This window comes from Agrobacterium tumefaciens (genome assembly GCF_009649785.1).
GTDB lineage: Bacteria > Pseudomonadota > Alphaproteobacteria > Rhizobiales > Rhizobiaceae > Agrobacterium > Agrobacterium tumefaciens.
Genome location: NZ_WJOK01000035.1, coordinates 1 through 43132, shown reverse-complemented (window position 1 = coordinate 43132; position 43132 = coordinate 1). Strand labels below are relative to the sequence as shown.

General features: G+C 58.6%; 39 protein-coding genes, 1 tRNA gene, 1 other RNA gene and 1 riboswitch. Of the genes, 21 read left to right on the top strand and 20 right to left on the bottom strand.

The window, feature by feature from the left end:
* Positions 1-50: 50 nt before the first annotated feature.
* A complete protein-coding gene (locus GH784_RS25190; RefSeq protein WP_003514330.1) occupies positions 51-779 on the top strand; it encodes a sugar transferase in 729 nt (242 codons plus the stop codon).
* A gap of 79 nt (positions 780-858) precedes the next feature.
* Here the strand turns inward: GH784_RS25190 and GH784_RS25185 are convergent, their stop codons facing one another.
* Entirely contained in the window at positions 859-1431 is a 573-nt protein-coding gene (locus GH784_RS25185; RefSeq protein WP_003514328.1) for a c-type cytochrome, read from the bottom strand.
* Positions 1432-1581: 150 nt separating this feature from the next.
* Between GH784_RS25185 and GH784_RS25180 the strand changes: the two genes are divergently transcribed.
* A complete protein-coding gene (locus tag GH784_RS25180) occupies positions 1582-2337 on the top strand; it encodes a 3-deoxy-manno-octulosonate cytidylyltransferase (protein WP_065703584.1) in 756 nt (251 codons plus the stop codon).
* An 11-nt stretch (positions 2338-2348) separates the two neighbouring features.
* Positions 2349-3224, top strand: a complete 876-nt coding sequence (locus GH784_RS25175) for a prephenate dehydratase (protein ID WP_025592029.1) — start codon at positions 2349-2351, stop codon at positions 3222-3224.
* Positions 3225-3239: 15 nt separating this feature from the next.
* On the opposite strand, the gene nudC is transcribed toward GH784_RS25175, so the two are convergent.
* Together nudC and GH784_RS25165 are read right to left on the bottom strand one after the other, a co-directional pair.
* Entirely contained in the window at positions 3240-4202 is a 963-nt protein-coding gene (gene nudC, locus GH784_RS25170; protein ID WP_003514323.1) for an NAD(+) diphosphatase, read from the bottom strand.
* A complete protein-coding gene (locus GH784_RS25165; protein ID WP_161986907.1) occupies positions 4202-4630 on the bottom strand; it encodes an HIT domain-containing protein in 429 nt (142 codons plus the stop codon). The genes nudC and GH784_RS25165 overlap by 1 nt, the downstream gene beginning before the upstream one ends.
* A gap of 65 nt (positions 4631-4695) precedes the next feature.
* Between GH784_RS25165 and ffs the strand changes: the two genes are divergently transcribed.
* From ffs to GH784_RS25150, 3 genes are all read left to right on the top strand, one after another.
* An RNA gene (gene ffs, locus GH784_RS25160) (signal recognition particle sRNA small type) lies at positions 4696-4792 on the top strand.
* A gap of 162 nt (positions 4793-4954) precedes the next feature.
* Positions 4955-6832 (top strand): DNA polymerase III subunit gamma/tau, encoded by a 1878-nt coding sequence (locus tag GH784_RS25155; RefSeq protein WP_065703582.1) that lies wholly within the window; start codon positions 4955-4957, stop codon positions 6830-6832.
* 27 nt (positions 6833-6859) lie between these two features.
* Positions 6860-7183: a YbaB/EbfC family nucleoid-associated protein gene (locus GH784_RS25150; protein WP_003514318.1), complete on the top strand. Its 324-nt coding sequence runs from the start codon at positions 6860-6862 to the stop codon at positions 7181-7183.
* Positions 7184-7196: 13 nt separating this feature from the next.
* On the opposite strand, the gene GH784_RS25145 is transcribed toward GH784_RS25150, so the two are convergent.
* The gene (locus tag GH784_RS25145) at positions 7197-7832 is read right to left on the bottom strand and encodes an MOSC domain-containing protein (RefSeq protein WP_065703580.1); all 636 of its coding nucleotides are present in this window, start codon (positions 7830-7832) and stop codon (positions 7197-7199) included.
* A 37-nt stretch (positions 7833-7869) separates the two neighbouring features.
* On the opposite strand from GH784_RS25145, the gene recR reads away from it, so the two are divergent.
* Together recR and GH784_RS25135 are read left to right on the top strand one after the other, a co-directional pair.
* Positions 7870-8475 carry a recombination mediator RecR gene (gene recR / locus GH784_RS25140; protein ID WP_003514308.1) on the top strand — a complete coding sequence of 202 codons (606 nt, stop codon included), beginning with the start codon at positions 7870-7872 and terminating at the stop codon, positions 8473-8475.
* 123 nt (positions 8476-8598) lie between these two features.
* Positions 8599-9837, top strand: coding sequence for a lytic murein transglycosylase (locus GH784_RS25135; protein ID WP_376908882.1), 1239 nt, complete (start codon positions 8599-8601; stop codon positions 9835-9837).
* Between the two features lie 90 nt (positions 9838-9927).
* Here the strand turns inward: GH784_RS25135 and GH784_RS25130 are convergent, their stop codons facing one another.
* Complete coding sequence (locus GH784_RS25130) at positions 9928-11556, bottom strand: MFS transporter (RefSeq protein WP_076843882.1); 1629 nt, start codon at positions 11554-11556, stop codon at positions 9928-9930.
* 287 nt (positions 11557-11843) lie between these two features.
* On the opposite strand from GH784_RS25130, the gene rimP reads away from it, so the two are divergent.
* The 9 genes from rimP (at position 11844) to GH784_RS25085 (ending at position 23055) form a co-directional block, all read left to right on the top strand.
* Positions 11844-12440, top strand: coding sequence for a ribosome maturation factor RimP (gene rimP, locus GH784_RS25125; protein ID WP_003514299.1), 597 nt, complete (start codon positions 11844-11846; stop codon positions 12438-12440).
* A 64-nt stretch (positions 12441-12504) separates the two neighbouring features.
* A complete protein-coding gene (nusA, locus tag GH784_RS25120; protein ID WP_003514298.1) occupies positions 12505-14121 on the top strand; it encodes a transcription termination factor NusA in 1617 nt (538 codons plus the stop codon).
* Positions 14118-14819 (top strand): RNA-binding protein, encoded by a 702-nt coding sequence (locus tag GH784_RS25115; RefSeq protein ID WP_003514297.1) that lies wholly within the window; start codon positions 14118-14120, stop codon positions 14817-14819. Before nusA ends, GH784_RS25115 begins: the two co-directional genes overlap by 4 nt.
* Before the next feature lie 102 nt (positions 14820-14921).
* Positions 14922-17669, top strand: a complete 2748-nt coding sequence (infB, locus tag GH784_RS25110; protein WP_003514296.1) for a translation initiation factor IF-2 — start codon at positions 14922-14924, stop codon at positions 17667-17669.
* Positions 17670-17744: 75 nt separating this feature from the next.
* Positions 17745-18161 carry a 30S ribosome-binding factor RbfA gene (gene rbfA / locus GH784_RS25105; protein ID WP_003507167.1) on the top strand — a complete coding sequence of 139 codons (417 nt, stop codon included), beginning with the start codon at positions 17745-17747 and terminating at the stop codon, positions 18159-18161.
* A 3-nt stretch (positions 18162-18164) separates the two neighbouring features.
* Positions 18165-19112 carry a tRNA pseudouridine(55) synthase TruB gene (truB, locus tag GH784_RS25100; RefSeq protein ID WP_065703578.1) on the top strand — a complete coding sequence of 316 codons (948 nt, stop codon included), beginning with the start codon at positions 18165-18167 and terminating at the stop codon, positions 19110-19112.
* A gap of 163 nt (positions 19113-19275) precedes the next feature.
* Positions 19276-19545, top strand: a complete 270-nt coding sequence (gene rpsO / locus GH784_RS25095) for a 30S ribosomal protein S15 (RefSeq protein WP_003514294.1) — start codon at positions 19276-19278, stop codon at positions 19543-19545.
* Between the two features lie 270 nt (positions 19546-19815).
* Positions 19816-21963, top strand: a complete 2148-nt coding sequence (gene pnp, locus GH784_RS25090) for a polyribonucleotide nucleotidyltransferase (protein ID WP_003514278.1) — start codon at positions 19816-19818, stop codon at positions 21961-21963.
* A gap of 75 nt (positions 21964-22038) precedes the next feature.
* A complete protein-coding gene (locus GH784_RS25085; protein WP_003514275.1) occupies positions 22039-23055 on the top strand; it encodes a class I SAM-dependent methyltransferase in 1017 nt (338 codons plus the stop codon).
* A 15-nt stretch (positions 23056-23070) separates the two neighbouring features.
* Here the strand turns inward: GH784_RS25085 and GH784_RS25080 are convergent, their stop codons facing one another.
* A complete protein-coding gene (locus GH784_RS25080; protein WP_013635221.1) occupies positions 23071-24015 on the bottom strand; it encodes an AEC family transporter in 945 nt (314 codons plus the stop codon).
* A gap of 535 nt (positions 24016-24550) precedes the next feature.
* Between GH784_RS25080 and GH784_RS25075 the strand changes: the two genes are divergently transcribed.
* Entirely contained in the window at positions 24551-25543 is a 993-nt protein-coding gene (locus tag GH784_RS25075; RefSeq protein WP_003514270.1) for an adenosine kinase, read from the top strand.
* On the opposite strand, the gene GH784_RS25070 is transcribed toward GH784_RS25075, so the two are convergent.
* Positions 25536-26069, bottom strand: a complete 534-nt coding sequence (locus tag GH784_RS25070) for an SH3 domain-containing protein (protein ID WP_003514268.1) — start codon at positions 26067-26069, stop codon at positions 25536-25538. The two genes, GH784_RS25075 and GH784_RS25070, sit on opposite strands and share 8 nt — an antisense overlap.
* Positions 26070-26249: 180 nt before the next feature.
* Here GH784_RS25070 and GH784_RS25065 point away from each other — a divergent pair, with 180 nt between their 5' ends.
* Positions 26250-27254, top strand: coding sequence for a 2-hydroxyacid dehydrogenase (locus GH784_RS25065; protein WP_003514267.1), 1005 nt, complete (start codon positions 26250-26252; stop codon positions 27252-27254).
* 79 nt (positions 27255-27333) lie between these two features.
* Here the strand turns inward: GH784_RS25065 and GH784_RS25060 are convergent, their stop codons facing one another.
* The 3 genes from GH784_RS25060 to recF are packed head-to-tail and all read right to left on the bottom strand — an operon-like array spanning position 27334 to position 29724.
* Positions 27334-27810: a GNAT family N-acetyltransferase gene (locus tag GH784_RS25060; RefSeq protein WP_025592009.1), complete on the bottom strand. Its 477-nt coding sequence runs from the start codon at positions 27808-27810 to the stop codon at positions 27334-27336.
* Positions 27807-28574: a molybdopterin-synthase adenylyltransferase MoeB gene (locus GH784_RS25055; RefSeq protein ID WP_019564570.1), complete on the bottom strand. Its 768-nt coding sequence runs from the start codon at positions 28572-28574 to the stop codon at positions 27807-27809. Before GH784_RS25055 ends, GH784_RS25060 begins: the two co-directional genes overlap by 4 nt.
* A gap of 22 nt (positions 28575-28596) precedes the next feature.
* The gene (gene recF, locus GH784_RS25050; RefSeq protein WP_013635217.1) at positions 28597-29724 is read right to left on the bottom strand and encodes a DNA replication/repair protein RecF; all 1128 of its coding nucleotides are present in this window, start codon (positions 29722-29724) and stop codon (positions 28597-28599) included.
* 156 nt (positions 29725-29880) lie between these two features.
* Here recF and GH784_RS25045 point away from each other — a divergent pair, with 156 nt between their 5' ends.
* Complete coding sequence (locus GH784_RS25045) at positions 29881-30993, top strand: alpha/beta hydrolase (protein WP_003514263.1); 1113 nt, start codon at positions 29881-29883, stop codon at positions 30991-30993.
* Between the two features lie 28 nt (positions 30994-31021).
* On the opposite strand, the gene nrdF is transcribed toward GH784_RS25045, so the two are convergent.
* The 8 genes from nrdF to GH784_RS25005 all read right to left on the bottom strand — a co-directional run bounded on the left by nrdF (position 31022) and on the right by GH784_RS25005 (position 39167).
* Complete coding sequence (nrdF, locus tag GH784_RS25040) at positions 31022-31996, bottom strand: class 1b ribonucleoside-diphosphate reductase subunit beta (RefSeq protein ID WP_003514262.1); 975 nt, start codon at positions 31994-31996, stop codon at positions 31022-31024.
* A 16-nt stretch (positions 31997-32012) separates the two neighbouring features.
* Positions 32013-34202: a class 1b ribonucleoside-diphosphate reductase subunit alpha gene (nrdE, locus tag GH784_RS25035; RefSeq protein ID WP_075807520.1), complete on the bottom strand. Its 2190-nt coding sequence runs from the start codon at positions 34200-34202 to the stop codon at positions 32013-32015.
* On the bottom strand, positions 34190-34588 hold the full coding sequence (gene nrdI, locus GH784_RS25030) for a class Ib ribonucleoside-diphosphate reductase assembly flavoprotein NrdI (protein WP_003514252.1): 399 nt from the start codon (positions 34586-34588) through the stop codon (positions 34190-34192). Before nrdI ends, nrdE begins: the two co-directional genes overlap by 13 nt.
* Positions 34589-34600: 12 nt before the next feature.
* Entirely contained in the window at positions 34601-34822 is a 222-nt protein-coding gene (gene nrdH / locus GH784_RS25025; RefSeq protein ID WP_013635213.1) for a glutaredoxin-like protein NrdH, read from the bottom strand.
* Between the two features lie 254 nt (positions 34823-35076).
* A riboswitch (cobalamin riboswitch) is annotated at positions 35077-35300 on the bottom strand.
* Positions 35301-35431: 131 nt separating this feature from the next.
* Positions 35432-36061: a nucleoside triphosphate hydrolase gene (locus GH784_RS25020; RefSeq protein WP_065659734.1), complete on the bottom strand. Its 630-nt coding sequence runs from the start codon at positions 36059-36061 to the stop codon at positions 35432-35434.
* Positions 36058-36840: an ATP-binding cassette domain-containing protein gene (locus GH784_RS25015; protein WP_013635211.1), complete on the bottom strand. Its 783-nt coding sequence runs from the start codon at positions 36838-36840 to the stop codon at positions 36058-36060. Before GH784_RS25015 ends, GH784_RS25020 begins: the two co-directional genes overlap by 4 nt.
* Positions 36840-37922, bottom strand: a complete 1083-nt coding sequence (locus tag GH784_RS25010) for an ABC transporter permease (protein ID WP_065703576.1) — start codon at positions 37920-37922, stop codon at positions 36840-36842. The genes GH784_RS25015 and GH784_RS25010 overlap by 1 nt, the downstream gene beginning before the upstream one ends.
* Before the next feature lie 222 nt (positions 37923-38144).
* On the bottom strand, positions 38145-39167 hold the full coding sequence (locus GH784_RS25005) for a sugar ABC transporter substrate-binding protein (RefSeq protein ID WP_003514241.1): 1023 nt from the start codon (positions 39165-39167) through the stop codon (positions 38145-38147).
* 266 nt (positions 39168-39433) lie between these two features.
* Here GH784_RS25005 and GH784_RS25000 point away from each other — a divergent pair, with 266 nt between their 5' ends.
* Positions 39434-40666, top strand: coding sequence for an ROK family transcriptional regulator (locus tag GH784_RS25000; RefSeq protein WP_013635209.1), 1233 nt, complete (start codon positions 39434-39436; stop codon positions 40664-40666).
* 54 nt (positions 40667-40720) lie between these two features.
* Here GH784_RS25000 and recQ read toward each other — a convergent pair whose 3' ends face one another.
* Complete coding sequence (recQ, locus tag GH784_RS24995) at positions 40721-42529, bottom strand: DNA helicase RecQ (RefSeq protein WP_323131495.1); 1809 nt, start codon at positions 42527-42529, stop codon at positions 40721-40723.
* A gap of 195 nt (positions 42530-42724) precedes the next feature.
* Positions 42725-42801 (bottom strand) — tRNA-Met (locus tag GH784_RS24990).
* Positions 42802-43132: the final 331 nt, after the last annotated feature.

The window sequence follows — 43132 nt, the reverse complement described above, 5'->3', positions numbered from 1 at the left end:
CATATAAATTAATTTCCTTGTTTCAAAATAACTTTTCAGGGCTTCATATTATGCTGGGTACTAAAAGCTCATCGCATGCCGTGTTTTACGGCGCCCCTTATCCTGCGGCTGTCACTTTCGACGCGGCGGAAACACAACCTTCCATTTCAGAAACCAACACGTCGGTGTTCCTGCGCAGCCAGTTTGTGCTTAAAAGAACGATCGACATTGCAGGGGCGTCCATCGCCCTTGTCGCACTCGCGCCCGTGTTGCTGACCGTCGCGGCGCTGGTCAAACTCGATAGCAAAGGGCCGGTCCTGTTCTCACAAGTCCGTTGGGGCATGAACGGGCGAAAGATAAGGGTCTATAAATTTCGCTCGATGCGGACCGAACTGGGCGATGCCACCGGCGTGGCGCAAACGGTAAAGAACGATCCGAGGATAACCCGGATCGGCGCCGTGCTTCGCCGCACAAATGTCGACGAGCTGCCACAGCTCATCAACGTCTTGAAAGGCGACATGTCGCTGGTGGGTCCGCGCTGCCATGCGATCGGCATGCTGGCCGCCGGCCGTCTTTATGAGGAACTTGTTCCCCACTACCACCTGCGGCACCGGATGCGGCCAGGCATTACCGGTCTTGCCCAGATGCGGGGTTTGCGCGGCCCGACGGATCGCAGTGACAAGGCGCGTGCCCGCATCGTGTCCGATCTTTATTACGTCGACAATTTTTCCGTCTGGCTGGATATCAAGATCATGATCGGAACGGTCATTTCCGAATTGCGCGGCGGCAAGGGTTTCTGATCTTTCAGAAATCAGACAGATAGAATCAAAAAAGCCCGGCAGCGATGCCGGGCTTTTCTTATGAAATCACCATATTCCGTCAGTTTATCGGCACGGGAGCCGCAGCCGGATCCGGCAGCGGCGCCGGGTTTGCCGACAGCGTGCGCAGATAAGCGATGAGATCGGCGCGTTCCGTCTCCTTCTTCACACCCGCAAAGCCCATGGCCGTGCCGGGAACGTGTTTCTTGGGAGCTTCGATGAAGTAGCTGAGATGATCGTAATCCCAGTGCACGGAACCGCCCTTGGAGAAATCCTTCATTGCTGCGGAGTAGCTGAAACCCGCATGGCTGGCGATCGGCCGGTTGACGATATCGAAGAGATTGGGGCCGACCTTGTTTGCACCACCACTCTCTCCGGTATGACAGCTCGTACACTTCTTGAAGACCGCCTCACCCTTGGCAGCATCCGCGCTGGCGAGCAATTTCGCGATCGGGGTTGCCGCTGCAGCGGGTTCGCCTGCAGCCTCACCGCCGCTCGCTTCCGCGACGATGGCGTAACCTTCCTTTTCCGGGGTGGGCGCATGAAAAATGCCCTCAGACGCAATTGACACCGACATCAGAACGAAAACCGTGCCCAGCAACGCCCCAACGCCCATATTTACATAAGAATTCATCTATATGCGCTCCCTCGCATCCGCTCCATATAACCGGGCATCTTGAAATTATTCAAAAGCTATGGCTTTTGCACAGCCTGCGCAACTTGAATAATATTCCCCACTCCGTGACGTTTTGACACTTTTCGGTTGGGATTTGAAGGGTGTCGGATGAAGAATCGGGAATTCGAGAAAGCTGTCGTCCTTATACCGGCGCGGATGGCATCGACACGGCTTCCGGGCAAGCCTCTCGCGGATATTGGCGGCAAACCGATGATTGTGCAGGTTGCACTCAGGGCGCGTGAAGCTGGCGCGACGCGCATCGTCGTTGCAGTCGATGACGAACAGGTATTTTCAGCCGTAAAAAATGCCGGTTTCGACGTAATGATGACGCGAGATGATCACCAATCCGGTTCGGACCGCATTTTCGAGGCGCTGCAGAAGGCCGACCCCTATGGCAACGCCGAATATGTCATCAATGTTCAGGGCGACCTTCCGACCATCGAAGCGGAAACGATCCGCGCCTCGTTGCGCCCGTTGGAAAATGCCGCCGTCGACATTGCCACGCTGACGGTTGAGATCACCGACGAGGAAGAAAAGACCAATCCGAACGTGGTGAAAGTGGTTGGCAGCCCGCTTTCCGAGACGCGATTGCGCGCGCTTTATTTTACCCGCGCGACTGCGCCCTATGGCGACGGACCGCTTTATCATCACATCGGCCTTTATACCTATCGCCGCGCCGCCCTTGAAACGTTCGTGAGGCTTCAGCCTTCGCCACTCGAGAAGCGCGAAAGGCTGGAACAATTGCGCGCGCTGGAAGCGGGCATGCGTATTGATGCCGAAATGGTTCACTCCGTGCCGCTTGGCGTTGATACGCCGCACGATCTCGAAAAAGCCCGCACTATTCTCGCAAACCGAACCCTCTGATGGATAATTCCATGACCTTGAGCACAAACCGCATTGCCTTTCAGGGCGAATTTGGCGCGAATTCCGACATGGCATGCCGCGACATGTTCCCGGATATGGAGCCTTTGCCGTGCCCGACATTCGAGGATGCTTTCAATGCCGTCGAAAACGGCGAAGCCGATCTCGGCATGATCCCGATCGAGAACACGCTGGCCGGTCGCGTTGCAGATATCCATCATCTGCTGCCGGAATCACGCCTTCACATCATCGGTGAATATTTCATGCCGATCCGCTTCCAGCTGATGGTTATACCGGGCGTGAAGAAAGACGAGATCCGCACCGTTCACAGCCACATCCACGCGCTTGGCCAGTGCCGCAAGATCATCCGTTCCAACGGCTGGAAGCCAGTCGTTGCCGGCGATACGGCCGGAGCGGCGAGACTGGTTTCTGAAAAGGGTGATCGCAGCATGGCAGCGCTTGCACCGCGTCTTGCCGCCGGTCTCTACGGCCTTGATATCATGGCTGAAAATGTCGAGGATTCAGAAAACAACATCACCCGTTTCGTAATTCTTTCGCGCGATGAGAACTGGGCCAAACGCCAGTCCCAAGGCGAAGCACCAGATGAAACCATCGTCACGACCTTCGTGTTCAATGTCCGCAACATTCCGGCGGCGCTTTATAAGGCAATGGGCGGTTTCGCGACGAATGGCATCAACATGACGAAGCTGGAAAGCTACCAGCTCGGCGGAAGGTTCGTGGCAACGCAGTTCTATGCCGATATCGAAGGCCATCCGGATGACGAGCCGGTGCGGCACGCGCTGGACGAGCTGCGCTTCTTTTCCGAGAAGGTCCGAATTCTCGGCGTCTACAAGGGCCATGCGATGCGCGGCAAGCTCAACCAGAGCTGAGCCTGCCGCAAATCTTCATTTCGTCCATTCCACCCAGTCGCGCATCAGCCGGTGCGCGATGGCACCGCCCGGAGGCGCGGAAAAGCCCTCGCCCGCAGCAGCCTCCAGCATCGTGGCAACCTCCGCCCGCGTGAACCAGCGGCAATCCTCCAGCTCGATCTCATCGCGGGAAATATCGAACGAGAGAGCCTCGGCATAACAGCCGATCATCAGCGTGTGCGGCATCGGCCAGGGCTGGGAAGCGTGATAGCGCACGCGGCCGATTTCGACGCCGGATTCTTCATGCGTCTCGCGGCGCACGGCCTGCTCGATCGTTTCGCCCGGCTCCACGAAACCGGCGAGGCAGGAATACATGCCCGGCGCAAAATGCGCGCCGCGTCCGAGCAGGCAAAGATCGCGCTCGATATCGATCGTCATCATGATGACAACGGGATCGGTTCGGGGAAAAATGGTGTGATTGCAGGCGGCGCAGATGCGCTTGTAGCCGCCGATACGCAATTCCATCGTGCCGCCGCACCGTCCGCAGAAGCGGTTATCCGCATTCCAGTGCGTAAGGCTGACGGCCTGGGCAACCTCGCTCAGCAATTCCTCATCGAGAAGATGGTCGCGATAAAGGGTGCGGGCATCGGCCAGCTTATAGTGGCTCGCTAGCGTGTCTTCCGTGACGGCCACCGGCACCGCAATTCTCGGTTCGCCGGTTTCGCGGTATCCAAGCAGAACGGCATTGTCGAAATCCGGCTGCAATTCCGCCAGCTCATAGGCGGAAAACAGGGGATCTATGACCTGTTCGTCATGTTTCAGGACAAGCCGGTTGCCGGAGAAGGCAAAAATATGGGTGCCATCGACTTTCAGCGCATCGGCAACGCAGTCTTCCGTCCGCTTCTCGGCGAATCGGTTGAGGGCGTTCTTGGAAAAGGCTGTCAGCAGGCTTGCTTCGGGATGGGGAGCAGTGGTTTCGAAAATAGTCATTGATATCATCAGAGCGCGCCGGATATTTTTTTCATCAAGGATTCCTTTTCGCCCGGGCCATAGGGCACTGGCGTCCCGTGACCCCAGATTGGGCCGGGCCAGCAGGTGTCGCCTTCGTTGCGGGCGATAATATGGACGTGAAGTTGCCGAACGATATTGCCCAGCGCGCCGACATTGATCTTGGTGGCCCCGGTAACGTCCTTCAGCGCGGAGGCGACGAGATTGGTCTCGAACGTCAGCACGGCCTGATCGAGCGGAGTAAGATCGAACAGCTCGCTGGCGCCGCCTCTCTGTGGCACCAGCACCAGCCAGGGCCAGCGGCTGTCGTTCTGCAAACGCAGCTCGCATAGTCCCAAACGCATTACAAGCGCACTGTCGCGCGCCAGCCTGTCGTCCAGCCGGAATGTCTCCAAGGCGTCCTCCATGTTTGTTTTCATTGTGATAGCAGTTTTTTGAAGGCTTGGCTTGCATTTGCTTTCGATATTGCCGATATGTGGCCCCGGGAGGTTGGTGGTGGACGAGCCACTCGCCAACCGGGTCAGGTCCGGAAGGAAGCAGCCCTAACGAGCCAGGCACGGGTCGCCGTGCCAGCCTCCCACCCTTTTTAAATTCCGCTCAGCTTTCGCCGGGCCGGTTCAGCCTGAAAGCGGCCCCTGCGTATCGGCATGATGTGCAGACTTTAGAGGAATAGAGCGTGCCTGATGCGTCCAATGGGACGCACGGCGCTCTAGGACAAACTGGCAAAATAAACTGGCGAGGCGATGAGCGACACCTTACCCACCACATCAAGCGAATCCCAGGGCGGGACCGGCTACCGGGTACTGGCACGCAAATATCGTCCGAAGGATTTTTCCGATCTGATGGTCGGCCAGGAGCCGATGGTCCGCACGCTGACGAATGCGTTCGAGACCGGCCGCATCGCGCAGGCCTATATGCTGACCGGCGTTCGCGGTGTGGGGAAGACGACCACCGCGCGTATTCTTGCCCGTGCGCTGAACTACAAGACCGACACCATCGACAAACCGACCATCGACCTGCGTATCCCCGGCGAACATTGTCAGGCGATCATGGAAGGCCGTCATGTCGACGTGATCGAGATGGACGCCGCCTCCCATACCGGTATTGACGACATTCGCGAGATCATCGAGCAGGTGCGTTACCGCCCGGTTTCGGCGCGCTATAAAGTCTATATCATCGACGAAGTGCACATGCTCTCGACGCAGGCCTTCAACGGTCTTCTGAAGACGTTGGAAGAGCCGCCGGAGCATGTGAAATTCATCTTCGCAACCACTGAAATCCGCAAGGTTCCGATCACCGTGCTGTCGCGGTGCCAGCGCTTCGACCTGCGCCGCATCAGCGCCGCCGATCTCGTCGGCCTGTTCACTGCCATTGCCGGCAAGGAAGGTTTCGAGGCCGAACCGCAGGCGCTCTCAATGATTGCCCGCGCGGCTGAGGGTTCCGCCCGTGACGGTCTTTCCCTGCTCGATCAGGCGATCGCCCATGGCGGCGGACGCGTGGAAGCCGAGGCGGTGCGCGGCATGCTGGGTCTTGCCGACCGGGCGCGCATCGTCGATCTTTTCCAGCACATCATCAAAGGCGATGTCGCGGCGGCACTTTCGGAATTCAACGGTCAATACGAGGCAGGCGCCAACCCCGTCGTCGTGCTGAACGACCTTGCCGATTTCACTCACCTCGTCACCCGCATGAAATATGTGCCGGATGCGGCGGAAGATCCCTCGCTGTCCGAGATCGAACGCGTGCGTGGCGCGGAATTTGCCGAGACAATCGCCGTGACTGCGCTGTCGCGTATCTGGCAGATGCTGCTCAAGGGTATTCCGGAAACTGAAAATGCCTCACGTCCTGCGGGTGCGGCCGAAATGGTGTTGATCCGCCTTTCGCACGCCGCCAATCTTCCGGCACCGGAAGACGCGGCGCGACGCCTGCTCGAACTTTCCAACAGCGATGGCGGCTATTCCAATGGCGCGCCTTCGGGTGGCGGCAATGGCGGAGGTGCGCGCGCCTATTCCTCAGGACAGACAGTGGCCGCAGGAAGACCTGTGGAGCTTTCCGCCCAGAGGCCGGCAAGCTCGCAGCCTTCGACCATGCTGCGCGCCGTGCCTGACAGCCGCCCGCAGGAAATGCAGGTCGCGGCACCGAAAACCGAAGAACGGCCGGAGCCGAAGGTTCCCGTCAACTCTCTTCAGGACATTGCCGACCTGTGCCAGAAAAATCGCGATCCCGTCATGCGGGCGAAGGTTCGCAACTTCGTGCGGCTGGTGCGGCTGGAGCCGGGCCGGCTCGACATGCGCCTCGGCGATGGCGCACCCGGATCGCTCCCCGGCGAGCTTGGTGTGAAGCTGAAAGAGTGGACCGGTATCCACTGGATCGTCAGCCTTAGCAAGGAACAGGGTCAGCCGACGCTGGTTGAAGCCGAGGGGAGTGCGCGCGACGCCCGCCTCGTGGATGCGAGGCAGGACCCTGACGTGGCAGCCATTCTTCAACAGTTTCCAGGTGCAAAAATCACCGACGTGCGCATTCGCATCACCCAGCAGGACGAGCCGGACGAGATCGCCCCGCCGCCTTCGGTTGCCGAATCGAGCGAGGGCGACATCCTTCCCGGCGACGATATCGAATTTTAATACATAACAAAAACAGGAGTTTGGCACATGCGCGACATCATGGGCATGATGGGCAAGGTCAAGGAAATGCAGGCCAAGATGGAAAAGATGCAGGCGGATATCGCCGCGCTTGAAGTCGAAGGCAAGTCCGGCGGCGGTCTCGTCACCGTGAAGCTGAATGGCAAGGGCAGCCTGCTGGGCCTGAAGATCGATCCGTCTCTCTTCAAGGAAGACGACGTCGAAATTCTCGAAGACCTGATCGTCGCCGCCCACAATGACGCCAAGGAGCGCGCCGAGGCCATCACCGCTGAAAAGACCAAGGAAATCACGGCTGGCCTGCCGATCCCGCCTGGCATGAAGCTGCCGTTCTGATATTCTTACGAATTCAGACTTCCAGCATGGCGCGGAACCGGCTCGCAAGCGGGGTGCCGAGATATGCGGCACGTTCGTCCCTGGTAAGCTGCATGGGGCGGAAGCGCTTGAGAATGACCGGTATGGGCAGCTTCGTTCCCTTATAGGGCTCGAAAGCAATGCCTTCACCGGCGCTGAGCATTCCACCTTTCAGAACCCGGCAATAAAAGCCCGGCTGACCCGCCTGCCGAAAACGCGGCGCGAAGCCGGGATCGCCGAGCCGGGTTGACAGGGTGGCGCAGGGAATGCGGGCGGCGGTCACTTCCAGCACCACTTCCTCGGCTGAAAACCTGTCGCCGACATGCAGTTTTGCGCTGTCGACACCTTCCAGAACCAGATTTTCGCCGAAAAATCCTGGCTCAACCGCAAAACCCAGCGTACGCGACCAGAAATCGAGATCGACGGAGCCCATGGCGTAGATCGCCTGATCCGGCCCGCCGTGATGTTTACGATTGCAGACAGCGTCGCTGACGATGCCTTGCGCATCCACCATCACCGCGCCCTGCACGGCATGTTTGAAAATACCCGTCTTCGCCGTCTTTCCCGGCAAGGCCTTCGCCTCGCCCCGGCACACTGCCCGTATTTTCATGGACTGCCCTTCGCGCTTCATGATTCCCGTTTCCCGATTTATGCAGTAGAAAGCGCTCATGGCAAAACGAGTCACCGGTCCCGAAATCGAAAAACTGATCCAGCTGCTTGCAAAAGTGCCGGGGCTTGGGCCTCGCTCGGCGCGGCGGGCGGCGCTGCATCTCATCAAGAAGAAGGAACAGCTTCTTGGACCGCTGGGCCACGCGATGGGTGAAGCCTATGACAAGGTGAAGATCTGCTCGTGCTGCGGCAATGTCGATACCATCGATCCCTGCACGGTCTGCGCCGATGATAGACGCGACCAGTCGGTCATCATCGTGGTGGAAGACGTGTCGGATCTGTGGGCGCTGGAGCGAGCAGGCGCCATGAATACCGCCTATCATGTGCTTGGAGGCACGCTGTCGCCGCTCGATGGCGTCGGGCCGGAAGATCTGAACATCAAGGGACTGATCGATCGCGTCAGCGCCGGCGGTATTCGCGAGCTCATCATCGCCGTCAATGCGACGGTGGAGGGACAGGCAACAGCCCATTACATCACCGACCGCCTGGCCGATCTCGGCATCAAGATCACCCGGCTTGCGCATGGCGTGCCTGTTGGCGGCGAGCTGGACTATCTCGACGAGGGCACATTGACGGCGGCGCTGCGCGCTCGCACAACGATCTGACGCCTTCTTTCCCTGTCCGTCACTCGAAGAGGAGACCGAATGCGAAACCGATTTGATTCTTTGTTTTGGCGCATTTCCAGACGGAAAACCGGCCTCCACTTTTCCTGGAAAAGCCTCAAGGCATTGGCCGCCATTCTTTCCGTTTTTTCAGCAACGGACGCTCTGGCGCAATCCACGCCGACAGGTGCCGCTGCTGCCCGGTACGATGCCGATTTCAATGCATGGCTGAAAAAGGAAATCTGGCCGGAAGCGCGCAAGGCGGGAATTTCGCAAAAGACGCTGGAGGCTGCGCTGAGCGGCCTTTCCATCAACTGGAGTCTGCCTGATCTCGTCATCCCCGGCCAGAAGCCGCCGAAGGAACAGAGCCAGAGCCAGGCCGAATTTTCATCGCCCGGCGCTTATTTCTCCGAAAAACGATTGCAGGGGCTTGCCGCCACCGGCCGCTCTCTGGCCGCGACGCATGCCGCCACCCTTCGCAGGATCGAAGCCAAATATGGCGTGCCCGGCGATGTCGTCGTGGCGATCTGGGGCCGCGAATCCGGTTTCGGCCGTGCGAAACTGCCGCATTCGGTTGTCGATGTGCTGGCGACGAAAGCCTATATGTCGACCCGCAAGGAGATGTTCCGCACTGAGCTGATCGATGCGCTGAAGATCGTCGAAAGCGGCGATATTGCGGCCTCGCGCATGATGGGGTCCTGGGCAGGCGCGCTCGGTCAGCCGCAATTCATGCCGTCGAGCTATCTCAAATATGCCGTTGATTTCGATGGCGACGGCCACCGCGATATCTGGAACTCCGTGCCGGACGCATTGGCATCCATAGCGAACTATCTTTCTCAGCGCGGCTGGCAGAGGGATCGCGACTGGGGCTTCGAAGTGTCTATACCCGGCAACGTCTCCTGCGCCCAAGAAGGCCCGGATCTTGCCCGGCCGATGAGTGCGTGGGCGAAGATGGGGATCACCCGCATTTCCGGAAAGGCCTTTCCATCCAATGACCTCTCCGCCGACGGCATGATGCTTGTGCCGGCCGGGCGGCACGGGCCGGAATTCGTGGTGACGCCGAATTTCTACGTCATCAAGGAATACAATAATTCCGATCTCTACGCGCTGTTCATCGGCAATCTCGCCGACCGCATCTCCCATGGGGCTGGGCCGTTCAAGGGCGAATGGGGCAATGTCGGATCGATGTTGCGCTCCGACGTTCTTGCCATGCAGAAGGCACTGGTCGCCAAGGGCTATGATGTCGGCAAGGCGGACGGGCTGGCCGGCTTCAAGACACGCCGGTCACTGGGCGACTGGCAGGCGAAAAACGGTCTGTCACCGACCTGCTTTCCCGATGCTACGCTGAAAGCGAAGCTGAAATAGCAGCTTACTGGCGACGTGTGAAAACCTCTCCTCCGTCATGCACGGGCTTGTCCCGAGCATGACATCGCCACTACTTAGCCTTATCGTCTCTCAATGCTGGTCCGTATGCGGCTTGTGGAAGATATCGTCGGTCGGCGGAATGGTCTGCCGCTCGATCATCCGGTGCACGCGGGGCCGTGTCTTGCCGCGATGAAGGGCCAGCAGCCGGTCCCAGGCTTCCGCATCCGCCTGGGTGCGGCGGTGGTTGTGGCGGACATATTCCACCCAGGTCAGTACATGGTAGCTTTCCGTCCAGATATCTGGATTTTCCAGATCACGCATCAGGTTCCAGTTGCGCGCGCCGTCGCGCAGACGGATGCGGCGACGCTCGGCCATCAACGGCAGGAATTCGCCGAGATCCTCGTCATGAATTTCATAGTCTATGAGAATGGCAATCGGCCCGCTGCGCGGCTTGATATCGAGCCTTAGCGGCGGCTCGACGAAACGGTTGAGCGGATCGAGATTGAGTGAAGCAAAAGCGGGCATGGCGAGTTTGAGGCCGACGACGACGCCCAGCAGCATCAGCACGCACGAACCGAGAAGCGAATAGGAAATACCGTAATCTTCCGCCAGCTCGCCCCACAGCCAACTGCCGACGGCAATGCCGCCGAAGGTCAGCGTCTGGTAAAGCGACAGCGCCCGGCCCACCACCCAGCGCGGGGCAGAAAGCTGGACGATGGTGTTGAACAGGGAAAGCGCCAGAACCCAGCAGGCACCGGCAATAGTCAAAACAAGCGAGGTTACGATCGCGTTCGTGCTGACCGCCGTCACGCCGGAACTGAAAGCGAAGCCCAAAAAGGCGACACGCACGATCCATTCGCTGGACAGAACCTCGCGAAGTCTGGCGCTGACGAGCGCGCCGCCGATAGCGCCGACACCGAACGCACCCAGCATGACGCCGTAGGTCAGCGGGCCACCCTCGACCAGATCGCGGGCAACGATCGGCATCAGCGCCAGGATGGCGCTGGCGGAAAGGCCGAAGAGAAAGCCACGCACCAGAACCTTGCCGATATTCGGCGACATCGCCACATAACGCATCCCGGCCGATATGGCGGCAAGAAGCTGCTCACGCGGCAAGGTCGAGGCATATTTGGGCGGCTGCCAGCGAACCAGCGCGTAGATGAGGGCAAAATAGCTGAGCGCGTTCACGAAAAACGCGGCCGCGGCGCCGGCGGCAGCGACGATGATGCCGCCGATGGCAGGACCGACGCTGCGGGTGATGTTGAAGCCCACGCTGTTCAGCGTCACGGCGGCGGGCAAATCCTCACGCGGCACCATTTCGCCGACGGACGCCTGCCAGGACGGATTGTTGAGCGCCGTGCCACAGCCGATCATGAAGGTGAAGAAGAGCAGCAACCACGGAGTGAGCCAGCCGGACCAGGCAAAAACCGTCAGCAGCACGGAAGCCGTCAGCATCAGGATCTGAGCGGAAATCATGATGCGGCGGCGGTCGAAACTATCGGCCAATGCGCCTGAAATCAGCGAAAACATCATGATCGGCAGCGAGGTGGAGGCCTGTACCAGCGCGATCATGTTTTCGGAACTCGACAGCGAGGTCATCATCCACGCGGCGCCAACCGCCTGGATCAGACCGCCGAAATTCGAGGCAAGGCTCGCGATCCAGATTCGTCTGTAAGTCAAATGCCTTAAAGGCGCGAGTGGCGATTTACGGTCAGGCACGATCAGTCCACTTGATGCAACTGCGATTTGTCAAACGGCAACTATAGACAGTGCCGGAAATCATGCCACCCTTTCCGACACGGTGAAGGTGAAAATGTGGCCGCAGCCGTGACTGAAGCGCCCTGCCCGCGAAAACCTTGCAATCCTGCCCTGATGGGTCTATATGACCTTTGAAATTCTTGATCGCTTGATGAAGAGTGGGGCCGCAAGGCTCCGCTCTTTTTCGTTAGGCGAACCGGAAACCACGGGCTGAGCGCCCGGTGAAAATCTAAAGACCGGAAGGCCAGATGGCAGACACCGTACATGAACCGCGACTGATAACCGAAACGGGAATCGACCAGCGCATCGCCGAAATCATCGAGCCTGTTTTGACGGGCATGGGATATCTTCTGGTGCGCGTGCGGCTCTCCAACCAGAACGGCATGACCCTGCAGGTGATGGCCGAGCGGGAAGACGGCACCATGACCGTCGAGGGCTGCGAAGCCGTGTCAATGGCGATTTCACCGGTTCTTGATGTGGAAGATCCGGTCGATAAGGCGTATCATCTCGAAGTTTCCTCGCCCGGCATCGACCGGCCGATGGTTCGCAAGTCGGATTTCACCCGTTGGCAGGGCCATCTGGTGAAGGCCGAAACCTCCATTCTGGTCGAAAACCGCAAGCGGTTTCGCGGCAAGATCGTCGAGGTGGATGCGGACGGCTTCAAGCTGGAACGCGACCAGATCGCCTATGGCGACGAACCGACAGTCACCATTCCGTTCAGCGCGCTTTCCGATGCGAAGCTCATTCTGACGGACGACCTTATTCGTGATGCGCTGCGGGCAGACAAGGCGGCAAAGGCCGCCGCCGCAAACCAGAACGACGAAAACGAAGCAGACGAAGACTAATTCCAACGTAAAAGCCCGGAAAACGGGTGATCCCCGCAATTATGCGACTTACGGAGACAAAAAAATGGCAGTGAGTGCTAACCGGCTTGAGCTTCTGCAGATCGCCGATGCTGTGGCGCGCGAAAAGGTCATCGACCGCGAAATCGTGCTTGCCGCAATGGCCGACGCTATCCAGAAAGCCGCCCGCTCGCGCTATGGTTCGGAAACCAACATTCGCGCCGACATCAACTCCAAGACCGGCGAAATCCGCCTGCAGCGTCTTCTGGAAGTGGTAGAGACGGCCGAAGACTATTCGACCCAGATTCCGCTCGAACTTGCCCGCGACCGCAACCCGGACGCCAAGCTCGGCGATTTCATCGCCGATCCGCTGCCGCCGATGGATTTCGGCCGTATCGCTGCACAGTCCGCCAAGCAGGTCATCGTTCAGAAGGTGCGCGAAGCAGAACGCGACCGTCAGTATGACGAGTTCAAGGATCGCATCGGCGAAATCGTCAACGGCACCGTCAAGCGCGTCGAATACGGCAATGTCATCGTCGATCTGGGCCGTGGCGAAGGCATCATCCGTCGCGACGAGATGATTCCGCGGGAAAACATGCGTTATGGCGACCGTGTACGCGCTTACGTCTACGACGTTCGCCGCGAGCAGCGTGGCCCGCAGATTTTCCTGTCGCGTACACATCCGCAGTTCATGGTGAAGCTGTTCACCATGGAAGTTCCTGAAATCTACGACGGCATCATCCAGATCAAGTCGGTTGCCCGTGACCCCGGTTCCCGCGCCAAGATCGCCGTCATCTCGAACGACTCGTCGATCGATCCGGTCGGCGCCTGCGTCGGTATGCGCGGTTCGCGCGTTCAGGCCGTTGTCGGCGAATTGCAGGGCGAAAAGATCGACATCATTCCGTGGAGCCAGGAGCCGGCATCCTTCATCGTCAATGCCCTGCAGCCCGCTGAAGTGGCCAAGGTCGTTCTGGACGAAGAATCCGAGCGCATCGAGGTTGTGGTTCCCGACGAGCAGCTTTCGCTCGCCATCGGCCGCCGCGGCCAGAACGTACGTCTGGCATCGCAGCTGACCGGCTGGGATATCGACATCATGACCGAGCAGGAAGAATCCGAGCGTCGCCAGAAGGAATTCAACGAGCGCACGGCACTCTTCATGGACGCCCTCGACGTTGACGAGATGGTTGGTCAGGTTCTGGCTTCCGAAGGCTTCGCGCAGGTTGAAGAACTTGCGTATGTCGATCTCGGAGAAATTTCCTCGATCGACGGCTTCGACGATGACACCGCCGATGAAATCCAGACCCGCGCCCGCGAATATCTGGAACGCCTGGAAGCCGAAATGGACGCCAAGCGCAAGGAACTCGGCGTTGCCGACGAGCTGCGCCAGATCGAAGGCCTGACCTCGCAGATGATGGTCGCCCTTGGTGAAGACGGTATCAAGACCATCGAGGACTTTGCCGGTTGCGCCGCAGACGATCTGGTCGGCTGGAGCGAACGCAAGGACGGCGAGACGAAGAAGTTCGAAGGCATCTTCTCCAAGCTCGACGTATCGCGCGTCGAAGCTGAGAACATGGTTGTGCAGGCCCGTCTTCTGGCAGGCTGGATCACGGCCGAGGATCTGGCTTCCGAAGAAGAAGTCGATGCGGAAGCTACTGAGGAGGCGGATACCGCCGAACAGGAATGACATCGCAGGTGCATGAGCCGGACGAGCTGCCCGAAACCGATGAGGACGGGCGGCTGGAAGGCAACGTCAATGGACGTATGTGCATTGTGACAAGGCAGAGCGGATCTCCAGACGAGTTGATCCGCTTCGTCGCAGGGCCGGACGGCAACGTCGTTCCGGACCTGAAACGCCAATTGCCGGGGCGCGGATGCTGGGTAAAACCGGAGCGCGCCCTGATAGAGAAAGCCATCGCGAAGAAGATCTTCGCACGGGCACTCAAACGCGACGTCAAGGCCGGGCCGGAGCTTCTCGCTCTTCTCGACCGGCTGATGTCGCAGCAGCTTGCCGGAATGATGAACATGGCGCGCAAGGCGGGTCAGTTCATCAGCGGCGCGACGAAAGTCGATGCCGCCGTCCGTTCGGGGAATGCGATTGCCGTGTTCCACGCAACCGATGCCGCGGCAGACGGCGTGCGAAAACTGGACCAGGCCCGCAAGGCCTGGGAGCTCGGCAGCGATGCCGGCAATGAAATTCCGTCCTTCCGGCTCTTTAGCGAAGCCGAAATGGACGAGTTGATGGGCCAGAATGCTTTTATCCATGCTTGCGCGCTTGCGGGGCAGGCGGGTGAGGGTGTAGTGAAGCGCGCAAAGATGCTTAAGCAGTACCGCCTTGGCGGTCAGCCTGAGGCGGAACGCGACGCTGCCCGGACAGTACAATGACGCGGTTGCCAAACATGAACGGCCGCCGCGTTCCGATGCAGCAATTGAACGACGAGACCTGATGGATGTCATCCGGTTCTCGTCCGTAGGAACGGGAACGGAATGACCGACAACAACGACGACAAGACACTCAATGCGCCGGCCAAGAAGACTCTTACCCTGAAACCGGGCGGGATGAATCAGGGCACCGTGCGGCAGGACATGGGTCGAGGTCGCACCAACGCGGTTGTCGTGGAAACACGCAAGCGCCGCCCCCTGCGTCCCGAAGACGAGAAGCCGGTTCAGCCTGTCGTGGCGGCAGCTCCGGCGCCGAAGCCGGCAGCGCCTGCCCCTTCGGCACCGCGTCCGCAGGCCCCACAGCAACGCATTCAACAGCCGAGCAACCAACAGCAGCGTCCGGGTTCTTCCCATTCGCAGCAGCGCCCCGGCTCGTCCGCACCGCAGCAGCGCCAGCCTGACCGTCCGCGTGGCAACGTTCTGCACGACCTGTCCGCAGGCGAGATGGAAGCCCGCCGCCGTGCGCTGATAGAAGCGCAGGCTCGCGATGTTATCGAAGCCAAGCAGCGCGCCGAAGACGAAGCCCGCCGCAAGGTGGAAGAAGAACAACGCATCGCCGCTGAAAAGATCGAAGCCGAAAACCGCGCTGCCGAAGAGGCTGCTGCGGCAAAGATCGCTGCGAGCCAGCCTGTTACGGAAGCGAAATCCGATCTGTCCGGCGAAAAGCCGGCTGCGGCCGCTGCGCCGGCGCCACGCGCTGACGCCCGTCCCCAGCCTGTTGCTCCCCGTTCCGCTCCCGCCACGCCCGATGCCGCCGCTCCCCGTGGACGCCGCACCGGTGGCGACGACGAGGACGATCGCGGCGCAGTCCGTCGTGGCAGCAGCCTTCCGGCTCGTGGCAAGGTCGTGGCTCCGGTTCCGGCCAAGCCTGCAGCCCGCCTGAAGACCGAAGAAGAGCGCCGTCGTGGCAAGCTGACCGTGACCGCCGCCAATCTGGAAGAAGATGGTACGCCGCGTGGCCGCTCCATGGCATCCATGCGCCGCCGCCAGGAGAAATTCCGTCGCAGCCAGATGCAGGAAACCCGCGAAAAGGTTCTGCGCGAAGTCATCCTGCCGGAAACCATCACCATTCAGGAACTGTCGCAGCGTATGTCCGAGCGCGCCGTTGACGTCATCAAGTTCCTGATGAAGGAAGGCCAGATGCTGAAGCCGGGCGACGTGATCGACGCCGATCTGGCGGAACTGATCGCGGTCGAATTCGGCCATACGGTCAAGCGCGTTTCCGAATCCGACGTTGAAGAGGGTCTCTTCAACAAGGCTGACGATGAAGGCGAGATGGTTTCCCGTCCGCCGGTCGTGACCATCATGGGCCACGTCGACCACGGCAAGACCTCGCTGCTCGACGCTATCCGTCAGGCGAATGTCGTTGCTGGCGAGGCCGGTGGCATCACCCAGCATATCGGCGCCTATCAGGTCGAAAAGAACGGTCAGAAGATCACCTTCATCGACACCCCCGGCCACGCCGCCTTTACGGCAATGCGTGCCCGTGGTGCGCAGGCAACCGACATCGCCGTGCTGGTTGTTGCAGCCGACGACAGCGTGATGCCGCAGACGATCGAGTCAATCAACCATGCGAAGGCGGCCGGTGTTCCGATCGTCGTTGCGATCAACAAGATCGACAAGCACGAGGCAAACCCTGAAAAGGTTCGCCAGCAGCTGCTGCAGCACGAAGTGTTCGTGGAATCGATGGGTGGTGAAGTTCTTGATGTCGAAGTGTCGGCCAAGAACAAGCTCAACCTCGACAAGCTGCTCGAAGCGATCCTGCTTCAGGCAGAAATCCTCGATCTCAAGGCGGATCCAAGCCGCACTGCGGAAGGCACGGTCATCGAAGCCGAGCTGGACCGTGGACGTGGTGCCGTCGCGACCGTTCTCGTGCAGAAGGGTACACTGAAGCCCGGCCAGATCATCGTTGCCGGCGATCAGTGGGGCCGTGTGCGCGCGCTCGTCAACGACAAGGGCGACCATGTCAAGGAAGCCGGTCCGGCCATGCCGGTCGAAATCCTCGGCCTTTCCGGTACGCCGTCGGCCGGTGACCGTTTTGCGGTTGTCGAAAACGAAGGTCGTGCTCGCGAGATCTCCGAATACCGCCAGCGTCTGGCTCGCGACAAGGCTGTCGCCCGTCAAACCGGTCAGCGCGGCTCGCTGGAACAGATGATGAGCCAGTTGCAGACTTCGGGATTGAAGGAATTCCCGCTGGTCATCAAGGCGGACGTGCAAGGTTCGGTCGAAGCCATTATCGCTTCGCTCGACAAGCTCGGCACAGACGAAGTCCGCGCTCGTGTCGTTCACTCTGGTGCTGGTGCCATCACGGAATCGGATATCTCGCTTGCCGAGGCATCGAACGCCGCGATCATCGGCTTCAACGTTCGCGCCAACGCACAGGCACGTACGGCGTCCGAACGCGCCGGTATCGAAATCCGCTACTACAACATCATCTACGATCTGGTGGATGACGTGAAGGCGGCGATGTCGGGTCTGCTTTCGCCGGAACGTCGCGAGACCTTCCTCGGCAATGCCGAAATCCTCGAGGTGTTCAACATCACCAAGGTCGGTAAGGTCGCGGGTTGCCGCGTCGTCGAGGGCAAGGTGGAACGTGGTGCGGGTGTGCGTCTGGTGCGCGACAACGTCGTTATCCACGAAGGCAAGCTCAAGACCCTCAAGCGCTTCAAGGACGAAGTCAACGAAGTGCCTGTTGGTCAGGAGTGCGGTATGGCCTTCGAGAATTACGAAGACATTCGCGCCGGCGACACCATCGAGTGCTTCCGCGTCGAACACATCACGAGAACGCTCTAAGCGTCTCGCCGCAAAACAGGACTTTTCTGTCGGGCGCCGGCTTCACCGGCGCTCGCTCCGTTTGAGGCATTACCCATGGCAAAAGCAACATCATCGGCCCCTTCGCAACGCATGCTGCGTGTTGGCGAACAGGTGCGCGCCGCACTGACCCAAATTCTCCAGCGCGGTGAAGTCCGCGACGATCTGATCGAAGGCACCGTCATTTCCATTTCGGAAGTGCGCATGTCACCCGATCTCAAGATCGCGACCGCCTATGTGACGCCGCTTGGCGTTGCGGATCATACCGACATCATCACGGCGCTCAACCGCCATGCCAAGTTCATGCGCGGCCGCCTCGGCCCGCAGCTGCGGCAGATGAAGTACATGCCGGAACTGCGTTTCCGCGACGATACGAGTTTCGACAACTATCAGAAGATCGACGCACTCCTGCGGTCACCGGAGGTGCAGCGCGATCTGGGACCTTCGAACGAAAAAGACGACGAACAGAACTGAAGCATGTCCAAACCACGCAAACAGCAGAACCGCAAACCCAAGGGCCGCCCGATTTCGGGCTGGCTCATTCTCGACAAGCCGCTCGATTTCGGCTCAACCGAAGCCGTTTCCAAGATCAAATGGCTGTTCAACGCCCAGAAGGCAGGTCACGCCGGAACACTCGACCCCTTGGCGTCCGGCATGCTGCCGATTGCCCTCGGTGACGCCACAAAGACCGTTCCTTACGTCATGGACGGCCGGAAAATCTACGAGTTTACCGTCACCTGGGGTGAAGAACGCGCAACCGACGATCTGGAAGGCGAGGTAGTCAACTCCTCCGACCAGCGCCCGGACGAACAGGCGATCCGCGATATTCTGCCCAATTATACCGGCGTGATCATGCAGACGCCGCCGCAGTTTTCCGCCATCAAGATTGCCGGTGAGCGGGCCTATGATCTGGCGCGTGAAGGCGAAACGGTGGAGATTCCCGCGCGCGAGGTGGAAATTCACCGCCTGACGCTGCTCGCCTGCCCCGACGCTGACACCGCTCATTTCGAAGTGGAATGTGGCAAGGGTACCTATGTGCGGGCGCTTGCGCGCGACATGGGCCGGGATCTCGGTTGTTTCGGTCATATTTCGCAATTGCGCCGTACCATGGTCGCGCCATTCGGCGAGGACATGATGGTACCGCTCGAAACCTTGACGGCGCTCGAAGCCATCGAAGACCGCGACGAGCGGCTTGAAGCGCTCGATGCTTTTCTGATCAACACGGCGGAAGCGCTTTCATCCCTTCCCCACCTCATCATCAATGATGATCAGGCACACCGGCTGAAGATGGGCAATCCGATCCTGCTGCGCGGGCGTGATGCGCCGGCCAATCACCCGGAGGCCTATGCCACTGCGCATGGCAAGCTCATTGCCATCGGCGAGATCGGCGAGGGCGAATTCCGGCCGAAGCGCGTTTTCGGTTGAGACGAGCCTTGAGGGGCGGCGTCAATCGCCTCTTTCAATTGTACCCGGAATAGTTTATAGGCAGCGCCAGCTTGGGCTTTGCCTATGCTGCCGAATGGCCAGAGCTGGACGACATCCCGGCTCTAGGCGTCCCATTTTTCCTTAAAATAGAAAGGATCGTCCGATGTCGATTACTGCAGAGCGCAAAGCCGCCCTCATCAAGGAATATGCAACGAACGAAGGCGACACCGGTTCTCCGGAAGTTCAGGTCGCTATTCTGACCGAGCGGATCAACAACCTGACCGGTCACTTCAAGGACCACAAGAAGGACAACCACTCCCGTCGTGGCCTTCTGACGCTGGTTTCGAGCCGCCGTTCGCTTCTCGACTATCTGAAGAAGAAGGACGAAGCCCGTTACAGCAAGCTGATCGGTGCTCTCGGCATTCGCCGCTAAAACCTTATCCGGCGGGTTTCGCAACGATACCCGCCGGTTTTTATATCTGGCCTTTTGAAGGTCATCTTCAATTTCCGGGCGTTCGCCATAGATGTGGCCCCCGGACGATAAGGCAGCCCCGGATGGGCCGGTGCAGCCTTTTCAACCGCAGACCTGTCATGGGGCAGGATTGCCGGATGCTTGCACCTTGAAAGCCTCCGGCTGTCTTGCCCGTGATTGCGTCGTTCGTTGCCCCCTCGCAAGGCGGGCATACACAAACAAGGACAAGATATGTTCAATAAACACTCCGTGGAAATCGAATGGGCTGGCCGCCCGCTGAAGCTCGAGACAGGCAAGGTTGCCCGTCAGGCTGACGGCGCCGTCATCGCAACCTACGGCGAGACGATGGTTCTTGCGACGGTGGTTTCCGCAAAGTCTCCGAAGCCTGGACAGGACTTCTTCCCGCTCACCGTGAACTACCAGGAAAAGACCTACGCAGCCGGCAAGATCCCCGGCGGCTATTTCAAGCGCGAAGGCCGTCCGTCGGAAAAGGAAACGCTGGTTTCCCGCCTGATCGACCGTCCGATCCGCCCGCTGTTTCCTGAAGGCTACAAGAACGACACGCAGGTTGTCGTAACGGTCATTCAGCACGACCTCGAAAATGACCCGGACGTTCTGTCGATGGTTGCCGCATCCGCTGCGCTCACACTGTCTGGCATTCCTTTCATGGGCCCGGTCGGCGGCGCGCGCGTTGGTTACATCAACGGCGAATATGTTCTGAACCCGCATCTTGATGAGATGGATGAATCGGTTCTGGATCTGGTTGTTGCCGGCACGCAGGACGCCGTCCTGATGGTGGAGTCGGAAGCCAAGGAACTCAACGAAGACGTCATGCTCGGCGCCGTCATGTTCGGCCATCGCGGCTTCCAGCCGGTTATCGACGCGATCATCAAGCTCGCTGAAGTTGCCGCCAAGGAACCGCGCGAATTCGAACCGGAAGATTTCTCCGCACTCGAAAACGAAATGCTCGGCCTTGCCGAAACCGAACTGCGCACCGCCTACAAGATCACCGAAAAGGCTGCCCGTTACGCCGCCGTCGACGCCGTAAAGGCGAAGGTCAAGGCTCACTTCCTGCCGGAAGAAGGCGAAGCGAAGTATAGCCCTGAAGAAATCGGCGCTGTCTTCAAGCACCTTCAGGCGAAGATCGTTCGCTGGAACGTTCTCGACACCAAGAGCCGCATCGATGGCCGCGACCTGTCGACCGTTCGTCCGATCGTTTCGGAAGTTGGCATCCTGCCGCGTACGCACGGCTCGGCGCTGTTCACCCGTGGTGAAACCCAGGCGATCGTTGTTGCGACGCTCGGCACCGGCGAAGACGAACAGTATGTCGACAGCCTGACCGGCATGTACAAGGAACGTTTCCTTCTGCATTACAACTTCCCGCCCTACTCGGTCGGTGAAACGGGCCGTATGGGTTCCCCGGGCCGTCGCGAAATCGGTCACGGCAAGCTCGCATGGCGCGCTATCCGTCCGATGCTGCCGACTGCGGAACAGTTCCCCTACACGCTGCGCGTCGTTTCCGAAATCACCGAGTCCAACGGCTCTTCGTCGATGGCAACGGTTTGCGGCACCTCGCTTGCACTGATGGACGCTGGCGTACCGCTGGCCAAGCCAGTTGCCGGTATCGCCATGGGCCTTATCCTTGAAGGCGAGCGCTTTGCGGTTCTCTCCGACATTCTGGGTGACGAAGATCACCTCGGCGATATGGACTTCAAGGTTGCAGGTACTGCCGACGGCATCACCTCGCTGCAGATGGACATCAAGATCGCCGGTATCACCGAAGAGATCATGAAGATCGCTCTGGAGCAGGCACAGGGTGGCCGCAAGCACATCCTCGGCGAGATGGCGAATGCCATCACCGAGAGCCGCGGCCAGCTTGGCGAATTCGCACCGCGCATCGAAGTGATGAACATTCCGGTCGACAAGATCCGTGAAGTCATCGGTTCGGGCGGCAAGGTCATCCGCGAAATCGTCGAAAAGACCGGCGCCAAGATCAACATCGAAGACGATGGCACCGTCAAGATCGCTTCTGCTTCCGGCAAGGAAATCGAAGCGGCCCGCAAGTGGATCCATTCGATCGTTGCAGAACCGGAAGTCGGCCAGATCTACGAAGGTACGGTCGTCAAAACCGCTGACTTCGGCGCTTTCGTCAACTTCTTCGGCGCCCGCGACGGCCTCGTTCACATCTCGCAGCTCGCTTCCGAGCGTGTCGCCAAGACCTCCGACGTCGTCAAGGAAGGCGACAAGGTCTGGGTCAAGCTGATGGGCTTCGACGAGCGTGGCAAGGTTCGCCTGTCCATGAAGGTTGTCGACCAGGCAACCGGCAAGGAAGTTGCCGCAGACAAGAAGAAGGAAGATGGCGAAGCCGCTGCCGAATAAGGCAGCCTCGCCAGACCCTATCGAGGCGCGGGTTTTGCCCGCGCCTTTTTTCTATTCCATCTTGAGGACGCTCCAATGAGCCGTGATGCTGTTAAAACCCTTTTCCATCCCTTTGCCGCAGAGATGCTCGACTTGCCGAAAGAGGGCGAGCGCGTTCTGTTTCTGGGAGCGGAAGCCGGCCCGCGGCTAGACGGTTTTAACGCTGACATCGTCTCGGTTCAGAATTTTCGACCGCTTTACCGGGCTCTTCAGGCGCAGAACGCAGAGGTCACGCCGGATATTTCCGGCGAGGACTACGATGCGGCGTTGCTGCTTTGCGGCAAACATCGCGGCGAGAACGAAAACCGCGTCGCTGAAGCGCTCTCTCGCGTCAAGGCGGGTGGGTTGATCGTGGCGGCGGGATCGAAAGAAGACGGCATTCTGACGCTGCGCAAGACGCTGGCAAAGCTTGGCATCGAGGCGGAATCGACGCCGAAGTACCACGGCGTCGCCCTCTGGTTCAAACGGCCGGAAGACGTTGCATCTGCCGTGTCGAAACTCGCGCAACATTCCGTTACGGTTGCTGGCCGTTTCACCGCCATGCCCGGGATGTTCTCGCATGACCGCGTGGACGATGGTTCGGAGCTGCTCGCGTCGCGCCTGCCGACCGACTTCGACGGCAACGCCGCCGATTTCGGCGCAGGCTGGGGTTATCTCTCGGTCATGCTGGCGGAAAAATCGCCGCGCACGGCGCGTATCGATCTTTTCGAAGCGGACTGGAACGCGCTCGAATTCGCCAAGACCAATCTTCTTGAAAACAATCCGCGACTGACGGCGCGCTTCTTCTGGCAGGACCTTGCAAACGAGCCGCCGAAAGAAAAATACGACCTCATCATCATGAACCCGCCTTTCCACGCGGCAGGACAGGCGGCAGAACCCGCTCTCGGTCAGGCCTTTATCAAGACGGCTGCCGGCGCGCTTCGCAACGGTGGAAAGCTGCTGATGGTCGCCAATCGCGGCATGCCCTATGAGCCGGTTCTGGCGGCGGAATTCCGCACCAGCGCCGAGGTATGCCGCAACGCGCGCTTCAAGATCCTGAGCGCCCAGAAGTAAGCAATTCGAGCATCATCAGCTCAACAGCCATGCCCACAGCGACACGGAAAGAACACCGGTCGCCGTGGAAATGCTGATTGTGGAAGCCGCAACGCTATGGCCGATGCCGAAGCGGTTGGCGATCAGCCATGCATTCACCCCTGTCGGCACCGACGAGGTGAGCACGAGGGCAGCTGTCCATTCCCGGCTGAGGCCGAGAGCATGGCCCATGGCCCACACGCAGGCGGGCAGAAGCAGCAGTTTGAAAACCGTCATGGTGACGGCAATCCCCAGATTACCGCGAATGGTGTATTTCGTCAGCGCCATACCGAGCGAGATGAGCGCTGCCGGTCCCGCCATGGACGCGATCTGATCAACCACGGTCTTGAGGATGGGCGTGAGCGTCACGCCTGAAACATTGGTCGAAAGCCCGATGAAAAGTCCGATCACCAGCGGATTTGTGATGAGGTTGCGGCCGACCTGCCTGAAGACAGAAGCCATGCTGCGCTTTTCGCCGCCCACCGCCTTATGAGTGGCGTTCTCCATCAGGATGGTACCGGCAATCATCATGACCGGCAGATGGATGGCCAGCAGAATGGAGAGGGCGACCAGCCCCTCATCCCCGATGGACCGCCCTACGAGCGGCAGGCCGATGAAGATATTGTTGGCGAAGGCCGAGGATATGCCGGCTATGACGGCGATGCGACTATCCTGCTTGAAGATGTACCGCGTGACGATATGCCCAACCGTCCAGGTTACGGCCACGCCGGCGAAATAGGTCAGCCACAGCCGGAAGGGCGATGCGCCATGAAAATTCGCCTCCGCAAGAGTGCGGAAGATCAAAGTCGGCACGGCGATCTTGAACACGAAATCGCTGAGAATCTCACCGGCATCAGCTCTGAACAAGCCGGCCTTGACGGTGAGCCAGCCGATCAGGATAAGAATGAAAATCGGAGCGACGTTCGCGGCAACGGCAGACATGGAGGGAGAGCTTTCGCGGCTTTTGCGGGAGATACTCCGCTTTAGAGCCTTTTCCAAGGGAATGGAATCGCGAAAACGCTGCACCCGGATGTTTCATTCAATATGCGACGTAGCTCCGTCAGGTATTTTTGCAGAAAGCCACTCAAAACCGTTCACTGGATCAAGTGGCGCTGCGGTCGGTTTTTCGAGTACCGTCTACAATGAAAACCCGCTTGCGGCACTCTAGAAAGAGGCGCAGCAAAGGGGGACCAAAAGAAAAAGCGGGGTTTCCCCCGCCTTTTGTCATATCCGTTATACGCCGTCAGTACATCCGTGACGGAGATAACGGGTGAGCCAGAAGACCTCATGTCTTCCATTCTGGTCCGTATTCACGCACCGTTTGCTCTGATCGGAGTGATAGCTTAACCACATTACAGGCACATGACGCGTTTCTGTCTCTGGTGGAGAACCGCATATTTTCCCTTTGGGCTTTTCTTGCCGCCAGAATTGTTTAAGACCGTTCAAAAATGTGCACCCTGCAAACCGGATAGGGCCTATGACGAAATTCGACGTACTGACTGTCGGCAATGCCATCGTCGACATCATTTCCCGTTGTGATGATCGCTTCCTCAATGATAACGCCATCACCAAGGGCGCGATGAACCTCATCGACGCGGAGCGGGCCGAACTGCTTTATTCGCTGATGGGACCCGCTCTCGAGGCCTCCGGCGGAAGTGCGGGCAACACGGCGGCGGGCGTGGCGAATTTCGGTGGCAGGGCGGCTTATTTCGGCAAGGTGGCCGAAGATCAGCTCGGCGAAATCTTCCAGCACGATATCCGCGCGCAGGGCGTCTATTTCGAAACGAAGCCGGAAGGCACGTTTCCGCCGACTGCCCGCTCGATGATCTTCGTCACGGAAGACGGTGAGCGCTCGATGAACACCTATCTCGGCGCCTGCGTCGATCTCGGTCCGGAAGATGTAGAAGAAGACGTCGTGGCGAACACGAAGGTCACCTATTTCGAAGGTTACCTGTGGGATCCGCCGCGCGCCAAGGATGCCATTCGCGATTGCGCCCGCATTGCGCATGAGAACGGCCGTGAAGTCTCCATGACGCTTTCAGACAGTTTCTGCGTAGGCCGATACCGCGAAGAATTTCTCGACCTGATGCGTTCCGGCACCGTGGACATCGTTTTCGCCAACAAGCAGGAAGCTCTCTCGCTCTATGAAACCGACGATTTCGAGCTGGCGCTGACGAAAATCGCTGCCGATTGCAAGATCGCAGCGGTAACGATGAGCGAAGAAGGTGCCGTTATCCTGCGCGGCACGGAACGCGTGAAGGTAGAAGCCTATCCAGTATATGACGTGGTCGACACAACGGGTGCCGGCGATCTTTTCGCCGCCGGCTTCCTGTTCGGTTACACGCAGGATCGGTCTCTGGAAGACTGCGGCAAACTCGGCTGCCTTGCTGCTGCTGCCGTCATTCAGCAGGTCGGGCCGCGTCCGATGTCATCGCTCAAGGCGCTGGGCGAGAAAAACGGCCTTATTTAAAGGCCTCGCCGGGATAAGCACCCCAGATTTCACCCTGCGATACCCAGCCTGAGGCCTGACCGGCCTCGGCGCGGCACCAGTCGCCGTTGCATTCACCGATCCTGAAGACGACACCCGGCTCCAGCCGGGCGATGACGGAGGCGCCCGACTGTGCGTCGCGGCGCATGTTCACGTAGACATCCTTGCCCTTGCCGCGCATCCACGGCGCGGCGACGGCCGTGCGCTCGCCGGAGAGCAGCGCCTGGTTAACCCAGCCTTCCGTGCCATCGGCATCGCGGATGCGCCGCCAGTTCTCATATTCCTGAATGATTTCAACCGGCATTCCCGATTTCATATACATCCAGGAAACGGCATAATCCGTGCTGGGTCCGATGCGCATGTTGACGCGCTTGGATTTCAGGCTGACAAAACGCGGCAAAGGCAGGCCGCTTGCGCCTTTGGCAGCGCCTTGCGCCATGGCCTCGTTCGCCACACCAAAGAGGCCCAGAGACAATGCAATGCAAACCATAGAAACCACACTGCGCATGCCCATTTCCGTTTCCTGCCTTCTGCAAACCGGATTAAATTCGAGGAGGCTCGTTTCCACACGCCTCAAGCTTCGGCGAGTTTTATTTGTCTTCGCCGGTGGGTCTGGTAGAAACGCCCTGATTGAAAGAAATTATCGCTCTTTCTGGTTAATGACTTCTGAACAAGGCAGCGGCAAACGATGACCCACAAGAAGAGACCGACAGTCTATATCACCCGCAAATTGCCTGACGTCGTCGAAACCAGAATGCGAGAACTCTTCGATGCCGAACTGAATATCGACGATACGCAGCGCCGCGAGGAGGAGCTTGTGGCCGCCATGCAGCGGGTCGACGTTCTGGTGCCGACGGTCACGGACCGCATCACCGCTGCCATGATCGAGAAAGCAGGGCCGCAACTGAAGCTGATCGCAAGCTTTTCCAACGGCATAGACCATGTGGATGTGGACGCGGCCGCCCGAAAGGGCATCACAGTGACCAACACGCCCAATGTGCTGACCGAAGACAGCGCCGATATCACCATGGCGCTGGTGCTGGCCGTGCCGCGCCGCCTGATCGAAGGCACGCGCGTGCTTGCCAATGGCGCCGACGAATGGCTGGGCTGGTCGCCGACCTGGATGCTGGGACGGCGCATTTCCGGCAAACGCATCGGCATTGTCGGCATGGGCCGCATCGGTACGGCAGTTGCGCGGCGCGCCAAGGCTTTCGGCCTCTCCATACACTATCACAACCGCAAACGCGTCAACCCGGCGACGGAAGCGGAGCTTGAGGCAACCTATTGGGACAGCCTCGACCAGATGCTGGCGCGGGTGGATATTGTTTCCGTCAATTGCCCCTCCACACCTGCGACCTATCACCTGATCTCGGCACGACGGCTCGCTCTGATGCAGCCGACAAGCTACATCGTCAACACGGCGCGCGGCGATATCATCGATGAGGCGGCAATGATCCAGTGCCTGCGCGACGGAAAGATCGCCGGAGCCGGTCTCGATGTCTACGAGAACGAGCCCGCAATCAATCCCAAGCTCATCAAGCTCGCGAGAGAAGGCAAGGTCGTGCTGCTTCCGCATATGGGCTCGGCGACGATCGAGGGACGCATCGAGATGGGTGACAAGGTCATCATCAACATCCGCACGCTTTTCGACGGACATCGACCGCCGAACCGGGTGCTGCCGGGGCGGAACTGAACCGGTTCAGACAAGCCGTGTCTGCTCGTGACATGGGACGGAGAAGCAGGCCTTTAAGCGGATCAAAAATTGTGCCGTCTCAGCCGAGGAATTTCGTCATTTCAATCGAAGTCGTGCGGTCGTAACCCGGATGGGCGTTTTCAGCGGTTTTGATGAAACCCCAGGCGGCGAATTTCGCGTGATTGCCGACAAGCTCGATGCGCGTTTCCAGCCGCAGCGCCGGTAACGCCGATTCGCGGGCCAATGCTTCGGCCCGTTCCAGAAGCATTTTGCCGATGCCTTTGCCCTGCGCTTTCAGGGAGACGCACAGCTTGCCGACGTAAAGGCAGGCCGGTGGTTCCTGCCGGCAAAACAGGCAGCCAACAATCTCATCACCATCCAGCGCCACGAAAGCGGTCTCCGCTCTCGCCTTCTCCGCGAGATTTTCGAGCGTCAAACGGTGAGCGGACGATGGTGGGTCGATGACACCGTCCATATAGGCGAAGGACGACATGATAAGGGCAAGCAGCTCCTGCCAGCGCTCGAATTCTTCGCCAATCCTTGTGATCTCGGTCATGTTTTTTTTCCAGCAGGGCGGCGCTTGTAACGCACGGTTTCGAAGCGGGCCGACAGGGCGTCATAGAGAAGCAGGCGGCCGACCAATGGCTCGCCGGCAGCGGTGATCACCTTGATGGCCTCCATGGCCATGATCGTGCCGATCACGCCGGTCAAAGCGCCGACGATGCCCGTTTCCGCGCAATTCGGAATAAGCCCCTGCGGCGGTGGCTCGGGAAACAGATCGCGATACCCCGGCAGCAGATTACCATCGGCACCCGCCTCATAGGGTTTGAGCACCGTTACCGAACCATCGAAACGGCCGACAGCGCCCGTTACCAGCGGCCTTTTAGCAGCCTCTGCGGCATCGGCAGCGGCATAACGTGTGTCGAAATTATCAGAACCGTCGATAAGGAGATCGAAGGATGGCAGATGGGTGTGCGCCCAGACCTGCGAAAAACGCTCCTCAAAAACAAGGGTACGCACATGCGGGTTGAGCCGGGCGATGGCTGCGCGGGCGCTTGCCGTTTTCAGCTCACCGATCGTGCCGGTATCGTGGATCACCTGCCGCTGGAGATTGGAAAGGGAGACCACGTCGTCATCGATCAGGCCAAGCGTGCCAACACCGGCTGCAGCAAGATAATGAAGGACAGGCGCGCCGAGGCCACCAGCCCCGATTACCAGCACCCGCGCGGCCTTCAGACGCTGCTGCCCGGCACCGCCGATTTCCGGCAAGAGAATATGGCGCTTGTAGCGTTCGATTTCGTCCGGGCTCAGCGGGTCCATGTCGCACTCCATTTTTTCGCCGTCATGCCGTGATGCCCCCGTGGGAGACATTGAAGAATTGCGCCCTGTCGCCAAGGGCGGAGAACATTGCCGCATCCGTTCCGGTCATGAAACTCTGACCACCGAGCGCGTGAATGAGATCGAACAGAGCCGCCCGCCTGCCCTCATCCAGATGCGCGGCAATTTCGTCGAGCAGCAGAACCGGCGCATGGCCGGTCATGTTGGCGGTGAGCTGGGCATGCGCAAGCACCAATCCCACCAGCAGCGCCTTCTGTTCTCCAGTCGAGCAACGCTCTGCCTCCATGTTCTTTTCCGCATGGCGCACGAACAGATCGACACGGTGCGGTCCATCAAGCGTGCGGCCTGCCGCCGCGTCTCGATACCGGCCTTCGCGCAGCGTAAGCCTATACTCGTCTTCCAGATCGACAGCCGGCCGGTTGAGCGTGTCGTCCATGAAACCCGAGAGCGCCAGCGCTGCAGAGGGGAAGGCAGCATTGCCGGAACGGCCTTCGATGAGGCTCTTCAAAAGACCCAACATTTCATAGCGCGCGAGCGCCATCGAAATGCCGAGTTCCGCCATCTGCTTCTCAATACCGTCCAGCCAGACCGGATCGAAACGGCCTTCCGAAAGCAGACGGTTGCGGCCGCGCATGGCCTTTTCGAAGTCGCTTGCCCGCCGCCCATGCGCGGGATCGAGCGAGAGCACCAACCGATCGAGAAAACGCCGGCGATCCGAGGATGAACCGGTAAAAAGCCCATCCATGGCAGGCGTCAGCCACAGCACCCGCAGATGATCCGTCAATTCATCGACAGACTTCACCGATGTCCCGTTCAGCCTCAGGCGGCGCGACACTACCTCGCCGTCACCCTCGATCCCGGTTCCGATGGCGACCTCGCCGTCCATGCCGTCGACATCCGCAAAAATCGAAAAACCGGCGGCCTCCGCCCCCACTCGCGTGACATCGGACAGGGTGGCGCGGCGCAGGCCCCTTCCGGGCGACAAAAACGAAACGGCCTCCAGGAGATTGGTCTTGCCGGAACCGTTGTCACCCGTCAGCACCACGTGGCGGTCATCCAGCGCAAGCGACGCCGCCGCATAGTTGCGGAAGTCCGTGAGTTTCAGCCGTAAAAGCGACACCTTATTCGTCATCTGTACGGCCTAAAACGAACATAGCTGGATAGCAAGGTGGGGAATGCGTCGTCCGCATTGAACATAATGCAACCACACCGCAATCCAGTCTCCAGTAGCAACTTTTTGAGCGGCCGGTTATTTATGCGTGGTCCCTCATTATCGGTAACCCCATCCATGCGCCTGATTTTTTCGCTCCTCCTCGCTCTCAGCCTTCTTTCATCCTGCGCGGGCAGGCCGGGGGCGGATGTGTTGCAGGCCATAAACACCAAGACCACCGATACGAAAATCGTGACAGCCTATGTGGCGAGCACGCGGGAGAAAAACAACGAGGCCAAAAAGGGCTTTAGCGCTGGGCGGGCGGCTGAGCTGAATTATGCGCGCTTCGACATTTCCATTCCTCCCAGCCATAAAAGCGGAAATATCGAATGGTCCAAAGGTAAGCCGAACCCGAGCAAGGATTTTGTCGTCACCAAAGCCGATATGCTGACGAAAACGCGTTTCAATTCCGATCTTGGCGACGTCACCCGCTCCGGCAAGCAGATTGCGCTTTTTGTGCATGGCTATAATTACAGCTATCAGGAAGCCTTGTTCCGTGCGGCACAAATGGCAGCCGATGCCAATATGGATGGTGTGCCGCTGGTCTTTTCCTGGCCGTCCCAGGCGAGCGTCACCGGTTACGTGGCCGACAAGGAATCAGCGACCTATTCGCGAGACGCGCTGGCCACGGTGCTGACCGACCTTACCAGGCAAACACCGAAAAAAAGCATTGTCGTGTTCGGTCACAGCATGGGCGGCTGGCTGGTCATGGAAGCGCTGCGACAATTGCGCTTCGAAGGCAGGAACGATGTGCTCTCCAAACTACAGGTAGTGCTGGCCGCGCCGGATATCGACGCCGATGTTTTCCGCAAGCAGATCGAGGTGGTGGGAAGGCTCAATCCGCCGCTCACCATTCTCGTCTCCAAGGACGACCGCGCCCTGAAGGCTTCCTCCATCCTGGGGGCCGACGTCACCCGCATAGGCGCGCTGGATGTGACCGATCCTCAAGTGCAGGAAGCCGCCCTGAAAGAGGGCGTTCAGTTCGTTGACATCTCCAAGCTCAAGGCATCGGATCCGCTCAACCACGACCGCTATGCGGCACTCGCGTCGCTGGTGCCACAACTGGAGGCGAGCCGGAACGGCAACGGCGAAAACGGCATAGGCCGCGCGGGTGCCTTTGTGTTCGATGCTATCGGGGCAACAGTATCCAGCCCCTTCCGGCTTGCGAGCCAGGTCGTGAACCCGCAATAACTTTTGCGGGTTCTTGGCGACAACCGGTTCAGAAATCCCAGTCTTCGTCTTCTGTGGCGACCGCCTTGCCGATGACATAAGAAGAGCCGGAGCCGGAGAAGAAGTCGTGGTTCTCGTCGGCATTGGGAGACAGCGCCGAGAGGATCGCAGGATTGACCCGGCAAGCCTCGGGCGGAAACAGCGCCTCGTAACCCAGATTCATCAAGGCCTTGTTGGCGTTGTAATGCAGGAACTGCTTGACGTCCTCCGTCAGGCCAACGCCGTCATAGAGGTCTTGGGTATATTTGGCCTCGTTGTCGTAAAGCTCGAGCAAAAGATCGAAGGCGAAATCCTTGATCTCCTGTTTTTCCGCTTCGCCCAGACGTTCGAGCGCGCGCTGGAACTTGTAGCCGATGTAATAGCCATGCACGGCCTCATCGCGAATGATGAGACGGATCAAATCGGCCGTGTTGGTAAGCTTGGCGCGACTTGACCAGAACATTGGCAGGTAGAAGCCGGAATAGAACAGGAAGCTCTCCAGAAACACGCTGGCGACCTTCATTTTCAACGGATTTCCGCTATCATATTCGCGCATGATGAGCGCGGATTTGCGTTGCAGGAATTCGTTCTCCTCCGACCAGCGATAGGCGTCATCGACGTCAGGCGTGGAGCAGAGCGTCGAGAAGATCGAGGAATAGGAGCGGGCGTGGACCGCCTCCATGAAGGAGATGTTGGAAAGCACCGCCTCCTCGTGCGGCGTCGCCGAATCCGCCATCAGGCGCACGGAACCGACGCCGTTCTGGATCGTGTCCAGCAATGTCAGCCCGGTGAAGACGCGGATCGTCAGGGTCTGCTCTTCCGGCTTCAGCGTTCCCCAGGACGGGATATCGTTGGAGAGCGGCACCTTTTCCGGTAGCCAGAAATTCGATGTCAGGCGATTCCAGACTTCGAGATCCTTGTCATCCTCGATGCGGTTCCAGTTGACCGCGCGAATACGGGACGCGGGTTTTACGGCAATGTTCATTGTCTTGTCCCTCAATTCAGAGCGTGCAGGATACGCAGCCCTGAACCTGCGTGCCTTCCAGCGCCATCTGGCGCAAACGGATGTAGTAGATGGTCTTGATGCCTTTTTTCCAGGCGTAGATCTGCGCCCGGTTGATATCGCGCGTCGTTGCCGTATCGCGGAAGAACAGTGTCAGCGACAGGCCCTGATCGACATGCTGGGTGGCCGCCGCATAGGTATCTATGATCTTTTCCGGACCGATTTCGTAGGCATCCTGATAATATTCGAGATTGTCGTTCGAAAGGTAGGAAGCTGGATAATAAACACGGCCGATCTTGCCTTCCTTGCGAATTTCAATCTTCGAGACGATGGGATGGATCGAGGAGGTCGAGTGGTTGATATAGGAGATCGAGCCTGTGGGCGGCACGGCCTGAAGGTTCTGGTTATAGAGGCCGGTCTCCATGACGGCCTGCTTCAACGCTTTCCAGTCCTCCTGTGTCGGAATGGAAATGCCAGCTTTCTCAAAAAGGTCGCGGACCTTTTCCGTCGCGGGCAGCCATTCCCGGTCGGTATATTTATCGAAGTAGTCGCCCGAGGCATATTTGGAGTTTTCAAAGCCCTTGAAGCTCTGGCCCCTTTCAGTGGCAAGGCGATTGCTGGCGCGGATGGCGTGATAGGTCACCGTGTAGAAATAGATATTGGTGAAATCGATGCCCTCTTCGGAGCCGTAGAAGATGCGCTCGCGCGCCAGATAGCCATGCAGGTTCATCTGACCAAGCCCGATGGCGTGGCTCGCATCATTGCCCTTTTCCACGGAAGGGACAGACGAGATGTGGCTCATGTCAGAAACGGCCGTCAGCGCCCGGATGGAGGTTTCGATCGTCTTGCCGAAATCAGCCGAATCCATTGCTGAAGCAATGTTGAGCGAGCCGAGATTGCAGGAAATATCCTTGCCCATATGGCTGTAAGAGAGATCGTCGTTGAACTCGCTCGCCTCGCTGACCTGTAGGATTTCCGAGCAAAGATTGCTCATGCTGATACGGCCGGCGATCGGATTGGCGCGGTTCACCGTATCCTCGAACATGATATAGGGATAACCGCTTTCGAACTGGATTTCTGCGATGACTTGGAAGAACTCGCGTGCCTTTATCTTCTTCTTGCGGATGCGGCTGTCGGCGACCATTTCCTGATATTTTTCGCTGACGGAAATCTCGGTAAACGGCACGCCATAGACCCGCTCAACATCATACGGCGAGAACAGGTACATATCCTCGTTGTTTCTCGCGAGTTCGAAGGTGATATCAGGGATCACCACGCCGAGCGAAAGGGTTTTGATGCGGATTTTTTCGTCGGCGTTTTCGCGCTTGGTATCGAGGAAACGCATGATGTCCGGGTGATGGGCATGCAGATAGACCGCGCCAGCGCCCTGGCGCGCGCCAAGCTGGTTGGCGTAGGAGAACGAATCTTCCAGCAGCTTCATGACAGGAATGACGCCAGAGGACTGGTTTTCGATCTGTTTGATCGGCGCGCCGGCTTCGCGAATATTGGTCAGGGACAGTGCTACGCCACCGCCACGCTTGGAAAGCTGCAATGCTGAATTGATGGACCGGCCGATGCTTTCCATATTGTCTTCCACACGCAGCAGAAAACACGAAACCAGCTCACCGCGGCTTTTCTTGCCAGCGTTGAGAAAGGTCGGGGTTGCCGGCTGGAAGCGGCCGGAAATGATTTCATCCATCAGATCGCGGGCAAGCTGCTCGTCGCCACGCGCCAGAGCCAACGCCACCATGCAGACGCGGTCCTCATAACGCTCCAGGTAACGCTTTCCGTCGAAGGTCTTCAGCGTATAGGACGTATAATATTTGAAGGCGCCGAGAAATGTCGGAAAACGGAACTTTCTGGCATAGGCCTCGTCGTAGAGGTCACGGACGAAATTGAAGGAATACTGGTCCAGCACCTCCTGTTCGTAATATCCCTCGGTCACGAGATAATCGAGCTTTTCCCTGAGATTATGGAAAAACACCGTGTTCTGGTTGACGTGCTGAAGGAAATATTGCCGTGCCGCAAGGCGGTCCTTGTCGAGCTGAATCTTCCCGTTTTCATCGTAGAGGTTCAGCATCGCGTTCAGCGCGTGATAGTCCAGTCCCGCGTCCAGGTGTTTCTGCGCAGCGGTTACTTGTTGTTTGGCATCCGTGTTGCGCACCGCGCTCGAGGTCAGCGTGTCCAAAATCGTTCCAATCCATGATTGACGTTGGCGACATCTTCCTCCGTGCCGAGAAGCTCGAAGCGGTAGAGAAACGGCACCGCGCATTTACGCGACACGATATCTCCGGCGGATGCGAAAGCTGCGCCAAAATTCGTATTTCCCGCCGCGATGACGCCGCGAATGAGATTTCGGTTTGAGGGCTCGTTCAAAAACCGGATAACCGGTTTCGGTACCGCTCCTTTCATGCCGCCGCCCCCATAGGTGGGGGTGACGAGAACATAGGGCTCCGACACGTGAGGAACGTCTTCCTCGGCGCCGAGCGGCAGGCGAAGCAATCGTCGCCCCAGTTTTTGAAGGAAGCGATGAGTATTCTCAGACCGGCTGGAATAATAGACGATCAGCCCCATCGCATCGCCTCCTCAGCTGATCGAGCCAATCATGTCCGGACGGAAACCCGCCCAATGGCGTTCGCCGGCAACGACCACGGGAACCTGCATGTAACCAAGGCCGCGAACGCGATCGAGGGCATCCGCGTCTTCTGAGATATCGACGATCTCGTAGCTGACACCGATGCGGTCAAGCGCACGATAGGTGGCAGTGCACTGAACGCAGGCGGGTTTGCTGTAAACGGTGACGGTCATTGTTTCCTCTTTCGAAGCCGCCTTTACGCACGGCTCAACATTGCCCGCCTGCAATCACAAGCGGGTGGCGATGGTTCTGTCATTCTGGCGAGGCGCGGCTCAGGCCGCGTAAGATCGCTGTCTACGCCGACGAGCGTAGAAACTCATAAAAATGCACTGGCATGACTTCACCCCGAAGCTTGTTCTGGAGGGGGCAGAAAAGGGCGCACGCAATTCATTTGCGTCATACACCTTCCTTCCGGACACCCCGCCCGTGGACGTTTTCGCTCAAGGCAGGTCTCCTGACTTGCGGGTCAAAACATCCATTCCCACCTTCCCGGAGCTTTTAGCGCCAGTGGCTCAAATCGGAACGATGCTCACCGCTTACAGTTGCGGGGGCAGTTTCGGCATTGCTTCACCATAATGGTGTTGCGCACCGAATTCCCGTCTTAGCTCCCGACGCTTGCGAATCGAAAGAACCTTGAACACCACATATAGTATATGATGAATTTTTTTCGTCAATAATTAGACATGCGAAAGCCCCACCCTGTGGATCAAAAAGATTCAACACATGGTCAACAAAGGCTTAACGGTGAATGCTCGATGCCGCCTACGGACGGAAGCGGCGGGTTATTCCCAGATATCGATGCGAATATCGGCGGGGCGGGAGTTCTCAATCACCCGCTTTCCGTTGGGAAGATCATTTTCGAACAGTTTGGCGTGAATCTCGGTCGCATCGAGACCATAGCCCTGCCATCTATCCCGCAGGCGTTCCTCGAGCACCGCAACGGATGGGCCTACGAAGACGGTAAGATCGAAGCTGCCGGAAAGCTTCGTCCACGGCGCCTCGTTCAACAGCAGATAGTTGCCTTCGGCAAGAATGAAGCGTGTTTCTGGCGCGATGGCGCGAGCGGAGGCAATGGCAATTTCGCGGGAGCGGTCAAAAACCGGGACAAGAACTTCCTGCCCGCCCTGACGAACTGCGGAGACGATATCAAGAAAGCCGCGCACGTCGAAGGTCTCCGGTGCGCCTTTTCGCGGCAAGAGCCCCCGTTCTTCGAGAATACCGTTATCCATATGGAAGCCGTCCATGGGCAGGACAGCCGCAGCCTCGCCGCGCGCCACGAGGGCACCGCACAGGGCATCCGCCAGCGTGGATTTGCCGGCCCCAGGGGGACCGGCAATGGCGATGATAAAACGAGATTTATCCTCAGCCCGCCGAAGAACGTCTTCGACGATCGTTTCAAGCTTCAACGTCATGCGGCCAGCGTTTCCTTTGGCGCTTCCTTGGCGCCCGTCATGAAGGCGACGGCGTCGGACATGGTATAGTCCTTCGGATTGATGACGCACAAACGCTTGCCCAGCCGATGAATATGAATCCGGTCAGCAACCTCGAAAACATGCGGCATGTTGTGCGAGATGAGAACGATCGGTAGCCCTCGCGCGCGTACATCCAGAATAAGCTCGAGAACGCGGCGGCTTTCCTTGACGCCGAGCGCCGCTGTCGGTTCGTCAAGGATGACGACCTTGGAGCCGAAGGCGGCTGCACGCGCCACCGCAACACCCTGGCGCTGGCCGCCGGAGAGGGTTTCCACCGCCTGATTGATGTTCTGGATCGTCATCAGGCCGAGTTCAGAGAGTTTCTCACGGGCAAACTTTTCCATCGCCGGACGGTCCAGTGCCCTGAACAGGCTTCCCTGAATACCGGGTTTGCGGATTTCACGGCCGAGAAACATATTGTCGGCTATGGACAATGCGGGAGACAGCGCAAGGTTCTGATAAACGGTTTCGATACCAGCCTTGCGCGCCTCGATCGGCGAGCGGAACTGTACCGGCTTGCCTTCAAGCCTGATCTCCCCTTCATCGGGTGTCACCGCACCGGAAATCGCCTTGATGAGAGAGGATTTTCCAGCACCGTTATCACCGATGACGGCGAGGATTTCGCCCGGATAAAGGTCAAAATCGGCATTGTCGAGCGCAGTCACACGACCGTAGCGTTTAACGAGATTGCGTGCTGTGAGGATAGGTTCTTTTGCCATCAGCCTGCTACCTTTCTGATCCACTGGTCGATTGCGACAGCCAAGATGATAAGGACGCCGATCAACAGATAGGTCCATTGTGGGTCTGTTCCGATAAGTCGCAGGCCGAGAGAGAAGACACCGACGATCAGCGCGCCGAAGATCATGCCCATGATCGAGCCGCGTCCGCCAAACAGCGATATGCCGCCGATGACCACTGCGGTGATGGATTCGATGTTGGCGAACTGACCGGCGGTCGGCGATACCGAGCCGATGCGGCCGATGAGAGCCCAGCCCGCGAAGGCGCAGATAAGCCCGGAAAGTGTGTAGACGGTCGTCAGCATGCGCTTGACGTTAACGCCGGCAAGTTCGGCTGCGTCAGGATCATCACCCACTGCATAGAGATGTCGACCCCAGGCGGTGCGGTTCAGCACATACCAGAGCAGGGCAACCAGCAGAACCATCGCAATGACGCCATAGGTGAAGACGGCGCTGCCGATGCGGATATTGTTGCCGAAAAACTGGAGAATGGGCGCCTGTTGGACGATATCCTGTGAGCGGATCGTTTCGTTGGCCGAATAGAGGAAATTGGTGGCCAGCACGATCTGCCACATGCCCAGTGTAACGATGAAGGGCGGAAGCCGCATGCGCGAAACCAGCACGCCATTGATAAAGCCACAAAATGCGCCGACTGCGAGACCGCAGACAATCGAGAGTTCGGCAGGCAAACCATAGCGGAACGTAAACTGTCCCATGACGACGGAGGACAGAACCATGATCGCACCGACCGAAAGATCGATACCTGCTGTCAGAATGACCAGCGACTGTGCCGCGCCGACGATGCCGACGATTGCCACCTGCTGAAGGATAAGGGTCAGCGAAAAGGCCGAGAAAAACTTACCGCCCAGGGTCATGCCGAAGACAGCCAGCGACAACACCAGAACGATCAGCGGTACGGCCGCCGGGCTGGAATGCAGAAAGTGCTGGAATTTTTCAAGCAAACTCTTGTTGTGCGTATCGAAAGCAGCGACCTGGGTCGAACTTCCCGACAGCACTTTTTCAAATTCATTATGCGGTTGAGCCCGCACTGGCTGATCGCTCATGGATTTTCCTCCCGATCGCTCCATCGCATCAGCCCCGAACCCGGGATTATTTTCCAGAGGGGACAATGCGTAGATTCAAACTGTTGAGAAGCGTGCCTCAGTTACGTCCACGGACGTCGAGCGCGCTCGTTTGTTCCTGTCCGATCACCCAGATCGTTCTTTTTAACCATTCCGGTTCAAGGGCGGGGGCAAATTGCCCCCGCTGATTTCAACGGTAAAGTATTAGCCCCAGCACTTCTTCAGGCCTTCCTTGGTGTCGATCGAATCGAGACCCTTGACCGGCTTGTCGGTTACCAGCGTTACGCCGGTGTCGAAGAAGTTCTTGCCTGCGGTCGGCTTCGGCTTTTCACCGGTGTCGGCAAACTTCTTGACGGCTTCCACGCCGAGTGCCGCCATCAGCAGCGGGTATTGCTGAGACGTTGCGCCGATCACGCCTTCCGCAACGTTCTTGACACCAGGGCAACCGCCGTCGACGGAAACGATCAGAACATCCTTTTCGCGGCCAACGGCTTTCAGCGCTTCGTAAGCACCGGCAGCTGCAGGTTCGTTGATGGTGTGAACGACGTTGATGGTCGGATCCTTCTGCAGCAGATTTTCCATCGCAGAGCGGCCGCCTTCTTCGTTACCGTTGGTAACATCATGACCAACGATACGCTTGTCGTCTTCATCACCAATCTTGTTGATGTCCTTCACGTCGATGCCGAAGCCCTTCATGAAGCCTTGGTTGCGCAAAACATCAACGGTTGGCTGGGAAGGCGTGAGGTTGAGGAAGGCGATTTTCGCGTCCTTGGCCTTGTCGCCGAGGGTGCCGGCAGCCCATTTGCCGATCAGCTCGCCGGCCAGAAGATTGTCGGTAGCGAAAGTGGAGTCAGCGGCATCAACGGGTTCGAGAGGTGTATCGAGGGCAATGACCAGAAGACCGGCATCGCGCGCCTTCTGCACGGCCGGAACGATGCCCTTGGTGTCCGATGCGGTAATCAGGATACCCTTGGAGCCATCGGCAATGCATGTCTCGATCGCGGCAACCTGGCTTTCGGAATCGCCATCGATCTTGCCGGCATAGGACTTCAGCGTCACGCCAAGTTCTTTAGCCTTGGCGGTTGCGCCTTCCTTCATCTTGACGAAAAAGGGATTGGTGTCGGTTTTGGTAATCAGGCAAACCGAAGTATCGGCGGCGGACGCGACGGACGCGAAAGAAACGCCGAGCGCAAGCGCGCCCAGAAGAGCGGAAACAGTCGTCTTCATTGTAATCCTCCCATTGAATGTTTGAGTACCGTGACGGTTACCCGACGATCTCGTCTCCTCCGAGAACAGCGACCGTTGACACAGATGGAACCACCAAAGGAAACGGCTGTCAATAAATAAATCCGATTGAATTATTAATTCCGTATGGCATTCTAACAAGCGGCAGGGAGGAATATCGCGGCGTCGTTTAACGTTGCGATAGCAAGATTGCCATAAAGCCTGCATGTATTGGTCGCGGCGGATATGGCGGGCGGGAGGATGAAACTATGAGACAATCTGTCGAGACGGCGCCGCCCGCGCCGTCCACCAACATGGATATGAGCGGCGGCGCCAACCAGATCGGGGTGCGTGCCTATAACGAGCGGCTTGTGCTGTCGCTGGTTCGCCGCCACGGCGGCTTGTCGAAAGCCGAAATATCCAGGCTTTGCGGTCTCTCGGCGCAGACCGTCTCGGTCATCATGCGCTCGCTCGAAAGTGACGGTCTTCTTATTCGTGGCGAAAGACTGCGCGGCAAAGTCGGGCAGCCTTCGACGCCGATGCGCCTCAATCCCGATGCCGTCTTCTCGTTTGGCGTGAAAATCGGCCGTCGCAGCGTCGATCTGGTGCTGATGGATTTCGTCGGCCGGATCAAGCTGAAGCTCCGCAGAACTTACCCTTATCCTATGCCGGAATGGATTTTGCCATTCGTCATCGAGGGTATCACGGAACTCGAGTCCAAGCTCTCTCCGGCCGAACGGCAAAAAATTGCCGGTGTCGGCATTGCCGCACCGTTCGAATTGTGGAACTGGGCGCAGGAGGTGGGCGCCCCGCAGAATGAGATGGAGCGCTGGCGCGACGTCGATATCCGTGCCGAAATTGCGGATGGCGTCAGCTATCCGGTTTTCCTGCAGAACGATGCGACCAGTGCCTGCGGTGCAGAACTGGTTTTTGGTGCAGGCCAGAACTACCCCGATTTTCTCTATATCTTCATCGGATCCTTCATCGGTGGCGGTGTCGTTTTAAATTCCGCACTGTTTTCCGGAAAGACGGGCACCGCCGGTGCAATCGGGCCCCTTCCGGTTCAGGGGCAGGACGGCAACACGGTCCAGCTTCTGAAAATCGCCTCCATCTTCGTTCTGGAAAACATGTTGCGCGAACGCGGCATCGATCCACGTCCCCTGTGGTTCTCGCCGGATGAATGGATCGATTTCGGCGAGCCGCTGGAAAGCTGGATCGGAAAAACGGCCGCGGCCCTTGCGCAAGCCGTCATCGCTGCAGCCTCCATCATCGATTTTTCCAGCGTCATCATCGATGGCGGTTTTCCGGATTGGGTCAGAGCAAGAATAGTCTCCGCCACCCGCCTTGCCCTCAAACATCACGATCTTCAGGGTGTTACGCTGCCGGAGATCATCGAGGGAGCGGTCGGCAGCCAGGCCCGGGCTATCGGGGGAGCGAGCCTGCCCCTGTTTTCCCGTTATCTCATCGACCAGAATGTTCTGTTCAAGGACACCACAGGCTGAGGTTTCAGGCCCTGCCGAAATTTCCTGGTGGGACTCTTTGCCGGATTCAAATGGTCACTCGCTGGCGGCATGTTCCACGATCGCTGCCAGAAAAGCAGGGCCGTATCGTTCCAGCTTTGTGTCTCCCACTCCAGGTATCTGCGCCATTTCTCCCACAGAGGCCGGTCTTGCTGCCGCAAGCTCAATGAGTGTCTTGTCGTGGAAAATCACATAGGGCGGAACGTTCTGCGCGCGGGCAATTTCCATGCGCTTCGCACGCAGCGCCTCAAAGAGACTGCGATCGGCATCCGGTAGAACAATGGCGGTGGGCTTGCGATTCGTCTGTTGTCGCGCCGAACGGGGAGCGGACGGTATCCTCAACATCAGGGACGGCTTTTCGCGCAGGAACCGCCTCCCTTCTTCGGAAATGGACAATCCCCCGTGACCGGCCAGATCAACCTCGATCAGGCGCAGCGCAACCATCTGGCGCAGGATGGCCCGCCAGGTGCGATTGTCGTGCTCTTTGCCGATGCCGTAGGTGGTGATCCGATCGTGACCAAAGCTCGATATCCGTTCATCTTCCATGCCCAGCAATACGCGGATGACATAGGCCTGGCCGAAACGTTCTCCCGTGCGGTAAATGCAGGACAGCAACTTCTGCGCGGCAGTGGCACCATCAAACAGGTCCGGCGGTTCCGCACAGGTGTCGCAATTGCCGCAGGGCTCGCAATGATCGCCGAAATAAGACAAAAGCACCCGCCGACGGCAACCGGCTGTTTCCGCGAGGCCAAGCAACGCATCGAGCTTCCGGCGCTCCATGTTTTTGCGCTGGTCGCCCGCATCCGACTCTTCGATAAAGCGGTTGCGCAATGCGATGTCTTCATAACCGTAAAGCATAAGCACGTCGGACGGCAGACCATCACGGCCAGCACGGCCGGTTTCCTGATAATAGGCTTCGATGCTGCTGGGCAGATCGATATGCACGACGAAGCGCAAATCCGGTTTGTCGATGCCCATGCCGAAAGCCACGGTTGCAACCATGATGACCGCTTCACCATGCTGGAAGTGGGTCTGGTTCGCCTCGCGGGCGCCCTTGTCCATGCCGGCGTGATAGGGCAGCGCATCGCGCCCCTCCTCACGCAGCCAGGCTGCCGTCTCATCGACCTTGCGTTTGGAAAGGCAATAGACGATGCCGCTTTCGTCTTCGCGACCCGTCAGGAAGCGCTTCAGCTGCGTACGTGGATTATCCTTTTCCATGATCGCATAGCGGATATTTGGCCGATCGAATCCGGCTATGAAGGCGTCGCTTCCGTTGATCCCGAGATGACCCAGAATTTCGGCGCGGGTTGGCTCGTCAGCAGTCGCCGTCAGCGCCATACGTGGCGTCTCCGGAAAGCGCTCGATCAACGTGTCTAGCTGGCGGTAAGGGGGACGGAAATCGTGCCCCCACTGCGACAGGCAATGAGCTTCGTCGATCGCGATCAGCGACAGGCTGATAGGTTGAAGCGCATCCAGAACATCCGGCTTAAGAAGGGTCTCCGGCGCGGCATAGAGAATATCGACCTTGCCAGCCCGCATATCCTGCCAGAGTAGCCGCCGCTCTTCTGGGGAAAGATCGGAGTTGAGAGCTTCTGCCCGCACACCTGCCTGACGCAAGGCGGCGACCTGATCAACCATCAGCGCGATCAGGGGCGAAACAACCAGCCCCATTCCCTTACGGGCGAGCGCCGGAATCTGGTAACAAAGCGACTTACCGCCCCCTGTTGGCATCAATACAAAAGCATTGTTGCCTGCCATCACATGCCGGATGATTTCGGCCTGCTGTCCACGAAACGTATCGTAGCCATAGACGGTCTTGAGAATCTGCAAGGGGTCGGTGATCACGTTGGCTTTCTTATGAGCTGGACGGTTTACGCATCATGGCAAAATCAGGGGCTATCGCAACGCAGAAAAGCTGAATCAGTCGCAAAGAAAAGAGCGCCAATTGTGGACGATGCGAACTTATATAGGTTTGGATGTTATTTGAGGTATTTCGCAAAAGAAAACCCCGCAGCTTAAGCTACGGGGTTTTTGGAATATTGGTTGCGGGGGCAGGATTTGAACCTGCGGCCTTCAGGTTATGAGCCTGACGAGCTACCGGGCTGCTCCACCCCGCGTTACCAGCGTAAATCCCTATTGGATTTATCGCGACCAGCGTAAATCCCTATTGGATTTATCGCGACCAGCGTAAATCCCTATGGGATTTATCGCGACTGCATCACAGGGACGCTGTGATGTATAGTTCCGGAGCAAATTGCCGAAGGCGATTTGTCTCCTTTAAGGGACGCACGTTGCGTTTTCCTTATGTTTTCATGTTACGCAATGCAAAAAGGCCGCTTTGAGCGGCCCTTTGTATCGGCTGGGCCGAAGAGTTTGCTTGAGAAGATATTTGTTGCGTTTTGCAGACCTGGCAGCGACCTACTCTCCCGCGTCTTGAGACGGAGTACC

Excerpts from the sequence above, each read along its gene's own strand:
- rimP (WP_003514299.1), top strand. The coding sequence starts at position 11,844 with ATGGCAGACACCGTACATGAACCGCGACTGATAACCGAAACGGGAATC.
- nudC (WP_003514323.1), bottom strand. The coding sequence starts at position 4,202 with ATGATATCAATGACTATTTTCGAAACCACTGCTCCCCATCCCGAAGCA.
- GH784_RS25175 (WP_025592029.1), top strand. The coding sequence starts at position 2,349 with ATGACCTTGAGCACAAACCGCATTGCCTTTCAGGGCGAATTTGGCGCG.
- recR (WP_003514308.1), top strand. The coding sequence starts at position 7,870 with ATGGCAAAACGAGTCACCGGTCCCGAAATCGAAAAACTGATCCAGCTG.
- GH784_RS25010 (WP_065703576.1), bottom strand. The coding sequence starts at position 37,922 with ATGAGCGATCAGCCAGTGCGGGCTCAACCGCATAATGAATTTGAAAAA.
- GH784_RS25165 (WP_161986907.1), bottom strand. The coding sequence starts at position 4,630 with ATGAAAACAAACATGGAGGACGCCTTGGAGACATTCCGGCTGGACGAC.
- GH784_RS25000 (WP_013635209.1), top strand. The coding sequence starts at position 39,434 with ATGAGACAATCTGTCGAGACGGCGCCGCCCGCGCCGTCCACCAACATG.
- GH784_RS25115 (WP_003514297.1), top strand. The coding sequence starts at position 14,118 with ATGACATCGCAGGTGCATGAGCCGGACGAGCTGCCCGAAACCGATGAG.
- truB (WP_065703578.1), top strand. The coding sequence starts at position 18,165 with ATGTCCAAACCACGCAAACAGCAGAACCGCAAACCCAAGGGCCGCCCG.
- GH784_RS25055 (WP_019564570.1), bottom strand. The coding sequence starts at position 28,574 with ATGGACCCGCTGAGCCCGGACGAAATCGAACGCTACAAGCGCCATATT.
- GH784_RS25045 (WP_003514263.1), top strand. The coding sequence starts at position 29,881 with ATGCGCCTGATTTTTTCGCTCCTCCTCGCTCTCAGCCTTCTTTCATCC.
- GH784_RS25015 (WP_013635211.1), bottom strand. The coding sequence starts at position 36,840 with ATGGCAAAAGAACCTATCCTCACAGCACGCAATCTCGTTAAACGCTAC.
- GH784_RS25075 (WP_003514270.1), top strand. The coding sequence starts at position 24,551 with ATGACGAAATTCGACGTACTGACTGTCGGCAATGCCATCGTCGACATC.
- GH784_RS25080 (WP_013635221.1), bottom strand. The coding sequence starts at position 24,015 with ATGTCTGCCGTTGCCGCGAACGTCGCTCCGATTTTCATTCTTATCCTG.
- GH784_RS25145 (WP_065703580.1), bottom strand. The coding sequence starts at position 7,832 with ATGAAGCGCGAAGGGCAGTCCATGAAAATACGGGCAGTGTGCCGGGGC.
- recF (WP_013635217.1), bottom strand. The coding sequence starts at position 29,724 with ATGACGAATAAGGTGTCGCTTTTACGGCTGAAACTCACGGACTTCCGC.
- GH784_RS25190 (WP_003514330.1), top strand. The coding sequence starts at position 51 with ATGCTGGGTACTAAAAGCTCATCGCATGCCGTGTTTTACGGCGCCCCT.
- nusA (WP_003514298.1), top strand. The coding sequence starts at position 12,505 with ATGGCAGTGAGTGCTAACCGGCTTGAGCTTCTGCAGATCGCCGATGCT.
- GH784_RS25070 (WP_003514268.1), bottom strand. The coding sequence starts at position 26,069 with ATGCGCAGTGTGGTTTCTATGGTTTGCATTGCATTGTCTCTGGGCCTC.
- GH784_RS25020 (WP_065659734.1), bottom strand. The coding sequence starts at position 36,061 with ATGACGTTGAAGCTTGAAACGATCGTCGAAGACGTTCTTCGGCGGGCT.
- infB (WP_003514296.1), top strand. The coding sequence starts at position 14,922 with ATGACCGACAACAACGACGACAAGACACTCAATGCGCCGGCCAAGAAG.
- GH784_RS25155 (WP_065703582.1), top strand. The coding sequence starts at position 4,955 with ATGAGCGACACCTTACCCACCACATCAAGCGAATCCCAGGGCGGGACC.
- pnp (WP_003514278.1), top strand. The coding sequence starts at position 19,816 with ATGTTCAATAAACACTCCGTGGAAATCGAATGGGCTGGCCGCCCGCTG.
- rpsO (WP_003514294.1), top strand. The coding sequence starts at position 19,276 with ATGTCGATTACTGCAGAGCGCAAAGCCGCCCTCATCAAGGAATATGCA.
- nrdI (WP_003514252.1), bottom strand. The coding sequence starts at position 34,588 with ATGGGGCTGATCGTCTATTATTCCAGCCGGTCTGAGAATACTCATCGC.
- nrdH (WP_013635213.1), bottom strand. The coding sequence starts at position 34,822 with ATGACCGTCACCGTTTACAGCAAACCCGCCTGCGTTCAGTGCACTGCC.
- GH784_RS25065 (WP_003514267.1), top strand. The coding sequence starts at position 26,250 with ATGACCCACAAGAAGAGACCGACAGTCTATATCACCCGCAAATTGCCT.
- rbfA (WP_003507167.1), top strand. The coding sequence starts at position 17,745 with ATGGCAAAAGCAACATCATCGGCCCCTTCGCAACGCATGCTGCGTGTT.
- nrdF (WP_003514262.1), bottom strand. The coding sequence starts at position 31,996 with ATGAACATTGCCGTAAAACCCGCGTCCCGTATTCGCGCGGTCAACTGG.
- GH784_RS25150 (WP_003514318.1), top strand. The coding sequence starts at position 6,860 with ATGCGCGACATCATGGGCATGATGGGCAAGGTCAAGGAAATGCAGGCC.
- GH784_RS25180 (WP_065703584.1), top strand. The coding sequence starts at position 1,582 with ATGAAGAATCGGGAATTCGAGAAAGCTGTCGTCCTTATACCGGCGCGG.
- GH784_RS25060 (WP_025592009.1), bottom strand. The coding sequence starts at position 27,810 with ATGACCGAGATCACAAGGATTGGCGAAGAATTCGAGCGCTGGCAGGAG.
- GH784_RS25185 (WP_003514328.1), bottom strand. The coding sequence starts at position 1,431 with ATGAATTCTTATGTAAATATGGGCGTTGGGGCGTTGCTGGGCACGGTT.
- GH784_RS25005 (WP_003514241.1), bottom strand. The coding sequence starts at position 39,167 with ATGAAGACGACTGTTTCCGCTCTTCTGGGCGCGCTTGCGCTCGGCGTT.
- GH784_RS25085 (WP_003514275.1), top strand. The coding sequence starts at position 22,039 with ATGAGCCGTGATGCTGTTAAAACCCTTTTCCATCCCTTTGCCGCAGAG.